The sequence below is a fragment of the Plantactinospora alkalitolerans genome (assembly GCF_015690345.1).
Taxonomy (GTDB): domain Bacteria; phylum Actinomycetota; class Actinomycetes; order Mycobacteriales; family Micromonosporaceae; genus Plantactinospora; species Plantactinospora alkalitolerans.
In genome coordinates, this window is the sequence record NZ_JADPUN010000342.1 from 1 (window position 1) to 51652 (window position 51652).

Annotated in this window: 55 protein-coding genes and 2 pseudogenes; 31 read left to right on the plus strand and 26 right to left on the minus strand. The window is 69.8% G+C overall.

All coding sequences use genetic code 11. The features are described 5' to 3' along the window. Both I0C86_RS36405 and menC read left to right on the plus strand, forming a co-directional pair. The coding region (locus I0C86_RS36405) for a hypothetical protein (protein WP_323374068.1) at nt 1-941 on the plus strand (941 nt) is incomplete at its 5' end. Next, nucleotides 938-2044, plus strand: coding sequence for an o-succinylbenzoate synthase (gene menC / locus I0C86_RS36410; RefSeq protein WP_196205853.1), 1107 nt, complete (start codon nt 938-940; stop codon nt 2042-2044). The genes I0C86_RS36405 and menC, both read left to right, overlap by 4 nt. On the opposite strand, the gene I0C86_RS36415 is transcribed toward menC, so the two are convergent. Next, on the minus strand, nt 2013-4178 hold the full coding sequence (locus I0C86_RS36415; RefSeq protein WP_196205854.1) for an IPT/TIG domain-containing protein: 2166 nt from the start codon (nt 4176-4178) through the stop codon (nt 2013-2015). The genes menC and I0C86_RS36415 overlap by 32 nt on opposite strands. A gap of 386 nt (nt 4179-4564) precedes the next feature. Between I0C86_RS36415 and I0C86_RS36420 the strand changes: the two genes are divergently transcribed. Together I0C86_RS36420 and I0C86_RS36425 are read left to right on the plus strand one after the other, a co-directional pair. Further along, complete coding sequence (locus tag I0C86_RS36420; RefSeq protein ID WP_196205855.1) at nt 4565-4783, plus strand: hypothetical protein; 219 nt, start codon at nt 4565-4567, stop codon at nt 4781-4783. After that, the gene (locus tag I0C86_RS36425) at nt 4780-5451 is read left to right on the plus strand and encodes an NADPH-dependent F420 reductase (RefSeq protein ID WP_196205856.1); all 672 of its coding nucleotides are present in this window, start codon (nt 4780-4782) and stop codon (nt 5449-5451) included. The genes I0C86_RS36420 and I0C86_RS36425 overlap by 4 nt, the downstream gene beginning before the upstream one ends. Nucleotides 5452-5566: 115 nt before the next feature. Here the strand turns inward: I0C86_RS36425 and I0C86_RS36430 are convergent, their stop codons facing one another. Further along, nucleotides 5567-5920 carry a hypothetical protein gene (locus I0C86_RS36430; RefSeq protein WP_196205857.1) on the minus strand — a complete coding sequence of 118 codons (354 nt, stop codon included), beginning with the start codon at nt 5918-5920 and terminating at the stop codon, nt 5567-5569. A gap of 184 nt (nt 5921-6104) precedes the next feature. Here I0C86_RS36430 and I0C86_RS36435 point away from each other — a divergent pair, with 184 nt between their 5' ends. The 6 genes from I0C86_RS36435 (at nt 6105) to I0C86_RS36460 (ending at nt 11794) form a co-directional block, all read left to right on the plus strand. Continuing rightward, nucleotides 6105-7133 carry a serine hydrolase gene (locus tag I0C86_RS36435; protein WP_196205858.1) on the plus strand — a complete coding sequence of 343 codons (1029 nt, stop codon included), beginning with the start codon at nt 6105-6107 and terminating at the stop codon, nt 7131-7133. Nucleotides 7134-7181: 48 nt separating this feature from the next. Then, nucleotides 7182-7685 (plus strand): hypothetical protein, encoded by a 504-nt coding sequence (locus I0C86_RS36440; RefSeq protein WP_196205859.1) that lies wholly within the window; start codon nt 7182-7184, stop codon nt 7683-7685. 254 nt (nt 7686-7939) lie between these two features. Continuing rightward, nucleotides 7940-8986 carry a FecCD family ABC transporter permease gene (locus I0C86_RS36445; RefSeq protein WP_196205860.1) on the plus strand — a complete coding sequence of 349 codons (1047 nt, stop codon included), beginning with the start codon at nt 7940-7942 and terminating at the stop codon, nt 8984-8986. A 22-nt stretch (nt 8987-9008) separates the two neighbouring features. Then, nucleotides 9009-10046: a FecCD family ABC transporter permease gene (locus tag I0C86_RS36450; protein WP_230395390.1), complete on the plus strand. Its 1038-nt coding sequence runs from the start codon at nt 9009-9011 to the stop codon at nt 10044-10046. Next, the gene (locus I0C86_RS36455) at nt 10047-10898 is read left to right on the plus strand and encodes an ABC transporter ATP-binding protein (protein ID WP_196205861.1); all 852 of its coding nucleotides are present in this window, start codon (nt 10047-10049) and stop codon (nt 10896-10898) included. Then, complete coding sequence (locus tag I0C86_RS36460; RefSeq protein ID WP_196205862.1) at nt 10844-11794, plus strand: ABC transporter substrate-binding protein; 951 nt, start codon at nt 10844-10846, stop codon at nt 11792-11794. Before I0C86_RS36455 ends, I0C86_RS36460 begins: the two co-directional genes overlap by 55 nt. A gap of 81 nt (nt 11795-11875) precedes the next feature. On the opposite strand, the gene I0C86_RS36465 is transcribed toward I0C86_RS36460, so the two are convergent. Beyond that, on the minus strand, nt 11876-13351 hold the full coding sequence (locus tag I0C86_RS36465; protein ID WP_196205903.1) for an RICIN domain-containing protein: 1476 nt from the start codon (nt 13349-13351) through the stop codon (nt 11876-11878). A 260-nt stretch (nt 13352-13611) separates the two neighbouring features. Here I0C86_RS36465 and I0C86_RS36470 point away from each other — a divergent pair, with 260 nt between their 5' ends. Next, nucleotides 13612-15762, plus strand: a complete 2151-nt coding sequence (locus I0C86_RS36470; protein ID WP_196205863.1) for an alpha-glucuronidase — start codon at nt 13612-13614, stop codon at nt 15760-15762. A gap of 46 nt (nt 15763-15808) precedes the next feature. On the opposite strand, the gene I0C86_RS36475 is transcribed toward I0C86_RS36470, so the two are convergent. Next, nucleotides 15809-16333, minus strand: a complete 525-nt coding sequence (locus I0C86_RS36475) for a GNAT family N-acetyltransferase (RefSeq protein WP_196205864.1) — start codon at nt 16331-16333, stop codon at nt 15809-15811. A 49-nt stretch (nt 16334-16382) separates the two neighbouring features. On the opposite strand from I0C86_RS36475, the gene I0C86_RS36480 reads away from it, so the two are divergent. The 6 genes from I0C86_RS36480 (at nt 16383) to I0C86_RS36505 (ending at nt 22680) form a co-directional block, all read left to right on the plus strand. Next, nucleotides 16383-16967, plus strand: coding sequence for a helix-turn-helix domain-containing protein (locus tag I0C86_RS36480; RefSeq protein ID WP_196205865.1), 585 nt, complete (start codon nt 16383-16385; stop codon nt 16965-16967). Between the two features lie 56 nt (nt 16968-17023). After that, nucleotides 17024-19798 (plus strand): DEAD/DEAH box helicase, encoded by a 2775-nt coding sequence (locus I0C86_RS36485; protein ID WP_196205866.1) that lies wholly within the window; start codon nt 17024-17026, stop codon nt 19796-19798. Nucleotides 19799-19889: 91 nt separating this feature from the next. Beyond that, nucleotides 19890-20033 carry a hypothetical protein gene (locus I0C86_RS36490; RefSeq protein WP_230395391.1) on the plus strand — a complete coding sequence of 48 codons (144 nt, stop codon included), beginning with the start codon at nt 19890-19892 and terminating at the stop codon, nt 20031-20033. A gap of 121 nt (nt 20034-20154) precedes the next feature. Next, nucleotides 20155-20673: an HAD domain-containing protein gene (locus tag I0C86_RS36495; RefSeq protein WP_407676389.1), complete on the plus strand. Its 519-nt coding sequence runs from the start codon at nt 20155-20157 to the stop codon at nt 20671-20673. A 313-nt stretch (nt 20674-20986) separates the two neighbouring features. Next, on the plus strand, nt 20987-21814 hold the full coding sequence (locus I0C86_RS36500) for an alpha/beta hydrolase fold domain-containing protein (protein ID WP_196205867.1): 828 nt from the start codon (nt 20987-20989) through the stop codon (nt 21812-21814). After that, a complete protein-coding gene (locus I0C86_RS36505; RefSeq protein ID WP_196205868.1) occupies nt 21787-22680 on the plus strand; it encodes an RNA polymerase subunit sigma-70 in 894 nt (297 codons plus the stop codon). Before I0C86_RS36500 ends, I0C86_RS36505 begins: the two co-directional genes overlap by 28 nt. On the opposite strand, the gene I0C86_RS36510 is transcribed toward I0C86_RS36505, so the two are convergent. Further along, a complete protein-coding gene (locus tag I0C86_RS36510; protein WP_196205906.1) occupies nt 22658-22924 on the minus strand; it encodes a hypothetical protein in 267 nt (88 codons plus the stop codon). The genes I0C86_RS36505 and I0C86_RS36510 overlap by 23 nt on opposite strands. Between I0C86_RS36510 and I0C86_RS45645 the strand changes: the two are divergent. Further along, nucleotides 22850-23023, plus strand: a pseudogene (locus tag I0C86_RS45645) (pentapeptide repeat-containing protein); the annotation flags it as partial. The gene I0C86_RS36510 and the pseudogene I0C86_RS45645 sit on opposite strands and share 75 nt — an antisense overlap. Nucleotides 23024-23049: 26 nt before the next feature. On the opposite strand, the pseudogene I0C86_RS44090 reads toward I0C86_RS45645, so the two are convergent. Then, nucleotides 23050-23214, minus strand: a pseudogene (locus I0C86_RS44090) (VOC family protein); the annotation flags it as partial. A gap of 395 nt (nt 23215-23609) precedes the next feature. Further along, a complete protein-coding gene (locus I0C86_RS36520) occupies nt 23610-24473 on the minus strand; it encodes an NmrA/HSCARG family protein (protein WP_196205870.1) in 864 nt (287 codons plus the stop codon). Between the two features lie 103 nt (nt 24474-24576). Between I0C86_RS36520 and I0C86_RS44095 the strand changes: the two genes are divergently transcribed. Then, a complete protein-coding gene (locus I0C86_RS44095; RefSeq protein ID WP_196205871.1) occupies nt 24577-25041 on the plus strand; it encodes a MarR family winged helix-turn-helix transcriptional regulator in 465 nt (154 codons plus the stop codon). A 259-nt stretch (nt 25042-25300) separates the two neighbouring features. Here I0C86_RS44095 and I0C86_RS36530 read toward each other — a convergent pair whose 3' ends face one another. Both I0C86_RS36530 and I0C86_RS36535 read right to left on the minus strand, forming a co-directional pair. Further along, nucleotides 25301-26035, minus strand: coding sequence for an SDR family NAD(P)-dependent oxidoreductase (locus I0C86_RS36530; RefSeq protein ID WP_196205872.1), 735 nt, complete (start codon nt 26033-26035; stop codon nt 25301-25303). A gap of 375 nt (nt 26036-26410) precedes the next feature. Beyond that, nucleotides 26411-27619, minus strand: coding sequence for an epoxide hydrolase family protein (locus I0C86_RS36535; RefSeq protein ID WP_196205873.1), 1209 nt, complete (start codon nt 27617-27619; stop codon nt 26411-26413). A gap of 257 nt (nt 27620-27876) precedes the next feature. Here I0C86_RS36535 and I0C86_RS36540 point away from each other — a divergent pair, with 257 nt between their 5' ends. Beyond that, complete coding sequence (locus I0C86_RS36540; protein WP_196205874.1) at nt 27877-28251, plus strand: VOC family protein; 375 nt, start codon at nt 27877-27879, stop codon at nt 28249-28251. Nucleotides 28252-28464: 213 nt separating this feature from the next. Here I0C86_RS36540 and I0C86_RS36545 read toward each other — a convergent pair whose 3' ends face one another. Then, nucleotides 28465-29460, minus strand: coding sequence for a hypothetical protein (locus I0C86_RS36545; protein ID WP_323374072.1), 996 nt, complete (start codon nt 29458-29460; stop codon nt 28465-28467). Here I0C86_RS36545 and I0C86_RS36550 point away from each other — a divergent pair. Next, nucleotides 29429-29959: a TetR/AcrR family transcriptional regulator gene (locus tag I0C86_RS36550; protein WP_323374071.1), complete on the plus strand. Its 531-nt coding sequence runs from the start codon at nt 29429-29431 to the stop codon at nt 29957-29959. The two genes, I0C86_RS36545 and I0C86_RS36550, sit on opposite strands and share 32 nt — an antisense overlap. A gap of 242 nt (nt 29960-30201) precedes the next feature. Here the strand turns inward: I0C86_RS36550 and I0C86_RS36555 are convergent, their stop codons facing one another. After that, the gene (locus I0C86_RS36555) at nt 30202-30657 is read right to left on the minus strand and encodes a DUF1772 domain-containing protein (protein WP_196205877.1); all 456 of its coding nucleotides are present in this window, start codon (nt 30655-30657) and stop codon (nt 30202-30204) included. A gap of 194 nt (nt 30658-30851) precedes the next feature. Between I0C86_RS36555 and I0C86_RS36560 the strand changes: the two genes are divergently transcribed. Beyond that, complete coding sequence (locus tag I0C86_RS36560) at nt 30852-31472, plus strand: TetR/AcrR family transcriptional regulator (protein WP_196205878.1); 621 nt, start codon at nt 30852-30854, stop codon at nt 31470-31472. Between the two features lie 470 nt (nt 31473-31942). Here the strand turns inward: I0C86_RS36560 and I0C86_RS36565 are convergent, their stop codons facing one another. From I0C86_RS36565 to I0C86_RS36580, 4 genes are all read right to left on the minus strand, one after another. Next, nucleotides 31943-32299 (minus strand): VOC family protein, encoded by a 357-nt coding sequence (locus tag I0C86_RS36565; protein ID WP_196205879.1) that lies wholly within the window; start codon nt 32297-32299, stop codon nt 31943-31945. 181 nt (nt 32300-32480) lie between these two features. Beyond that, nucleotides 32481-32996 carry an NADAR family protein gene (locus I0C86_RS36570; RefSeq protein ID WP_323374069.1) on the minus strand — a complete coding sequence of 172 codons (516 nt, stop codon included), beginning with the start codon at nt 32994-32996 and terminating at the stop codon, nt 32481-32483. A 475-nt stretch (nt 32997-33471) separates the two neighbouring features. After that, on the minus strand, nt 33472-34164 hold the full coding sequence (locus I0C86_RS36575) for a GNAT family N-acetyltransferase (protein WP_230395392.1): 693 nt from the start codon (nt 34162-34164) through the stop codon (nt 33472-33474). A gap of 113 nt (nt 34165-34277) precedes the next feature. Continuing rightward, entirely contained in the window at nt 34278-34604 is a 327-nt protein-coding gene (locus I0C86_RS36580; protein ID WP_196205881.1) for a hypothetical protein, read from the minus strand. A 264-nt stretch (nt 34605-34868) separates the two neighbouring features. Here I0C86_RS36580 and I0C86_RS36585 point away from each other — a divergent pair, with 264 nt between their 5' ends. The 5 genes from I0C86_RS36585 to I0C86_RS36605 all read left to right on the plus strand — a co-directional run bounded on the left by I0C86_RS36585 (nt 34869) and on the right by I0C86_RS36605 (nt 38417). Further along, nucleotides 34869-35069, plus strand: coding sequence for a hypothetical protein (locus tag I0C86_RS36585; protein WP_196205882.1), 201 nt, complete (start codon nt 34869-34871; stop codon nt 35067-35069). Between the two features lie 144 nt (nt 35070-35213). Next, the gene (locus I0C86_RS36590) at nt 35214-35450 is read left to right on the plus strand and encodes a hypothetical protein (RefSeq protein ID WP_196205907.1); all 237 of its coding nucleotides are present in this window, start codon (nt 35214-35216) and stop codon (nt 35448-35450) included. A gap of 124 nt (nt 35451-35574) precedes the next feature. Further along, nucleotides 35575-36618: a DUF2332 domain-containing protein gene (locus I0C86_RS36595; protein ID WP_196205883.1), complete on the plus strand. Its 1044-nt coding sequence runs from the start codon at nt 35575-35577 to the stop codon at nt 36616-36618. 546 nt (nt 36619-37164) lie between these two features. After that, the gene (locus tag I0C86_RS36600) at nt 37165-37437 is read left to right on the plus strand and encodes a hypothetical protein (protein WP_196205884.1); all 273 of its coding nucleotides are present in this window, start codon (nt 37165-37167) and stop codon (nt 37435-37437) included. Between the two features lie 368 nt (nt 37438-37805). Next, nucleotides 37806-38417, plus strand: a complete 612-nt coding sequence (locus I0C86_RS36605; RefSeq protein ID WP_196205885.1) for a TetR/AcrR family transcriptional regulator — start codon at nt 37806-37808, stop codon at nt 38415-38417. On the opposite strand, the gene I0C86_RS36610 is transcribed toward I0C86_RS36605, so the two are convergent. The 10 genes from I0C86_RS36610 to I0C86_RS36655 form a co-directional block, all read right to left on the minus strand. Then, on the minus strand, nt 38410-39111 hold the full coding sequence (locus I0C86_RS36610; protein ID WP_196205886.1) for a TfuA-like protein: 702 nt from the start codon (nt 39109-39111) through the stop codon (nt 38410-38412). The genes I0C86_RS36605 and I0C86_RS36610 overlap by 8 nt on opposite strands. After that, nucleotides 39108-40433, minus strand: a complete 1326-nt coding sequence (locus I0C86_RS36615) for a YcaO-like family protein (protein WP_196205887.1) — start codon at nt 40431-40433, stop codon at nt 39108-39110. Before I0C86_RS36615 ends, I0C86_RS36610 begins: the two co-directional genes overlap by 4 nt. Nucleotides 40434-40531: 98 nt before the next feature. Then, nucleotides 40532-40711, minus strand: a complete 180-nt coding sequence (locus I0C86_RS36620) for a hypothetical protein (protein WP_196205888.1) — start codon at nt 40709-40711, stop codon at nt 40532-40534. Between the two features lie 201 nt (nt 40712-40912). Continuing rightward, complete coding sequence (locus I0C86_RS36625; protein ID WP_196205889.1) at nt 40913-41650, minus strand: class I SAM-dependent DNA methyltransferase; 738 nt, start codon at nt 41648-41650, stop codon at nt 40913-40915. A 174-nt stretch (nt 41651-41824) separates the two neighbouring features. Next, nucleotides 41825-43234: an ABC transporter substrate-binding protein gene (locus tag I0C86_RS36630; RefSeq protein WP_196205890.1), complete on the minus strand. Its 1410-nt coding sequence runs from the start codon at nt 43232-43234 to the stop codon at nt 41825-41827. Between the two features lie 40 nt (nt 43235-43274). After that, entirely contained in the window at nt 43275-44105 is an 831-nt protein-coding gene (locus tag I0C86_RS36635) for a carbohydrate ABC transporter permease (RefSeq protein ID WP_196205891.1), read from the minus strand. Continuing rightward, nucleotides 44102-44947, minus strand: a complete 846-nt coding sequence (locus I0C86_RS36640) for a carbohydrate ABC transporter permease (protein WP_230395393.1) — start codon at nt 44945-44947, stop codon at nt 44102-44104. The genes I0C86_RS36635 and I0C86_RS36640 overlap by 4 nt, the downstream gene beginning before the upstream one ends. Before the next feature lie 294 nt (nt 44948-45241). Beyond that, a complete protein-coding gene (locus I0C86_RS36645; protein ID WP_196205893.1) occupies nt 45242-45760 on the minus strand; it encodes a hypothetical protein in 519 nt (172 codons plus the stop codon). A 225-nt stretch (nt 45761-45985) separates the two neighbouring features. Beyond that, the gene (locus tag I0C86_RS36650) at nt 45986-46504 is read right to left on the minus strand and encodes a hypothetical protein (protein ID WP_196205894.1); all 519 of its coding nucleotides are present in this window, start codon (nt 46502-46504) and stop codon (nt 45986-45988) included. Between the two features lie 192 nt (nt 46505-46696). Then, nucleotides 46697-47215 carry a hypothetical protein gene (locus I0C86_RS36655; RefSeq protein ID WP_196205895.1) on the minus strand — a complete coding sequence of 173 codons (519 nt, stop codon included), beginning with the start codon at nt 47213-47215 and terminating at the stop codon, nt 46697-46699. 217 nt (nt 47216-47432) lie between these two features. On the opposite strand from I0C86_RS36655, the gene I0C86_RS36660 reads away from it, so the two are divergent. Beyond that, nucleotides 47433-48158, plus strand: coding sequence for a hypothetical protein (locus I0C86_RS36660; protein ID WP_196205896.1), 726 nt, complete (start codon nt 47433-47435; stop codon nt 48156-48158). A 12-nt stretch (nt 48159-48170) separates the two neighbouring features. Here the strand turns inward: I0C86_RS36660 and I0C86_RS36665 are convergent, their stop codons facing one another. Further along, the gene (locus I0C86_RS36665) at nt 48171-49403 is read right to left on the minus strand and encodes a PucR family transcriptional regulator (protein WP_196205897.1); all 1233 of its coding nucleotides are present in this window, start codon (nt 49401-49403) and stop codon (nt 48171-48173) included. 305 nt (nt 49404-49708) lie between these two features. Here I0C86_RS36665 and I0C86_RS36670 point away from each other — a divergent pair, with 305 nt between their 5' ends. The 3 genes from I0C86_RS36670 to I0C86_RS36680 all read left to right on the plus strand — a co-directional run. After that, entirely contained in the window at nt 49709-50890 is a 1182-nt protein-coding gene (locus tag I0C86_RS36670; RefSeq protein WP_196205898.1) for an NAD(P)/FAD-dependent oxidoreductase, read from the plus strand. Further along, a complete protein-coding gene (locus I0C86_RS36675) occupies nt 50877-51173 on the plus strand; it encodes a (2Fe-2S)-binding protein (protein ID WP_196205899.1) in 297 nt (98 codons plus the stop codon). The genes I0C86_RS36670 and I0C86_RS36675 overlap by 14 nt, the downstream gene beginning before the upstream one ends. Next, the coding region (locus I0C86_RS36680; RefSeq protein WP_196205900.1) for an FAD-dependent oxidoreductase at nt 51170-51652 on the plus strand (483 nt) is incomplete at its 3' end. The genes I0C86_RS36675 and I0C86_RS36680, both read left to right, overlap by 4 nt.

A 51652-nucleotide genomic window follows, 5' to 3' on the forward strand; every position in this document is an offset into this window, starting at 1 on the left:
ATCCCGACCACGTCGGCCACCGGCTCCGGCCCCCGCTGACCATGACGCGGCACGATCCGGGCGGAAGCATGGCGGAGGCCGTCGGCGCGATGGCCGACAGCGCGGCCGGTGCGGCCGCGCGGGCGGCCGGCGTCACCGTCCGCCACCTCGCCGACCTCGCCGAACTCCGCGCGGTGCACCGGCTGTACGAGGGGATCTGGCGACCCGATCCGACGAACCCGCCGGTGACCATGGAACTGTTGCGTGCGCTGGCGAAGGCGGGCAACTACGTCGCCGGGGCGTACGACGGTGGGCTGCTGGTGGGCGCCTGCGTGGGGTTCTTCGGCCCGCCCCGGGAGCGGTCGATGCACAGTCACATCGCCGGAGTGTCCGGGGCGGCCCTGGGGCGCAACGTCGGCTTCGCCCTGAAGCTGCACCAGCGTGCCTGGGCACTGCGCCGTGGGGTGGCCACGATCGCCTGGACGTTCGACCCGTTGGTCTGCCGCAACGCGTACTTCAACCTGTCCAAGCTGGCGGCGGTGCCGGCGCAGTACCTGCCGAATTTCTACGGCGCGATGAACGACGGCATCAACGGCAACGACGACACCGACCGGTTGCTGGTGAGCTGGGAACTCGCCGCCGCCACCGTCGTGGCGGCGTGTGCCCGCTCGCTGGCGCCCCGCGATGTCGAGGTGGAGCGGGCGGCTGGCGCCGTGGTCGCGCTGGGACGGTCCGCCCGGAACCGCCCGGCGACCGGCCGGACCGACGGGAACGTCCTGCTGGTGGCGGTGCCCGCGGACATCGCGACGGTGCGCCGGACGGATCCGGGTGCCGCGAGGGAGTGGCGCGTCGCGGTGCGCGGCGTGCTGGCGCCGCTGATGGCCGAGGGCGCCCGGGTGGTCGGCTTCGACCGCTCCGGATGGTATGTGGTGACGCGGGAAACGAGGGAGGACAGCCGATGAAGCTCACCGGAGTGGAACTGCGCCGGATCCGCATGCCGCTGGTGGCACCGTTCCGGACCTCCTTCGGCACGGAGACGTCCCGGGACGTCCTGTTGCTCCGGGTGGTCACGGCGGAGGCCGAGGGCTGGGGCGAGTGCGTGGCGATGTCGGAACCGTCCTACTCCTCGGAGTACGTGGCGGCGGCCGCGGAGGTGCTGCGCCGATTCCTGATCCCGGCGCTCGCGGCGCAGCCGGGCCTGGACGCCAACCGGGTGGCTCCGGCACTGGCCCCGGTCAAGGGGCACCGGATGGCGAAGGCGGCGCTGGAGACCGCCGTGCTCGACGCCGAACTGCGCGCCGCGAACCGGTCGCTCGCCCGGGAACTGGGGGCGGTACGCGAGCGCGTCCCGTGTGGAGTCTCGGTGGGCATCATGGACTCGGTCGGCGAACTGCTGGACGCGGTGGGCGGCTACCTGGCGGCCGGCTACGTCCGGATCAAACTGAAGATCGAGCCGGGGTGGGACGTCGAGCCGGTGCGTGCCGTACGGGAGCGCTTCGGTGACGACGTCCTGTTGCAGGTGGACGCGAACACCGCGTACACCCGGGCGGACGCCCGGCATCTGGCCCGGCTGGACCCGTTCGACCTGCTGCTGATCGAACAGCCGCTGGACGAGGAGGACCTGCTCGGGCACGCGGACCTGGCCCGGGTCATCCGCACGCCGGTCTGCCTGGACGAGTCGATCACCTCGGCGCGGGCCGCCGCCGACGCCATCCGGTTGGGGGCGTGCGCGATCGTGAACGTCAAGCCGGGCCGGGTCGGCGGCTACCTGGAGGCACGCCGGGTCCACGACGTGTGCGTGGCGCACGGCGTGCCGGTCTGGTGCGGCGGCATGCTGGAGAGCGGGATCGGCCGGGCCGCGAACGTGGCGCTGGCGGCACTGCCCGGGTTCACGCTGCCCGGCGACACCTCCGCCTCGGACCGCTACTACCGGACGGACGTCACGGCTCCGTTCGTGCTCGCGGACGGCCATCTCGCCGTGCCGACCGGTCCGGGAATCGGCGTCGAGCCGGTGCCCGACGCCCTGGCGGCGGTCACCACCGGCACCGAGTGGCTTCCGCTGTGACCTGACCATCGGACGGTCGGACGAACCGGCGGAGGTGGTCTCCGCGACGGCGGCCGAGAAGCAGCAGTACAACTCCGATGACGACCGCGCCGGAGCTGTACCCGACCAGTGCGATGGTGGAGCTACCGGTGACCGGGAGGTTCTGGCCGACGTACCGGAAGAAGACCGCGTTGGAGACGCCGTTCAGCGTGCTGACGCTGACCGTGGTGTCGCCGGCCGGGCATGGCGGGGTGCGGAAGGACAGCGACGTACCCTCCTGGTTCACCGAGGTCCGGCTGGCCGGGATGGTCTGTCCGCAGATCGTGACCGTCGTCTGGCCGGGTACGAACCCGCCGCCGCCGATCGTCACGGTCGTGCCGCCCGTGCTGGCCCCCCGGGGCGGGTCGACCGACTCGACGATTGGTGCCACAGGCAGGTACGTGAAGCCGTCCGGTGCGACCGCGTCAGCGCCGGGGACCCGCACCCGCACTTCCGCCGGTCCGGCCAGTCCGGGTGGGGTGACCACGGTGAGCGAGGTGCCGCTCGGGTCGACCACCAGGTTGCTGCCGGGGTTGCCGTCGAAGGTCACTCCGGTCGCCCCGGTGAGGCCGGTGCCGGTGATGGTGACGGTGGTGCCGCCGACGGTGGGTCCGGAGGTCGGAGTCAGCCCGGTGACGACCGCGCCGCTGCCGTCGGCCAGGTAGGTGAAGCCGCCCGGGGCGACCGCGTCGGCTCCGGGGATCAGCACGGTCACGTCGACCGGTCCGGGTGTGCCGGCCGGGGTGAGCACGGTGAGTGAGGTGCCGCTCGGGTCGACCACCAGGTTGGTGCCGGCGGCGTCACCGAAAGTGACTCCGGTCGCACCGGTGAATCCGGTACCGGTGATCGTCACGCTGGTGCCACCGGTGCTCGGACCCTGGTTCGGGACGATCGAGGTGATCGTCGGCGCGATGTAGGTGAACGGCGGTGCCGTCACCCGGCCGGCGGGGAGGACGACTTCCACCAGCGCCGGGCCGCTGGGGTTCGGCGGGGTCACCACGGTGATGGTGGTACCCGCCGGGTTGATGGTGAAGTCGGTGGAGGGCAGCCCGTTGAAGTCGACGGCGACCGCTCCGGTCAGGCCGGTGCCGGTGATGGTGACGGTGGTGCCGCCGCCGGTGGGGCCGGAGGGCGGGGTCAGGCCGGTGATGGTGGCGCCGCTGCCATCGGCCAGGTAGGTGTAGTCCAGTGGTGCCGCGGAGCCGCCGGGCGTGGTGACGACGACGGCCGCTGGTCCGATGGGATTCGCGGGGGTGACGGCGGTCAGCGAGGATCCGCCGGTCGCGATGGTGACGCCGGTCGCGGGTACGCCGTCGAACGTCACCGTGGTTTCGCCGGGGACGAAGCCCGTGCCGGTGATGGTGACGGTCTGGCCGCCGGACTCTGGACCGGAGTCCGGCGTGATCGTCGCCGTCGTCGGCGGGACCGGGGCCGGCGGACGTTCACAGCTCGCCCGCGCCACGATCACGGTACCGACCGGGATCGTTACCGAATCCCCGGCGATGGTGCCGGTGAGGGTGAGCGTGGCCAGTACGGCGGTGGCGGTTGCTCCCGTGGCGGTGGTGGTCTCGGTGCGGGTCAGTGCGGCGTTGAGGGTGGCGCCGAGCAGTCCTGGCACGGTGACGCCCGCGCTGCCGGTGACGCTCGGGCCGTTCGCGACCGGCGTGACGGTCGTGCCGAACAGCGACAGATCGGTGATCGTGGTGTCGGCGGTCTGCGCTCCGACGAGTGGGCAGGTGGCGGTGGCGGTGACCTCGGCCGCGTCGATCACGTCGATGCCGAGCACCGTCAGGTTGAGCCCGTTGACGTTGGAGAACGCGGACGAGGCGGTCGCGCCCCGGGTGGCGGTGACCTCTTCGACAGTGCCGCTCGCGGTTACCCCGACGGCACCGGGGAGGGAGATGGGCGCCACGGTGGAGGTGTCCGTGCCGCCGCCGGCCGGTGCTGTCGCACTGCCGACGGTGGCGTCCGCGCTGATCACGGCGACGTCGAGGACCTCGGCGGACAGGTCGACCACCAGGCCGCGGGCGTCGGCACTGCCCGGTTGTGCCATGGCCGGCGTTGGCGAACCGACCACGATGCCGCCCGCGACCAGCACCGTCGCAAGTGTGGACAAGCTCGTCCGGATGGAACCCACGTCTCCCCCGTCTCCGCACAGATGATCGGACGGATCGGAAGTTGGCCTCCAGCCCTGTCCTCCGACTGAACGATGGAATATCCGGACAAGTTACGCGAACTGCAACAAAAAGTACTTATCTGGTTACTCGGGGTGATGGCGGGCGCGGTGGTGGTGCCGACGACGCAAGGCCCGATGGTCCGGCGGAGCCGAACCGGTGGGCCAGCCGGCCGTCCGCCATCGCCATCCCGGTGAATCGCCGCCACCATCCCCTTCCGGCTATGGTTGACGCGTCAATGAGGGGGAGCGGGCCGTGGACGACGACGGAGCCGCCTCTCCCACCACCTCGCCCGGATGGAGCGTCGCGGCCCGGTCCGCCGGGACGAGTGCGCCACCGACAGCCGGGGGCCGAGGTCTCGCTCACCGACGACGGAGCGCGACTGTTCCGGCGGGCGACCGCACCCCACCCGAGGGCGGTCAGGGCACACCTTGTCGACGTCCTGACGCCCGAGCAGCTCGAGGCCCTCGCCGACATCCTGTACGCGCCGCGGAGCCACCGCCAACCGGCGCCGAGCGCCACCGACCCGGAAGGTGAACGGTCATGACCGGAACGTCCTCGTTGCCACGGATCGCCGTACTCGGTGCCGGACACGTCGGCCCGGTGGTCGCCCGGGTCGCGATCGCCGCCGGCTACCGGGTGACGGTCGCGGCCTCCGGGGACCCCGAGCGGATCGCGCTCATCACCCAGGTGCTGGCACCGGGCGCCGAGCCGCGCTGGGCGGCCGACGCCGTCGCCGACGCCGACATCGTGATGCTCGCGGTCCCACTGCACCGGTTCACCTCCGTCGACCCGGGTCTGGTCGCCGACCGGCTCGTCGTGGACATGATGAACTACTGGCCGCCGACCGACGGCGTCCAGGAGATGTTCGAGGACCGCCGGTACGGCAGCAGCGAGATCGTCGCGCGTCGGCTGCCCCGGTCGACGGTCGTCAAGACGCTCAACCACACGGGCTACCACGAACTCGAAGAGGAACGCCGGCCGGCGGGCTCCGCCCAGCGGCGGGCGCTCGGTGTCGCCAGCGACGACGAGGGCGCGCGGGACCTCGTGGCCGACGTCGTCGAGCGGATCGGTTACGACGCCGTACGTCTGGACAGCCTGGCCGCCGGCCGCCTCCTGGAACCCGGCGGCCCCGTCTTCGGAGCGTCGCTGCGTCGAGCCGAGTTCGAGCAGGCCGTACGTGCCGATTCCGCATCCGGGCCGACACGGCGGTAGCTGCCGCCCGGGTCCCCCCGGGGGGGTACGGCATGGGAGGACTGCCCCACGACGCACTCCTGACCGCTGGCCTGACCACCCCGGCGGCCGGCCCGGTCGGCCGCCAGGGTGATCGTCAGGAGTTGCTGATGATGAGTGCGTTCGGGGAGGGCGAACCCCAGCCGATGGTGCACTGACCGACCGGAACCGGGCCGTAGACCACGCGCCAGCCGGCGGGGATCGACGACCACGCACAGACGGTGAGGCTGTTGCCGGCCGGCATGCCTTCGGCCTGTTGGATGAACTGGTAGCTCGCCCGGGGCGTCGCGGACGTGGCGCAGGTGCCCCCGTAGGCGAGGACCACCCAACCCGACGGGACGGCGCCGCACGACCACATCTGGTCGCCGGGTGCGGCGTGGGCGGGCGATGCGGCCGCGACGATGCCGGCCGCCATGGTGAGCGCGGCCAGGGTGGCGGAGATCCGACGCATGTGTGCTCCGATCGGTGACGGTGCCGGTGACGACATCTCGACGGAAGCCTGACCCACCCCGCTGGATGTGGACTGAACGACGACTGGAACGGACCCCACGCCCCGACCGCTGTCCGGCTTGTTGCTGGAAGTCCCGATCGCTACTCTTCCTCGAGAGCTGTCGATGGTCACCGGGGGAGGAACCATGGCGGAGCCCGTCACTCGTCGGGTCGCGATCGGGATGGGGGCGGCGGCGGCGACGCTGGTGGCCACCGGTCGGGCCGCGGTCGCCGCGCCGAGCGGACCGGTCGAGCCGGCCGTGCAGGCAAGCGTCGCCGCGAACCGGAACAAGATCCGGCGTAGGTACGACGAGCAGAAGACCCGGGCGGGCGGGGTGTGGCACTCGCACATCGCGATGGTCAATCCGGCCGGTGCGCTGGAGTCCATCGTGGAGGATGACGCCGACCACGTGACCCACGGCTACAGCGTGCAGAAGCTCGCGGTCGCGGTGGCGGTGATGGACAAGATCGATCGTGGCGAGTTGCAGCTGGACCAGCGGCTCGACCTCAGCGCGGACATCATCCTCGGCGGCACCGGCATCTACTTCCTGCAGACCGTCTGGGGCGACCAGGTCACGGTGGCCAACTTCCTCACCGCGATGCTGCTCGTCTCGGACAACACGGCGGTCCGGATGTGCGGCCGGGTGGTCCCGGCACTGGAGATCAACGAAATCCTCGCCGCCAAGGGCTTCACGCACACCCGGGTGGAACCGGTCGCCAACCCGAACCGGTTCTTCCTCGGCGTCACCACGCCGCGCGAGACCCACGACCTGCTGTGGCGGCTGGCCACCAAGACGCTGCTCTCCACGAGGTCGGCGGACTTCCTGCTCGGCATCCTGCGCTGGATCAACGGTTACCACGACGGGATCCGGCGCAACATGTCCTCGGCCGAGCGCAGCCGGATCGCCACCAAGTACGGCGCGGACTTCGACGACCTGGGCGCGGCGCGGCACGAGGCCGGCATCATGTTCGACGCGAACGGTGCCCCGACGCTGACGTACGCGCTGTTCGCCGACTCCCTCGGCGACCTCGACAACTACGGGGCGACGCATCCGGCGGTGCAGGCGCACGCCGTGCTCGGCCGGGTCATGTTCAACGCGATCGCGACGACCACCAACCGGACGGCGAAGGCACGGCACCGGGTGGATCCCTTCCGGCCGGTCGACGGCGGCTGACCCGCGCCTCCCACCCCCCGGAACCGCTGCCCAGACCGAATGGAACCGATGTACCAGCCCATGCCCACCGGCGGGCCGGACCGCGTCCGCGTGCCCGACGCCAGGAGAATGCGGCAGGGTGCCTGGCGGGTGGCCCGCGCGGCCGTCATCGTCATCGTCCTCCTGATGTTCTTCAGCGCTGGCGGCATCGCCATGCTGGTCGCCGGCGAGGCGCCGGCGCTACCGTTCGCGGTCGGCGGTGTCGTGGCGCAACTGTCGGTCGTCGCGCTCGTGGTGGGGGTACTGCGGGTCCGGGTGACGCTCGTCGGCGACACCGTGGCCCGGACGGCCCTGGTCGCCGCCCGCCGGCTGTTCGCCACCGTCCGCGTCGTCCTGCTCGTGACCGTCGCCCTGCTCGTCGGGTACGCCGTCGTGCGGCTGGTCACGGGCGATCCCTGGACGCTGCTCACCACCGGAATCGTCGGCTCCGTCCTGTGGCTGCTGGCCTTGGGACTGGGACGGCTCCGCGACGGCCTGGTCGACAGCGGCACGGTTCCGCCCGCCTCGCACTGATCGGGCCTTCGTCAAGGTTCCTCCGGCGCGAACGCGCAGAACTCGCTGCCCTCGGGATCCAGGCACAGGTCTTTGAAGTGGGCGATGGTCACCGGCCGATGGTGCCGGATCCGTCCGGCCGACGGTTGCCACGGGCGCGTCGCCGCTGGTGAACGCCCGGGTCGACTCGGTGAGATCCGTCATCCCGGGTAGGCCCGTCGACCTGCGGATCGTAAGGTTAGCCGAACCTAATACGAGGGGTGCGAGGAAATATCGTGACGACCGTTGCGACCCGATCGACCAGGCCGGGGGAGGGCCGGCGGCGCCGTGCCACCCGGCGCGTCGCGGTCACCACCGGGGCGGCGGTACTGCTGGTGCTGGTGGTGCTGGCGAGTCTTGCGCTGGGTAGCAAGCCCCTCGCCCCCGGTCAGGTCTGGCACGCTCTGGTCGCGCCGGACGGCGGCGAGGCCAGCACCATCGTCCGAGAGCTGCGGGTCCCGCGTACCCTGCTCGGCCTCACCGTCGGACCGGCCCTGGCCCTCGCCGGGGTGCTGCTACAGGCGCTGACCCGCAACCCTCTGGCCGAGCCACGGATTCTCGGCGTCAGCGCCGGTGCGTCCCTGGGGGTGGTCGTCGCGATCGCGGTCTTCGGCATCGGCAGCCTCGCCGGGTACGTCTGGTTCGGCGTCGTCGGCGCACTTCTCGCCGGGCTGCTGGTCTTCGGCATCGCCAACCGGGCCCGGGAGGGCGCCAGCCCGGTGACCCTGGCCCTGGTCGGCGTTGCCCTCGACGCGAGCCTCGGCGCGATGGTCATCGCCCTGCTGACCGTCGACGCACGCACCTTCGAGGAGTACCGGTTCTGGGTGGTCGGCGGGCTCACCGGCCGGGACGTCGGAGTCACCGCCCAGGTCGCGCCCTTCGTCCTGGCCGGCGTCCTGCTCGCCGGCTTCGCCGCCCGGGGCCTGGACGCGCTGGCCCTCGGCGACGACGTGGCCCGGGGGCTCGGCCACCACGTCGGGCTGGTCCGGCTGGCCGGCGGTGCCGCAGCCGTACTGCTCATCGGGGCGGCCGTGGCCGGGGCCGGGCCGATCGCGTTCATCGGACTGGCCGTGCCGCACCTGGCCCGCGCCCTGGTCGGCACCGACCACCGCTGGACCCTGGTGCTGGCCGCGCTGCTCGGCCCGGCGCTACTGCTCACCGCCGACGTCGTCGGCCGGCTGGTCGCGCCCCCGGGAGAGGTGCCGGCCGGCATCGTCACCGCGCTGCTCGGCGCGCCGCTGCTGGTCGTGCTGATCCGCCGGGCCCGGGTGGTGACCGCATGACGAGGCGGAGCGAGGAGCGGCCATGACCGCACTGCCCGTGGGCCGGACACTGGTCCGGCTCGGCCCCGCCCGTCTGGTCGTACGGCACCGACCGCTGCTGGTCGGCGGCGTCCTGGTCGTCCTGCTCGCCGCCGCCGTCGTACTGAGTCTGTCGCTCGGCACCCCGTACGTCGCCCCGGTCGACGTGCTCCGATCGGTCTCCGGCGCCGGTACCCGGTACGACCTGGTCGTGCTCGACCTGCGGCTGCCCCGGGTCGTACTGGCCGCGCTGGTCGGTGCCGTGTTCGGCATCGCCGGCACCCTGATCCAGAGCGTCGCCCGGAACCCGTTGGCGAGCCCCGACGTCGTCGGCGTCACCCAGGGCGCCGGGCTCGCCGCCACGGTGGCGTTGACCAGTGGTGCCGCCGCGCCGCTCATCGCGCCGGCAGCGCTCGCCGGCGGGCTCGCCGCCACGGTCGTGGTGCTGCTGCTCGGACTCCGGCACGGGTTGGCCGCGCAACGGTTCGTGCTGGCCGGGGTCGCCGTCGCGGTGGCACTGCGGGCGCTGACCGAGGTCGTGATGCTCTCCGCGGACCCGATCGACGGGCTGCGTGCACAACTCTGGCTGGTCGGCACGCTGGCCGGCAAGGGTTGGCGCGAGGCCGCGTACCTCGGGATGACCCTGCTGGTGCTGCTGCCGGTGCTGCTCTGGGCCGGCTGGGCGTTGAACGGCAGTGCGCTCGACGACGACACCGCACGCGGGGTCGGACTCCGCCCGGTGGCCCGCCGGGTGGGCCTGGCCACCACCGGCGTCCTCGCCGCCGCGATGGTCACCGCGCAGGTCGGCGCGGTGGACTTCGTGGCCCTGGTCGCCCCGCAGGTGGCCCGGCGGCTGGTCCGCGCCGAGCGACCGCCGCTGGTCTGCGCCGCGCTGGTGGGCGCGCTCCTGGTCGTCCTCGCCGACCTGGCCGGACGCCGGCTGTTCGCCCCCACCCAACTGCCCGCCGGCGTGCTGACCGCCGCCCTCGGCGGGCCGTACCTGATCTACCTGCTGCTCCGCGGTCGACGGAAGGTCTCCTAGATGCTCTCCACTCGCGATCTCTCGGTCGGGTACGACGACCGGACCGTTCTCGACGGGCTCGACCTCGACCTGCCCGCCGACGCGTTCACCGTCATCGTCGGGCCGAACGCCTGCGGCAAGTCGACGCTGCTGCGCACCATGGCCCGGTTGCTCACGCCGCGCCGGGGCACCGTGTTGCTGGACGGGACGGCGATCCGGGACCTGCCGACCCGCGCGGTGGCCCGCCGGCTGGGAGTGCTCCCGCAGAGTCCGCTGGTGCCCGAGGGGGTCACCGTCGCAGACCTGGTCGGCCGGGGGCGGCAGCCGTACCAGCGGTGGTGGCGGCAGTGGTCGCCGTCCGACGAGGTCGCGGTCGCCGAGGCGATGGAGTTGGCCGACGTCCAGGAGTTGGCCGAGCGGCCCGTCGACACCCTCTCCGGCGGGCAGCGGCAGCGGGTCTGGATCGCCATGACACTGGCCCAGGACACCGAGGCGCTGCTGCTCGACGAGCCGACCACCTTCCTCGACCTCGCCCACCAGGTGGAGGTCCTCGACCTGCTGCACCGGCTGCGTACCGAGCGCGGCCGGACCGTCGTCGCCGTCCTGCACGACCTCAACCAGGCCGCCCGGTACGCCGATCACCTGGTCGCGATGCGGGCGGGTGCGGTCGTCGCGGCCGGGCCACCCCGGCAGATCCTCACCGTGGACCTGGTCCGCGAGGTCTTCGGGCTCGACTGCGTTGTCGTGCCCTGTCCGGTGACCGGGGCGCCACTGGTCGTCCCGACGCTTCGCACATCGTCCGTTACGAAAGGTTCGTCATGCGCCGCAGAGTTCTCGCCCTCCTCGCCGTCGCCGCCATCGGTGCCGGCCTGACCGGATGCGCCAGCAGCGATCCGGTGGTCGGAGAGGAGGCCGCCGGCCAGACCCGGACCATCACCCACGCGATGGGCAGCACGAAGGTGCCGGCGCATCCGCAGCGGGTGGTGGTGCTGGACTCCGACAAGATCGACACGGCGCTGTCCCTCGGCGTGACCCCGATCGGCGCGGCACAGGCAGGTGAGGTCGCCGGCTGGCCGACGTACTTCGGTGCCGAGGCCGTCGCCGGGATCAAGCAGGTCGGCCTGCTCACCGAGCCCGACCTGGAGGCGATCAGCGCCCTGCAACCGGACCTGATCCTGGGCAGCAAGTTCCGCCAGGAGAAGTTCTACGACGAGCTGTCCGCGATCGCGCCCACCGTCTTCACCGAGCGGGTCGGCATCACCTGGAAGGAGAACTTCCTCCTCGACGGGCAGGCGCTCGGCAAGGAGCAGGAGGCCAAGGACCTGCTCGCCGCGTACGAGAAGCGGGCCAAGGATGTCGGCGCCAGGATCGGTAACCCGGGGGAGCGGAAGATCTCGATCGTCCGGTTCCGTCCCACCGAGATCCGGGTGTACGGGCCGGCGTCGTTCTCCGGCCTGGTGCTCGGCGACGTCGGACTGGGGCGTCCCGAGCGGCAGCTTCTGACCGACAAGGAGGACAAGCGGTTCGACAAGGTGAGCCTCGAACGGATCGCCGAACTCGACGGGGACATCATCTTCGTGACCGCCTTCGGCGAGAAGGCCGCGGCCGAGCAGGCCAAGGTGACCGGCGGCAGCCTGTGGCGGAACCTCGGGGCGGTCAAGGCGGGCCGGACCCACGTGGTCGCCGACGAGACGTGGATGACCGGAATCGGGGTCACCGCCGCCGGAAAGATCCTCGACGACCTGGAGAAGTACGTGCCGGCGGCCTGACCGCCGCCACCGCCCGGGACCGCCCGCCTCGGCGGTGGTCCCGGGCCGGGTCACCGGCGGGTCGGCCCGCCGACGTGCGGCTCACGACTGGGTACGGGACCACTGCTGGTTGTTCTGACTGCCGCAGGTGTACTGCTGGATGTCTCCGCCGTCGGCGGTGGAGGAGTTGACCACGTCGAGGCACTTGCCGCTGTGCCTGGCCCGGAGCTGGAAGTAGCTGCCGGTGGCGGCCCACTGCCATTGCTGGTTGGTGCCGGTGCCGCAGGCGTACTGGATGACGTTGGCGCCGTCGGCGGTCGAGCCGCTGGCGACGTCGAGGCAGCGCCCGCTGTTCTGGTTGACGATCTGGTAGTAGCCGCCGCCGGTGTCCTGGAAGGCCCATTTCTGGTTCGTGCCGCCGTTCCAGCCCCACTGCTTCACCTCGGCGTTGTTGGCCGTCGAGGAGTCCATCACGTCCATCACCCGGCCGCTGTGCCGGGCGGTGAGCCGGTAGTAGGTGCCCGGCGGGGGACCGCCGCTGCCGGAGACGGTGCCGGCGGCGGTGTCGACGGTGACCTGTGGATACCAGCTCAGGCTCAGGCTGGTGTCGGAGGGGAAGGCGATCGGCAACCAGACGTACTGGGAGTCGTTCGCCGGCCCGCCCCAGGCGCCGGCCCAACGGTCGCCCATGTACAGGTAGCTGGTCGTCGTCGAGCCCTGGATCGGCAGCACGTACGTCGGCTGGGAGTCGAAGGTCGTCGAGTTGCCGGCGTTCGTCCAGCCGGTCCACGGGCCGGAGATGCTCGACGCGGTCGCGTACTTCGCCTGGTTCGGGCTCCAGCCCGTCGCCCCCGAGGTCAGCAGGAAGTAGACGCTGCCCCGTTTGAACATCGCGGGTGCCTCGCGGTGGGCGCCGTCCCAGAAGTTGCCGACCAGTGTGCCGATGCTCAGGTAGTCCGAGGTGAGCCGGTAGATGTGCAGGTCGTAGTTCTCGTCGGCCGCCGAGATCATGTACGCCGTGCCGTTGTCGTTGTAGAGCGTGATGTCCCGGGACATGTGCCCCAGTGGCCGGAAGCTGCCGTGGTACGTGTAGGCGCCGTCGACCGTGGTCGAGGAGGCGACGGCGGCCCGCGCCTCGCCGTAGTCGGATCCGTTCTCCTTGTGCATCCACATCACGTACCGGCCGGTGGCGCTGTTGTAGATGACCTTGGGGCGCTCGATGTTGGCGACGTTCAGTTCGGAGTGCGACGACTGGGTCAGGACGTTGTTGCGGAATTCCCAGGTCTTGAGGTCGGTGGACCGGTAGACGGAGACGGCCCGGAAGGTGTTGTTCGAGTTCCGGTTCTCGCCGAACCAGTAGTAGTAGTCCCCGACCTTCAGTACGCCGCCGCCGTGCGCGTGCAGGACGTTGCCGGCGGTGTCGCGGAACTGGGTGCCGTTGGTGATCGTGGCCGGTGCGGCCTGGGCGGCCGGCGCACCGTAGCCCACCACGACGCTGGTGAGCAGGAGCGTCAACACGAGCGCCGCCCGGCGCGCCGTCCGGAGCGCGGAACCTGCGGAGGCGGCGGTCCGGTCCATTGCGGTTGCCTGCGGGGCGGACGGGCGTCGACGAGCGATCATGATCATCCCCGGGACGGAAGACATGGAAGTTCATCACTGTACCGGACCGCCGACCGTGGCGCGACCAGCGGGATCCATCGGGGCGGCTCCCGTCCGGCGTGTACTAAAGTCGATCATCGCTGTGCGGGTACCGCCCATCGGACCGCCCTTGCGGGCGAGCCGGGCGGCCGCCCACCCCCCATCGCCGCGACGACCGGCACGCATCTCCGGGAGCCTCCGTGACCAGTCCTCATCCGCCCGGCGTTCATCCGGCCTGGTTGCCACCGGAGGCGTTTCGCGCCCTCGGCTCGGGCCGGACCCTGGTGCACGGCGCCGGACGGCTCGTCGACACCGTGCTGCGCGAGGTGGCGCAGGCCGCCACCTGGCACGGCGGCCAACTGCGGCACCAGGAGTTCCGGCCCGCCGACGAGCGCCAGGTGGCGGGGGAGGCCGACACCGGAGCCGGGGCGTACGACCTGGTGCTCGCGCTCCGTGGCACGGCACCGCTGCCGGACCAGGCGTTGGCGGTCGAGACCGAGTTCCGGCGGAGGTACGGCGACCACGCGGACCCGCTCGGCGACGAGGGTTTCGTGCTGGCCCGGCACGGCCACGGCACGGTGGTGCTGGCAGACGCCCCGGCCGGACTGCTCTACGGGCTGTTCCACGTGGTCCGGCTCGGCGAGTCCGCGTTCGGCGCCGACCGTCCGGTGGAGCGCCACCGCCCGGCGATGCGACTGCGGATGCTCGACCACTGGGACAACGTCGACGTGCATCACCAGACGGGCCAGGTCGAGCGCGGCTACGCGGGTGGGTCGATCTTCTGGCGGAACGGCCGGCCGCACCACGACCCGGCACGGTTGCGGGCGTACGGACGGCTGTTGGCGGCCTCTGGCGTGAACGCGGTGGCGGTGAACAACGTCAACGTGCACGCCACCGAGGCGCGGCTGCTGACGGACCGGCTCGGTGACGTCGCCGCGATCGCGGAACTGCTGCGTCCGTACGGGATCCGGGTGTACCTGTCGGTCAGCTTCGCCGCGCCGATCCTTCTCGGCGGACTGTCGTCGGCCGATCCGCTGGACGAGAAGGTCCGGGCGTGGTGGGCCGGCACCACGGCCCAGGTGTACGACACGATCCCCGACTTCGGGGGCTACGTGGTCAAGGCCGACTCCGAGGGGCAGCCGGGCCCGTTCGCGTACGGACGCAGCCACGCCGACGGCGCCAACGTACTCGCCGAGGCGCTGGCCCCGTTCGGCGGAGACGTGCACTGGCGTGCCTTCGTCTACAACCACCGCCAGGACTGGCGCGACCGGTCGACCGACCGGGCCCGCGCGGCCTTCGACCACTTCGCCGCGCTCGACGGTCAGTTCCGGGAGAACGTGGTCCTCCAGGTGAAGCACGGTCCGATGGACTTCCAGGTGCGGGAGCCGGTCTCGCCGGTCATCGCGGCGATGCCCGGCACCCGCCTGGCGGTGGAATTCCAGGTGACGCAGGAGTACACGGGCCAGCAGCGGCACGTCTGCTATCTGGCCCCGTGGTGGCGCGAGGTGCTGGAGTTCGGACCGTGGGGTGCCGGCGGGCCGACCGTCGCCACCGTGGCCGCCGGCCCGGCGACGGACGACGACGGCTCGGCGCCGACGGCCGGCGGCGGGCTGGTCGCGGTCTCCAACGTCGGCGACGATCCCTTCTGGACCGGGCATCCGCTCGCCCAGGCCAACCTGTACGCCTTCGGCCGGCTCGCGTGGGCGCCGCGACTGGATCCGTCGGCCATCCTCGACGAGTGGATCGATCTCACCTTCGTGCCGTCGGCGACCGCCGACCCCGAGCTGCTCCGGCGGACGCTGCACGAGATCATGGACGACTCCTGGCGCACCTACGAGCGGTACACGACGCCGCTGGGGGTGGGCTTCATGGTCCGTCCCGGCCACCACTACGGCCCCGACGTGGACGGCTACGAGTACACGGCGTGGGGCACCTACCACTTCGCGGATCGGGACGGCATCGGCGTGGACCGGACGCGGAGGTCGGGGACGGGGTTCACCGGCCAGTACCCGCAGCCATGGTCGGACGTGTACGAGTCGCTGGAGCAGTGTCCCGACGAGTTGCTGCTCTTCTTCCACCACGTCCCGTACGGGCACCGCCTGCACAGCGGTTCGACGGTAATCCAGCACATCTACGACACCCACTTCGCCGGGGTCGAGCAGGTGGCCGAGACGCGGCGGCGCTGGGAACGGCTCTCGGCCGCCGGTCTGGTCGACCAGGGGTTGGACGCCCGGGTGCGGGAACGCCTCGACGAGCAGTTGCGCTCCGCGCAGGAGTGGCGGGACCAGGTCAACGCCTATTTTCTCCGCAAGTCCGGGGTGCCGGACGCGCAGGGACGCCGTATCCACTGACACCGGAACCCGCCGCCGGGCGGGTCACGTTCTCCGGGGCCACCGGTCAGGCCGTCGGATCCGGTGGCAGGGAGCGTTGCAGCAGCACGGTGTCCAGCCAGCGGCCGTGTTTGTGGCCGACCCGGCGCAACCGGCCGGCCTCGGCGAATCCGAGCCGGCGGTGCAGCCTCATCGAGGCCGGTTCGCCGGTGTCGACGATCACCGCGATCAGCTCCCGGACACCGGCGACCGTGCTGACCCGCAGCAACTCGGCGAGCAGTGCCGTGCCCAGTCCCCGGCCGACGGCCCGGGGTGCCAGGTAGATCGAGTTCTCGGCGGTGTGCCGGTACGCCTGCCGCGACCTCCAGCGGGCGCAGTACGCGTATCCCGCGATCCGTCCGTCCATCTCGGTCACCAGGAACGGCAGTCCGGTCTCGGCGATCGTCCAGTACCGGGCGGACCAGTCGCGCCGTTCCGGCACGCGTAGTTCGAAGGTTGTCGCCGTGTTCGCGACGTAGTGCGCGTAGATCTCGCCGATCGCGTCGAGGTCGGCCGGCGAGGCGGGTCGGATCGTCGCGAGGTCCTCGTCCATCGGGCATCCCGTTTTCGCTATAGAGAAATTAGCTGCTACTATAGCGTACATGGATCTGGAACTTCTCGGCCAGCGGGTCCGCCAGCTACGCCTCGACGGCGACCTGACCCTGCAGGGGCTGGCCGACCGGTGCGGGGTCAGCGTGAGCATGCTGTCCTCGATCGAGCACGGCGACAAGGCGGCCACCGTCGTGCTGCTGGACAGGATCGCCACCGGGCTGGGTGTCCGGCTGGTCGACCTGCTGACGGACGAGACGGACCGCCGGTTCACCGTGCGCCGGGCGGCCGAGCAGGACGTCGCCGACGAGCCCGGCGGCTGGCGGCGCACGATCCTCACCCCGGTCGTGCCCGGGGTGAACTTCGAACTGGTCCGCACCTCGCTGCCGCCGGGGTGCGACGCCGGTGAGTTTCCGGCCTACGCGCCCGGCTCGCACGAATTCGTCGTCGTCGACTCCGGAACGTTGCGGCTGACCGTCGGCGACCGGACCGCCGACCTGACCTCCGGGGACTCGGTCTACTTCGCGGCCGACCAACCGCACCGCTACCTGAACCCGGGGCGTACCGTCTGCGGCTACTACGTGGCCGCCATCATCATGCGTCCCCGAGGCCCGGCGGCCCGGCTCCTCCGGCCGTAGGTCGGTAAGGTCACCCGTGGGCGGAGCGATCATCGAGAGTGGAGCGGCACGGGTTCATGGATCCAGGAGACGGGCGTCCACGACCCATCCTGTGGCTGAAGATCGCCGATCCCGCCGTGCCGCTGCCGGAGATCCCACCCGGCGCCGACATCCGGGTGCTGCTCCCCGCCGACGACCGCTGTACGGCACTCGCCGAGGCGCTGGAGGCCGGTGGCGCGCAGGTCCGCCGGGTTCCCTTCCTGCTGGAAACGGAATTCGTCCACGATCCGGGTCCGGGTACGCCGACACCACTGGTCGCGCAGAGCGAACCATGCGCACTCGTCCGCGGCGGCCGGCGCGGCATGGTGCGCAGCTCCGGAGCAGCCGCCCGAGCCGCCCGGGACGCCTTCGCGCTGCTGTGGCACACCCACGCCCCCGGCATCGAGCCCCGGCCGCCGACTCCCGTCGCGGACATCCTTCCGACGGACTGGGCGCGGTTCGTCGCGCATCCGACCCTGAACCCCGCCCAGGCCGAGGTGATTCCCGCGGTCCTGGGCAGCGACCGGAACCTCGTCGTCGTCGCGCCGACCGGCGCCGGCAAGACCATCATCGGCATGGCCGCCACCCTGAAGGCGATGCTCCACCAGGGACGCCGTGCGGTGTGGCTCGTGCCGCAGCGCTCACTCACCGACGAACTCGACCGGGAACTCGACGCCTGGCGCCGCCAGGGCGTTCCCGTGGAGCGGCTGTCGGGCGAACACGCCATCGACGTGGAACGACTGCGGCACGCACGGCTCTGGGTGGCCACGACCGAGAAGTTCGAAGCGGTGTCCAGGACCTCGAGCCTGCGCGACGCGATCGACGCGGTCGGCTGCGTCGTCGTCGACGAGATCCACCTCCTCGGCGACGACGCCCGCGGCTCGACCCTCGAAGCCCTGCTCGCCCGCATCCGGGACATCGGATCGAGCGTCCGCGTAGTCGGACTCTCCGCGACGGTGAGCAACGCGGACGAGATCGCGGACTGGCTGCGTGCCGCGCTGATCCAGGTGTCGTGGCGGGCCAGCCAACTCAGCTGGCAACTCCCCATGATCACGGGGCACGCCGACTGGAACGTCACCGACGCCACCCGGACCAGACTCGCCGCGGCCATCACCCACCAGGTCGCCGGGACCGGCGGCAGTGTCCTGGTCTTCTGCGGCAGCAAACGCAACGTCCGGCGGACCGCGTTGGTGATCGCCGCCGGGCGGGGAGCCAGCGTCACCGGTGTGCACCCCGACGACGTCCAGCGGGTCCACGACACCTGCGCCGCCGCCGGGATCGGACTGCACTACAAGGGCTGGGACCACCGGCACGACGCCGAACGCGCCTTCCGGGAACGGCGCTTCGACGTACTCGTCGCCACCCCGACCGTGGCCGCCGGGGTCAACCTTCCGGCGCGTGCGGTCGTGGTCCGCGACACCCAGGTGGGGCTGGGTACGTTCGACGTCGCGATCGTTCAGCAGATGTTCGGCCGCGCGGGCCGGGTCGGCACCGGCGAACGCGAGGGCGCCGCGTTTCTGATCACGGACCAGGACGAGCGTGCGCAGTGGCAGGCCCGCCTCGTCGCCGGAAACCGGGTACGGTCGCAGATCCACGCGAGCCTGCCGGACCATCTGCTCGGCGAGATGGTCCGGGGCACCGTCCGCACGATCGGCGAGGCCGAACAGTGGTGGGTCCAGACCCTCGCGTTCCACCAGGGCAACCGGAGTCTCGACGCACTCCACGCGGCCGTCCGGTTCCTCGACGACGCCGGTCTGGTCGAGCGGGAACCGCAGAACGACGACGACAAGGGCGCCCTCACCGCGACGGATCTCGGCTCGCTCACGGCCCGGCTCATGGTCCCCAGCACCATCGGCCACGCGCTGAGGGTCGCCGTCGGGGCGCTGGCCACACCCACCGACGCCGACCACGCCGAGGAGATCCTGATCGACATCCTCGCCATCCACGTTCCCAAGCTCGCGCAGGCGTCGGTCGGGGACGACGGGAAGGCCGCCGTGACGAACCTCGTCGCGGCGCGCGGAAGGGTGCTGCACGGCGATGGCGGCCGCCACGACGACGGCTCGGCCGCGCCGGAGCAGGCGGCCGATCCACAGCGGGGCGACCTGGCGCGGGCGGCACTCCTCACGGCCGCCAACAGCCCCGAGATGTTCGGGCGCAGCACCCGGGACATCGCCGGGGTACCCGCCGCCGCGATCTACCCGGTGCTCGAGGAGGCCCCGCGTTACCTGCACTGGCTCGCCAGCCAGGGGCTACTGGGCACCGTGCATCCGTGGATCGCGATCGTCGCCGCCGATCTCGGCCGCCGCATCCGCTGGCGCCGCTGCCAGCCACGGCGCGGTGCCGGCCGGCTCCTGTGGATGTGTGAGCAGATGGCGACGGCCTCCCACCTGCCGGAGTTGGTGCCCCGGATGTGGGAGGCCGCGACCGCGCGCGGCTACCCGGCACCCGACTGGCGCCCAGGGCCGCGACCGGCCCTGTGCGAACTCGACGACGCCGGATATCAGGAGCTCCTCCGGGAACGGGCCTGCAACGTCTCCATCACCACCGACGACGCACGCGTGGTGGCCGAGGGCCCGGCGTCGTCCGTACTCGTCGTCTGGAACGGGAACGAGACCGGGTACCACCTGAGGCCGCTGCGCCGGGGCACCGCGCAGGTACCGGCCGCGTTGACGGCGGGTGGTGGTACGGCGGTGTTCACCTGGCGCGGCGACCACAAGGCGACGGGCTGGCTGGCCCGGTACGCGGGCGTCTCCGGCCGGAGACCCGGCGCCGGCCTTGTCGACCGTGTCTCGGGGCCGGACCGTGGCCAGTAGTGCTCTGGTCCGGGCGGCGGACAGGATGAATGTCCCGGCGGCCCGGTTCAGGTGCCGCTGCCGCCGCGATGCGCTGAGGTTTCGCGTAGAAGTGCGTCGCCAGTCCGATAGCATCCATGTCGTCGGCAACGAGGCGTCCGCGCGGGTGACGGTCAAGTTGGGCATGTCGCTGGAGCGCGAGACGGTGCAGCCGGACACCGGCCGCCAGGTCCGGGTCTACGCGATGGACCTGTAGGACAGCATCGAGCCCTCGCCCGCCGACGCCGCCGAACTCCAGCGTCCGCGCTGGCCGAACTGACCCGCCACACAACAACGGCGGGAACATCGTCGTCGACCGCGCGGGTACGGTTCCGGGGGTGCAAGCCGACGCCACGCAACCGCTGATCTTTGTCGACATCGACGGCGTGCTGATCCCGTTCCGGGCACGGAAGGCCCGGACACGCGGCTCGAACGGCGGAGTGCCGGATGCCGCCGACGGGCTCGGCAATCCGCTGCTGGATCGGCTCGATCCGGCCGATGGCGAGCGCCTGCTCGCCCTGCGCGGGGAACTGGTCTGGGCGAGCACGTGGGCGGCGGAGGCGAACGAAGTCGTCGCGCCCCGGCTCGGCCTTCCCGCACTGCGCGTCGTCGACTGGCCGGAGGAGGAGGAACCGCGGCACGGCGTGCATTGGAAGACCGCGCCAGTTACGCGCTGGGCGGTCGGACGTCCGTTCGTCTGGCTGGACGATGAGACCACGGACGCCGATCGGCGTTGGGTCGCCGCGAACCACCCGCAGCCGGCGCTGCTGCGCCGTGTCGACCCGTACCAAGGGTTGACCGACGCCGACCTTGCCGCAGTCCGCCATTGGCTCGAACAGCGCGAGCGGGCCGGTTGATCAGCTACTCGGATCTGCTTGATATCCAGGTATGCGTACGACCTGAAGGTCTTCTTCGCGCTGGTCGGTAAGCCGCCTGCCGGGGTCGTCGCGTCGGACGTGCCGGCCTTCCTGACCGCACACAGCACACGGGCCGACCAGCGGTCGATTGCAGGGGGTCGGCGACGGGCTGGTGGGGGTTTCGGTACGGACGGTGCGTCGCCGGCATCACGAGGCGCCACCGAACTGGATCAGGCGGGCCGAGGCTGATGCAGGGTGAGCGTCACGACCGGCCTCGCGATTCCTTTCGAGCACGTCCGGGGTCAGTATTGGCATGGACGCGATCAGGAAGATGTACGCCCGTTGGGCGGTTGGGGACATGGGCGAGGACGACCAGTGGGGCGACGTGACGGCCGAGCCGCGCGGCGTGGACTACGCGGAGGTGTCGGCGGATGGTGTGCCGGCGATGTGGCTCGTCCCACACGGCGCCGACCTCGACCGGGCGATCGTCGCGCTGCACGGTGGGGGTTTCGTGGGCGGGTCGCTGTATACCCACCGCAAGATGTACGGGCACCTCGCGAAGGCGGCCGGCGTACGGGTGCTGCTCGCCACCTACCGGCGGGCTCCCGAGTTCCGCTACCCGGCGCAGATCGAGGACGCGGTCACGGCGTTCCGGTGGGCAGGGGCGCGCACCGCGGCACTGGCGCTGGCCGGTGACTCCTCCGGCGGCGGCCTGGCCGTGCAGGTCGCCCTCCGCGACCCTGGCGCGGCCGCGTTGTTGTTGCTGTCTCCGTGGATCGACATGGACCCGGCGCAGACCGCGACCTCGTACGAGGAGAACGCCGGCACCGACCTGTTCTTCACCCGGCCGATGGTGCAGGGTCTCGTTCAGCAGTATCTGCCCGAGGGGACAAGCGGCCTGGCGCCGGATGTCAACGCTTTTCACGCCGACCTGTCAGCTCTGCCGCCGGTGTACGTGCAGTGCGGCAGCGACGAGAGCGGTCGCGGTGACAGCGAGCGCCTGGCGAAGCTGACCGACGCCCGACTCGAAGTCTTCGATGGCCAACTGCACACGTTCCAGATGGCCGCCGGGCGCTCACCGGTTGCCGACGAGGCGATCGGGAGGTTGGCCGCATGGGTGCGCCCGAAGCTGGGATTCTGACCGAGGCGTTCGAGGCGGAACGTCGAGGGTTGCTCGCCCACGCGTACCGGATGCTCGGCGCCTATCACGAAGCCGAGGACGTCGTGCAGGACACATACGTGCGGGCTCTGCGCGGGTGGGAGACCTTCGAGTGGCGTTCGTCGCTGCGCACCTGGCTCTACCGGATCGCCACGAATGTCTGCCTCACCCTGATCGCGGGCCACGGGCGGCGCGCGCTCTCGTCCGGTCTCGGACCGGACGACCTCGGTGTGGAGCTCGAGCCGTTCCCGACGGACCCAGCCGACCTGGTGATCGCGCGGGAGAGCGTGCGGCTCGCCTTCGTGGCCGGGTTGCAACATCTCACTGCGCAGCAGCGTGCCGTGCTGCTGTTGCGAGAGGTGCTGACGTTCTCCGCCGCCGAGACCGGTGAGGCGCTGGGCATGTCGGTACCGGCCGTGAAGAGCACCCTCCAGCGGGCCAGGGCCCGGCTCGCCGAGGCGGCTCCGGCCCGCGACGACGTGCTGGACGCCGCCTCGCCCCGGGCCAGGGCGTTGCTCGCCGGATACATGGCCGCCTGGGAGGCGTCCGACGCCGAAGCCTTCCGCGAAGTGCTGCGCGCGGACGCGGCCATCGTGCCGGTCGGTTCCCCGAGCTCGTACGTCGGTCGTGAGGCGTGCCTGGCCTTCGCGACACCGGCGATGGGCGCTCCGGGGGAATGGCGGATGGTCGCGACCGAAGCGAACGGTCAGCCGGCCGCGGTGGCGTGGTTCCGCGACGAGCCCTTCGGTGTGGCAGTGCTGACTGTCGCCGAGGAAGGGATCGTCGTGATCACGCTTTTCGGGGACCCGAAGCTGGCGGAAACCTTCACATCCAAAGCCTTGAGTTAGGAGCCAACTGCGCGAATGAACGGACTCCGGCAAGGCACAGCGCAATCGGCTGCTGACGCGTGGCGGATAGGCCGACAGCCGACATCCGATCATGTCGAGAAGAGCGCTTGTCGTGGAAGGCCAGAAAACGCAGATGCATGACATTCAGTAGTCGCGTTAAGATCACCGAATGAGTGATCTCCCCGGCGCTACGAAACAGTCGTTCGCGGGCCTCGACTTGCGGCACCGGAGCTTTGACCAGCACTTCTTCAAGCTCTGCGACTTCCGAGGAGCCAACCTCCGAGGCGCTTCCATGAGGGGAGCACGGTTTGCCGGATGCGATCTGCGGAACGCTGATCTGCGCGACACGGACCTGTGCGTTCTTCCGCGCCTAGGCCGGGTCATCCGCGGCGTTCCGGACACCAGTCCCTTGCCGTACGTGGCGCGCATGCCGGCTGCGAATGCCCGGTGTAGTCCCTCGATGTCCGCGGTGAGTACGAGACAGGAGCCATAGGACTCGCACGGCAGCAGGGGAACGGTCACCTCGTTGGTCATGCCTCCTTCCTAAGTGTCGCAGGGTGTCCGTCGCACATGGAAATAGACGACCATCGCCTTCAGTCATCCGATCGGCTGATGACCCAGAACGCAACGCCGCCGAGCCGAGCCATCGGCGGCGCCTTCCTGCCTGCCATACGGCTCGCCAAGATCAGGCGCCCGGATCTGCCGCCACCCGTGCGCGCCATCCAGCCTGCGCGGTCATGCTCCGTGGCCCGGCCTCCGGGTCGGTCGACGTCCGGAACTGCCGAAGAGCGCGCACTCGATCATGCGGGTTGGTCGGGTGTTGGGGTACCGACGGGGACGTTGCTGTCGGCAAGCCTTTACGTCAGGCTCTTCTATATTGGTGGTCGGACTGTGGACCGGCGCGGGTGGTCGGATCGGGCGGATGCCGGTCAGTCCTGCGGTTGGGTGAGCCATTGGTCGAGTGTCAGGAGTCCGGGATGGATCCGGCGGAGTGCGGGGATGTCGGCTGCATAGCCGGTTTCACCGAACCAGAACAGCATTTTAGCCTCGGGGCCTGCCAGCTTCAGTAAGGGCTTCGGCAGGCGGGTGTAGCGGATGCGGCGACCCGCGCCGCGCAGGGTCTGGGCGATCTGCGCGATGGTGAGTTCGTCGCCGGCGAGTTCGAGGGCTTGTCCGGCGAACTGCTCGGGTCGTTCGAAGGCGAGTCGGGCGAAGACACCGATGTCGGGTACCGCGATCGTCTGGAGGGTTTTGGTCGGGCCGAGGGCAGCGGCCATCATGCTCAGGCCGACGCTGGCGCCGCGCAGGGTGAAGACGCTGGTGAACGTGGTGGGCCGCAGAATCGTCCAGGTGAGGCCGGTCGTGCGGAGGTGTTGTTCGATTTCCCATTTGGTGTCGAAGTGGGGGATGCCGCGCACGCGTTCGGCGCCGCCCACCGAGGTGTAGACGAGATGCCGGCTGCCGGCTGCCTCTGCGGCGTCGATGACGTTCCTGCCCTGGCGGACTTCACCGGAACGGCCGGCGGTGCGGCTGTTCTGCACGCTGAACACGCCGTACGCGCCGGAGATCGCCCCCTTCAGTGATCCCGCGTCGTCCATGTCGCCGGCTGCGATCGTGACCCCCCGTTTGGCCAGGGCGCGGGCCGCGCGGCCGGCGGGGTCGCGGGTGAGGGCGCGAACGGTCCAGGCGCCGGTGCGCAGCAGTGCGTCGACGACCGCGCCGCCTTGGTTACCCGTCGCGCCGATGACCAGAATCACAGGCGCGGGCCGGTTCGGCGTTGGCTCGGTTGACATGGCACTCCTTCGTGTCGACGGTGAGCCGGTATGCTGTTGATGAACTAGGTAAAACTTACCTAGTTCACTATTCTCATGCAGAGTATTCCGATGGAGGTGTCGAGTGTCAAGCCGCCCGCAGACTGGAGACAGCGACGCGGTTCGTCTCGGCGAACTGCTTGGCCGGTCCTGGCGAACCTTCTCCAGACTGGGGCAGGCCCGCTTTGCTGAGTCCGGGCTGTCCGCAGCGAGTGTGCGCCTGCTGCTGGCGCTGGCCGCTGAGCCGGACAGTCGGATGGGGGACCTGGCCAAGCGGCTTGGTGTGACAGCCCGCGCTCTCACGCCGATCACCGACAGCCTGGCCAACGACGGTCTAGTCTCGCGGGTGGTCGACCCGACCGACCGGCGCGCCTTCAAGCTGGTCCTCACCGGACTCGGCGCCAGCCGAGCCGAGAACCTCAGCATCCTGCAGGCAGAGATCAGCGACGAGATCTTCGGCGCCCTGACCTCCGAGCAGCGGCGCGAACTGGAGCGACTGCTCCGCACATTCGTCGAGGCGACGGGTGACGAGACAACCGACGAGTGCTGACCGCGAATACCGGCCCGTCACCCGCCGCCATAAACAAGCCACCATCAACCGACACCTGGGCACAGGAATCGATCGCGCTATGGAGAAGTGACGTCGAAGTACCGACGAGGTGCAAGCCGGTTCGGCACGGGTGGGACCTCCGGCGCACTCATCTGCCGCTACCGGTGCGCCATCCGGCCGGAGCGGTCACGCTCCGTGGCCCGGCCTCCGGGTCGGTCGACGTCCGGAAGTGTCGAATAGCGGATGCCCCACATGCGGTCTACGGAGTGTGTACGACCTGCCGACTGCCTCCCCACATTTCCACCACGGTTCCACCGATCCCCTCTCGGATGAGATCCATGACGACGGAGACAACCTCGGCCGGAGGAATCAGGGGGCCAGATGCCGCGCGTTCGTCGGTACTCATGCGCTCCCACTGGTCCTGGGCTCGGCGTAGCCCGATCCAGCCTGGCGCTACGCACATCATCCGGACGCGGTGGCTGTCCTCCAGGTTTGCGAGACTGGCGGTGAAGCGAATCAGACCAGCCTTGGCGGCCCCGTACTCCGGCGAGCCGTAGGGCCTGAAGCCGATGCCACCGCTGGATGCGATGTTGATGATCGCGCCACCACCGTGTTCCCGCATCGGGCTCAGAACGAGTTGGCTGAGCAGCATCGGGGCGGTGAGGTTCAGACTGATCGTCGCGGCCCACTCCGCAGCGGTCGCCTGTGGATACTGTTGCCGCGGGGTCCAGCCGCCGGCGTTGTTGACGAGCACGTGAGGACCGCCGAGATGCTGCGCCGCCGCCACGATACGGACCAGGCCTTCGTGCTCTCGTACGTCGGCGCCTACCGCTTGTGCCGGCATTCCGCGTGCCTCGATCAGGCCGCCACAGACCTGCGCGGCTCGCTCGTCGAGATCGACTACGACGATGCCGTAACCCGCGTGGGCAAGGCCAAGCGCGATCTCGCGTCCCAATCCATCGCCGGCGCCGGTGACGATCGCGGTACGAACCATGATGACGCCCTCCCCTGAAGTCGCCCCTTGTGCTCCTCCTACCCCCGGTCCCTCCATCTGATACGCGTCAGCAGCCCGGCACGCTCGCTCATAGCCGCCGGGCGGCGCGCTGGACCCGGCGCCCCATTACTCTCCGTAGGTCATCGTCCAGCTGTCGAACGTACGCTCGTGCCGATGACCGTGCATCAGCGCCAGAGCCCGTTCGCCGATCCAGTCAGCAACTCACGTGCTGATCGGGTGGCCTGCAGGTACAGCCGCCGGTTACTTCGTTCCTGCGGTTCCGGCTGACGGCGGTCGGCCAGCGCCGCCGCCGGCGCGTTGGAGCCTCATGAAATCAAGGGTCGAGGCATATCGCTGGTAGCGATTCTGGGGCCGTCAGACGGGTGCGATCTCGGTCTCGCGAAGCGTCCGGAAGAACCGTTGTATGTCGTTGACGAGGAGTCCCGGTTGCTCCATCGCTGCGAAGTGTCCGCCGCGATCGTGCTCCGTCCATTGCACGATGTTGTTCGTACGGTCCGCGATGTGCCGCAGCGGAATGAAGTTGTCCTGCGGGAAGACGGCCAGCGCGGTCGGTGCCGTCGACGGTTCGGGGGGCTTGCCCCAGTAGTCGGCGTGCGCGCGTTCGTAGTAGATGCGGGCGGACGAGCCGGCCGTTCCGGTCAGCCAGTAGAGCATCACGTTGGTGAGCATCTGGTCGCGGTCGACGGCGTCCTCTGGGCAGTCCTTCGAGTCGGTCCACTCCTTGAACTTTTCGACGATCCAGGCCAGTTGGCCCACTGGCGAGTCGGTCAAGCTGTATGCCAGCGTCTGGGGCCGTGTGGCCTGGATGTCGGCGTATCCCTGACGCTCGCGGCTCCAGGCCTTGATGCGTTCCCAGGAGGCCAGCGTGCGCTCGCGCTCGTTCGGGCTCAGCGCCGCCAGCTCGTGCGGGTCGGGTTCCTGGGGCTGGAACGAGTTGGGCAGCAGGTTGAGATGCACGCCGATGACCCGGTCGGGTCGGGTGCGGCCGAGCTCTCGGGAGATGATTGATCCCCAGTCACCGCCCTGCACCCCGTATCGCTCGTATCCGATACGTTCCATGAGCAGGGCGAACGCGGCGGCCACCCGCTTGAACTCCCAGCCGGTCTGCGTCGTCGGCCCCGACAGGCCAAATCCCGGGATGCTCGGGAGCACCAGATCGAACGCGTCGGCGGGGTCGCCGCCGTGCGCACCGGGGTCAGTGAGCGGGCCGACGACCCCGGCGAATTCGACGATCGATCCTGGCCAGCCGTGCGTCATGAGCAGTGGAGTCGCGTCCGGTTCGGGCGACCGGAGGTGAGCGAAATGAATATTCGCACCGTCAATTGTGGTGATGAACTGCGGCCATTGGTTCAGTTCGGCCTCCGCAGACCGCCAGTCGTAGTCGTGCCGCCAGTAGCGCGCGAGTTCCCTGAGGTAGTCGCGCGGGACCCCGTATACCCAGCCCACACCGGGCAGTTCGTCCGGCCAGCGGGTGCGGTCGAGACGCTCATGGAGATCGTTCAGATCGCGTTGTGAAATGGCGATGCGAAACGGATGGATCGAATCGTCGGCTGCGGTTGTCATGCCGTGCATGGTAGGTCGGCCATGGCCCCAGCCGGCCATGTCCCCGCCGGCGCAGGACATCCTCGCCCCAGACCGGCCGTTGACCGGCACTCGCGGCACGCCGGCCGTTCAACCAAGATCAGACGCACGGATCTGCCGCTACCGGTGCGCCATCCGGCCGGAGCGGTCACGCTCCGTGGCCCGGCCTCCGGGTCGGTCGACGTCCGGAACTGCCGAGATGAGTGCGCCACAGTGGGAGCGGGCTGCACATCGTCGCTATGGTCGGTGTCGTGGAGACACTGGGCCGACTTGCCGGAGTCACGGTCGACTGCCGGGATCCGCAGCGACTGGCTGACTTCTGGTCCGTGGTACTTGGAGGACGCGTGACGGAGTCTCTTCCCGGCTGGCGGCGCGTCACTGTCGCCGCGGGCGGCCCGGTGCTGACATTCCAGCCGGTCCCGGAGCCCAAGGCTGGCAAGACGCGACTACACCTCGACATCGCCGTTACCGACGTTGACGAAGCGGTCGATCGGATCGGGATGTTGGGCGGGCGGTGGACAGGTGAACGGCATGACTACCAGGAGGGCGCAGTCCTCGTCATGACCGACCCGGAGGACAACGAGTTCTGCGTCGTGCAGTACTACCGGGTGTGATCTGGTTAGGCTTTCGACCGAGCATCCGAGACCTGCTGATGGCGTCGTACGCACCGTCGTCGTTGCACGCTGATCACAAGCGGCCGCGAGAGTGTGGAGCCGTCGACACACTGTTCTGCCGCCGAGCGGGCGCGCTGGACACCGGCGCCCCGTCACTCTCCGTACGCCATCTTTGAGTTTGTCAGACGCACGCTCGTGCCGATGAGCGGATGTCTATGCCTGCGCGCTCTCCGGCGGTTCGACGCGCTGCTGTGCTGGATGGCGACGCTGGCCGTCGGGTAGATCGGCCTGCCGATGGTCTGATCGAAATGACTCAACGGGACCGGTGCGTCGGTTATTCGGTATCGCCTGGATGGGAACGGATGTCGGGCGGATCAGGGTGATGCCGTAGGCGACGATCCACACGACCCAGATTAGCCAGCCGACAAGGCCGAGGAGACCGACCGTACCGGGGTCGTCGATGGCCAGAGGGCTCAGCACGGCCGAGCCGAACTGGAGTGCGGCGGCAAGCAAACCGATCCCGCTGTGCCAGCGGCGGATCAGGCCGGCGCGTCGGCCGCTGATGGACAGGCCGGTCATGGCCAGTGCCAGGAAGGTGCCGTTGAAGATGAACAGCGCGTTGTGTAGTGCCCAGAGTCCGGCGATTGTGCTGCTGTCCTGCGGGGTCGTTGACGCGAGCGCGAGCCGGGTGGCCATCACGCCGGTGAAGGTGATGTTCTGCATGATCACCCCGGCGAACCCGACCAGGGACCAGGCTGTGCCTTGCTCGAGGTCGGAACGCCACAGCACGGAGACCGCGCCGGCGCCGAACAGGGTGGCCAGCACCCAGGCGATCGGGGCGAGTGCTGACGCGAGGCCGACGGTGTTCTGTTGGGTGGTGAAAAACTGGACAACGTCGTTGGTCTCAGCGCCGGTGTGGGGCAGGCCGGCTGGCACCAGGAAGGCGTTGGTGGAGGCGATCAGGATGGCGAAGCCGAGTCCGGCGAGTCCGGCGATCCGCGAGAACGTCCAGGTGCTTCCGACGTCGAGTTTACGCAACATATATTCAATATAACGCCCGAAAACTGAAGGAGGCAAGCCATTGACCGCCGAGACAGGTAGGCGCAGGTACGAGTCGCTGCGCCGGGCGGCGCAAGCGGCAGAGACCAGGGGTGAGATCGCCAGCGCCGCTCGTCGGCTGTTCCTCTCCCGGGGCTGGGCGGCGACCACGGTACGTGACGTGGCGCGGGAGGCCGGGGTCTCGGTGCCGACCGTCTACGCGGTGTACGGGAACAAGACCGGGCTGATCCAGGCCCTGGCCGACGCGGCAGACATCGCCGCGAATCCATCGCAGTCGCTCGCCGAACTGGAAGAGGCCGGGAACGATCCGGTGCGGCAGCTCGCGGCGATGGCCGGCTACGACCGGCGTCTCTTCGAGCGCGCCGGTGACGTCATCACGCTCGTGCGCGAGGCGGGCCGCACCGAGCCCGAGCTGGCGAGCGTCTACCACGCCGGCCGTCAGCGGGGGGACGAGACCAGGATCCAGGTGTTCTCGTCGTGGCCGGGCGGCGTTCTCCGGCAAGGATTGGACATACGGTCGGCCGTCGATATCTATGCGGCGATCTGCAACATCGACGTCTACACCACACTGACCGGCGAACGCGGCTGGCAACCCGATCAAGTCGAGCGCTGGTGGACCGAGGCCCTGGCCCGCGAACTCCTGACCTGAAGTGTCATGAGGCGCCTCATGACGGGCCGTCCTGGTACGGAAGATTACGAGGTAGACGACGACCACGAAGACCACGCCACCTCGTCCCACGGGCACCGCATCCCAAGCCAGGCGGGTACTGACCGCGACTGACCGTCGGCAAGCCGGTCGCATTTTGATCCGGTATCCGCTTCTGTAATCCCCTACACCACAACGGATCCGTCAACTCACTTCACGTGGTCAACGGGTAACCCAACACTCTCTCAGCCGACCGTGGCGACCGAGAGAGCGACGAGCAGGAAGGCCGCGAGATAGGCCCACGAACGGTATCCCTGAAACCACTCCCAGCGGTTACGGCGCTCTTGCCAGCGCTCCGGAGGGAAATCCTTGTCCCAGCGCAGTGTGGACAGGTTGATCGGCACGTTCACGAGCACGGTCGTGACGATGCCCGTGGCCCAGGTCGCGGCCGCAACCCAACGCAACACCTCGGGCAACCCCGCCCCATCAGGGCGGGCCGCGTAGCTGATAGCCAGCACGAGCGAAGCCGTCATCAGTACCGGCATCACAATCCCGAAGGTACGCAGCAGACCCTGTTCGACCTGGATGTGGTCACGCGGCGCCAGACGCTTGACCACCGGATGCACAAAAGCATAGGAGCCGAACTCGGCGCACGCCGTGAACCCCAGCACCGCGACGGTGGCGAACATCAGCACGTCCATACCCGGTCCTCTCATCGTGCCGGACTGCACAGTGTCACGCCCCATCGGCGAGCTGTGCCGCAGCATCCGCGACGTGACACCGCACATGAAAAGCACGGCTGGAGCCGATCGCCGCGATCGGCGGTGCTCCCGCCGAGGTGGCCGGATCGGCAGCGCAGCGCAAAGGTTATTGATTGATTGATAACATGTCAACCATGGGTCAGAAACGAAACTCCTCGTCCCAGCGACGCGCCTCCGTGCTCGCTGCGGCGATCCGGATCTTCGGCAGCAAGGGCTTCGCCGCAACCACCACGGCAGACATCGCCCGCGAGGCCGCCGTGAGCCAGCCCTACGTGGTGTCCCTGTTCGGCAGCAAAGACGCGCTCATCCGAGCCGCGATCGAGCACGCGCTCGACAGAGTGGTCGAGGTGTTCGAGCAGACGATCGACGACGACGCAGCTGGCGACCTCGCACCGCGTATCGGCGTCGCCTACCTTCAACTGTTCAAGGAGCAGGGATTGCAACTCTGCCTCGCGCACGCCTTCACCGCCGGCACCGATCCGGAGATCGGGCCACTCGCCAGAGACGGCTTCCTCCGCGTCTACCGAGTGCTCGTCAACCGCGGCGATCTCACACCCGAACAAGCCAGTCAGACCCTCGCCGCCGGCATGATGGCCAACGTCATCCTCGGCTTACGTCTGGCCGACGACTACGACCGTGAACCCGTAATACGCGAACTCCTCTCGGCGACCTACCCGAGCAATGTCGAGCTCCTCAGGACCGTCACCAGTGCCTACGATGGCGTCGCCCCTCCACAAGGTGGGGCCGGCGTTTGATCCGCCGGTGGGTCAGGTCAACGACGGGACGGTCGGATCGTTGGGCTGCAACTGCAGCGCCCGATGGGGCGCCGACCGTTGTAGTGACGCGAATGTTCATTGAGCGTCCTCACCCGGCCTGCCAAACCACGCATCCTCTTCACCGAACGGGTGCTTCCCGACAACAGACGATCCGAGTCTCGACAACCCCAATCATCCCTGCCGGCAAGCCAACCGTTCCTCTCGTCAGGCGATGTAGCTTTCTCTACCTGCGGATCCGGGCCTGACCCGCCGTGCGGGGGAGCAGCGCATCCGGCCATCCCGGCGTCCGGCGCTCACGCTGATCGAGTATCCGGATCTGCCGCCGACCGGTGCGTTGGCCGGCTGCACGGCGGTCACCGTCCGTAATCCGAGCCTCGTTCTCGGCCGCGCCCCACGTGCACGCTCGTGTCGAATTGAGTGCATTCGGTCTTGATGTACCGCTCGTGAAATCATTCCCGTTCGATGCAGAACTCATTGCCCTCGGGGTCATGCAGGGTCACCCAGCCACGATCCTCTGGACCCCGATGGTCCTCGTAGATCGTCGCGCCGAGGCTGACGGCTCGCTCGACCTCCTCGTCGCGGGACCGCCCGTCGGGCTTCCAGTCGAGGTGGACCCGGTTCTTGGCTGAGCGCGGCTCGGGGACCCGAACGAACAGCAGACCCGGCACCGGGTCCGGCGCTTCGACGAGCACCTCCTCGTCGCCAGGCTGATCGATCTTGGAAATCGGCCAGCCGGTCAACCGGCTCCAGAACGTGGCTATCTCGTAGGGGTCCGTGCAATCGATGGTTACGTGGCGCAGTCTCATCCGCAGCACCGTAGGTCGTGACGAGGCTCGCATCAAACGCAATTAGCGCTACCAGCCACGCCGCCTCGGTGAACCCCACTCACGCTCGCCGGAACCGCCCGGCGAGCCGGTTCGGCACGGGTGGGACCTCCGGCGCACTCATCTGCCGCAGACGGCGCGTTCGCGATGGATGCGCTCAGTGCTATCGCCGCTGTCGGCGGCCCTGGGTGTTGGCGTTCTGGGTGAGGTCGGCGCGTAGCTGGGTGCGGGTGCGCATCAAGATCCGTCCGAGCATGTTCTTGCCGGTGCCACTTCGGCCGCGTCCCCAGTAGTGGTCAGTGCTGGTGTCCTCGACGATCTCCTCGTCGCCGGTGTCCAACAGGATGGCACGGATGTCGGCGTGGGCGGTGAACTTGGCCGTCACGGCCCGGCGCATCACGTCGTCTTTGACCCGTTCCCAGTCGCGGCGCAGCGGCCAGGACCGGTCGCGGCCCAGCTCGGCGGCCCGCAACGGGGTCGCCGTCCGCCGGATGAGTTCGGCGTGACGGGTACCGGGGAACTTCTGGGCCTGGAAATAGTGCTCGGAGGTCGTCCACCAGTGGCCGTCGAGGTCGAAGCCGTGGCCGGAGAAGTTGGAGAAGCAGCCGAACGGAACCTCGTCGGCACCGTAGAAGTAGATCGTCATCTGGGCCTCGGAGCGGAGGTCGGGGATCTGCACCGTGTCACAGGCATCGACAGATCGGCAACCGAGTTCGCTGGCCACCATCCGGATCTGCCGCGGGGCGTGCGCACGACCCTGACGGGAGCGATCTGCCGCGGGGCGTGCGCACGACCCTGACGGGAGCTGTCACGTCTGGTAGCCGGCCTCTCGTACCGGTCGAGGCCCGGAGCCGCCGATGAGCGGATGCATAGTCGTTGCTGTGCTGGGGCCGTCGTTCTGTTCATCTTCGGGTTGGTGCGGTTGGCGGGATGGGTGTGATCGAGGTCGACATCGGCGTGGACCGGGTGGACAGCGGTGGCGTCCACGACGACCTGCTGTTGCGGTTGGGTTGCTGCTGGCACATCGTCGACTCGTGCTACCTGGCAATCGATGGCTCATCCGGTGTGGGCAGCCGCTCGGGCTGTTCTTTTGAGTGTGGACTCGCCGCACGCATCGACGGCGGTAGCGAGTTCGGTAGCGAAGTTCCGGGAGGTCAGGCCTGGTCTGGTATCCGAACCAGGCGGAAGGTCGTGGTGCGTCGCGGCGTGAAGCCGATGGCCTCGTAGAGGCGGATCGCGGCGGTGTTGCTTGCCGCCGCGTGCAGATAGACGGTCTCGCCGCGCGCGTGGATACCGGCGGCGACCGCGCGGATCAGCCGGGTGGCCAGTCCCTGGCCGCGGTGGTCGGCGTCCGTGCAGACGGCACTGATCTCGGTCCAGCCGGGTGGCCGCACGCGCTCGCCGGCCATGGCGACGAGCCGGCCGTCGTGGCGGATGCCGAGGTGCGTGCCGAGTTCGATGGCCCGGGCGCCGAATAGGCCGATCCCGGTGCGGGCGGCCAGGTGGAGCATCTCGGGGACGTCGGCGGGGCTGAGTCGCACCGCCTCGGGGTCGGACGAAGCGCGCAGGGAGGTGCCGGTGAGTTGCACGCCCGGGACCGTGTCGACGATCTCCCAGTGCGGCGGCGGAGTGGCGGTGACGCCCGCCAGCCCGACCACGTCACCCGACGCGGCGATGGCGGTCAGATCAGCCCACGCGCGCTCGTCCGGGTCGCAGCGGAGAGCCGCGAGTGGCGTGACGTCCGGGTGGTAGCGGGCCGCCTGGCCGGTTACCTCGACGAGGTGGCTGTGGGCGCCGGTCGCCGCCGCCCACACTGGGTTGTCCAGGACGTGCGCCTGTTCGGTCATCCACGTCGTCATACTGCGCGACGCCGGGATGGTCCAGCGTTTTCCCACGGGCGGGGCACAAAGCCAGGTGCACGCTTCTGCCGCGATTCGCGCAGCGCCCGGCGGTACGGCTGTCAGCGCCCGTGCGACAGGTCGGGCAGCAGCAACTCGAAGGCCGGCCCCCGGCGGGACGGCTGCCAACCGGCGGCCAGGGCCTGGCGAACGCCTACCGCCACCGTCCCCGGCAACACCGGCTGGCTCGGTATTCCGAGCCAGTTGCTGGGATGAGCGCAAGGCAGCGATGCCACCATCAGCGCGCCTGGCTGCTCCGCACGCTCGACAACGAAGGTCAGCGGTGACCAGCCGAGCGCTTGACAGTAGGTCGGTCTACGCCGAACCGACCAGCGGTAGATCACGCCGTCCACCGTGATCTTCCGAGAACCCTTGAGCGCCAGCGTCATTCGCACCTCTGCTCGCCTCGGCCGTTCCGTGGCGAGCACAGTAGCGAGATCCAGATAGCGCCGCTATCGATATGGCGTCGCTCGGTGCTCAAACATCCGGATCTGCCGCAGACACGCGCGGCGGCTCGTGACCGTCCGTAACCATCTGTAGGCCCGACCCAGTCGTCTGCCGGGCCGCTCGGAGCGCCATCATGCTTGATATGCAGGTAATCGTCGTTGACTCATTGCCGGTGTTGGTGGTGGGTTCGATGGAGAGGTTCCTGCATGTCCGTCTGGGTCGATCTTGTGCTGCGGCGGTCGGGGACTGCTGCTGGTGATCTTGTTGTCCGGTTCGGTGTGCCGTTGCTGGACGCCTGTCTGGAGTTCCTGTCGGTGCGGTCGCGGCCGAACACTGTGGTCGCGGTCGCGTATGACCTGAAGGTGTTCTTCGCCGTGGTCGGTGAGGCGCCGGGCCCTGATCGGTGACTACCGCAACGCCCACGTCCACGCCGACAACCCGCTACTGCTGCCCCGCGAGAACGGCCGCCCGCTCGACCGGCACACCGTCACCCGGCTGATCAACAAAGCCGGCAAGGAGGACCTCTACCCGCCGACACCATCGGACCCCGCATGGCCCGACTCCGCCGCGAACACCACCGCCTACTCGGCAACGGCTACTGCACCCGCCCACTCGAACTCGACTGCGCCTTCGAGGCCATCTGCGAGACCTGCACCTTCTTCCAGACCAGCATCGAGTTCCGGCCCACCCCGCAACGCCAGCACGACCACGCCGCCGCCAACAACCAGACCCACCGTGTCGACCTGCTCACCCGGCTCCTCGACGACCTCGACCAACAAGCATCATGATCAACTTGACAAGGATTACCTGCATAATGCCGAGAAGAGTGCGTGCAGATCTCGGTGCTCACCGTCACATCGCGGCCGGGTACTCGGCTCCCATACGGTCGGGGTTGTGTGTGACATCAGAGCCGTGGCAGATGCGTTCCGCACGGCACGCGGTTTCGGTAGCTCACCTCTGTATGGCCAGCTACTTGCGGTCGTCGCGAACAACGAGGCGTTGCTTGAACTGGCGACACAGACTCGGCACGGTCAGCAGCCAACGTTCGCGCTCTTCGGCGCTGTTCACTACCTGCTGTTGCGCGGTACGTCCGATCCACTGGGCGAGTACTACGCATCGGTCGTCGGCGACTCCGCACGCCCGTTCGATGCGGATGCCGGGGTCGCCTTCACTCGGTTCTGCGAGGCGCACTCCGCGCAGATTGCCTCGATACTCGGCACCCGCCTGGTGCAGACCAACCACGTGCAGCGCGCTCTGGTGCTACGACTCGGTCTTGCGCTGACGCGTCGCGCGACGGCTGCACCCGTACGCATCGTCGAGGTGGGATGCAGCGCGGGCCTGAACCTGCGTGCGGATCGATACGCGTTCACTCTGGGCACGGCGACCTTCGGTGACCGCACCTCGCCGGTCCACATCCGCGCCGAGGTTTCGTCCGCCGAGCTTCTGCCCGACATGGACCAGCTGCCGCGCATCGCGGATGTAGTCGGCATCGACCTCGACCCTCCCGATCTCACCAGCGACGATGACCGGGCATGGCTACGCGCGCTCGTATGGCCGGAGAACTCGTACCAGGCCACGCAGTTGCAGGCGGCGATGGATGTTGTCGCGGCTGACCCGCCACGCGTGTTGCGCGGCAATTCCATCGAGGTCGGCCCGAAACTCGCGGCAACGCTCCCGCCAGGACTACCGCGACTCGTGGTACACACCGCGACACGGATCCACGTGCCGGCCGAGGAACGCCCGGCCTTCGACGCTGCCGTCGCCGCCTTCGGAGTGGACGGTCCGATGCTGCACCTCGCGCTGGAAGACGACCAGCGCATCGCCCCCTCGGGCCGGCCCGGCATCGGGCTGACCGCGACCGACGCAGATGGAAGCCGGACCATCGCGGTTGCCGACGGCCACCTAGCCTGGCTGGAACCACTTCCCGCGATGCGCGACGTACAGATCAGCTGGTAGCAGCCGTCGACGCAGCATCGCCTAGCCCACCGACGTCAGGCCGCCCGTCGGCCCATGCCGCCGGTGGGGCGTACTGGGCAGGCGAACCTCGTCGCCCTCCCTGGGATGCCCTCCCGGCGCCGACTCGCCGCAAAGGGGACGGTCATACCGAGGACGCGGGCGCGAGGTCATTCGGCGTCAGCGGCCCAGTACGTTTGCTTGTGACCACGCGGGTACACCACCTCAGCGAGCGCTTCAGACTCCGCACGTGACTTTCGCCGCGCGACCTCAAACCGGTTCCCTCATCGTCCCGGCGCTAGACGACCCACGGGACCCGTGGGAGTACCTGGCTATCGTCCCGGCTCTGGTCACGGTGTTCGATTGACCACATCCTGATGGCCGGTATCCTCATCTGCCGTTACTTAGGGCGTGGCGGCGGCTGTGTTGCCGGCACTCTCGGTAGCCGTCGACCGTGACGAGCGCTTGTGCCAAGCCCTACGGTGGAGTGCATGCCCGACGCGACGGCACCGCCAACTGCCAACCAGAGGCAGGGCCAAGGGAGGTCGGATGCTCTACCAGAGCCCTGCTGATTTTTGCGCCAGCTATGTCAGAGCGCACAGCAACGCCAAAGCCGGTAAACTCGGCGAAGAGTCCACGTTGGACACGGTGACCGTCGTCAGCGAGACCCCGGACACGGCGCGGGTCGAGGCGCTCTGGTACACGTATGGCCACGACTCGGATTCCGGGTACTACGATGTTTTTGAGCGCACCGCCTTCGTCCTGGTCAAGCGGCACGACGGGTGGTGCCTGCACTCCGAAGAAAATCTCGGCTACGAGTGACAACCCTCGAAGTAGTGCCACGGTACCGGTAGGCCGCTGGCGAGGTGCCTGCTCAGGTCCTTTCCAGCGGCCAGCGCCGTGATCATGGAGGGAAAGGACCGGGAAGGGGCGGCGAGCCCACCATGCCGGGCAACGGTTCGTCGGCCGGCTACGGGGGTGGGGGCGGCCGGTCCGGGATACCCACCGACGGCATCGGCGCGAAGTCCGATGGGTCATAAGGAGTCATCGGCGAGGACAACCGCCCGGGGACCGTGGCGAGACCGCGTAGCGCCGCCACCCGGTAACCAGTTTCGTTCCGCATTGATCAAACCCGTCACCCTGGCTATCTTGCGGATATCGGCCACGGACGGCCGGGTCGGAGGCGGGGGATGCACACCGATCGACGGATCACACGTACCCGGCGGGCGCTGTACCGCGCGCTGGTGGACCTGACCACGGCGGGCGGTTTCGAGGCCGTGACGGTCGCGGACCTCACCGGGCGGGCCGGTGTCAACCGGACCACGTTCTATCGGCACTACCAGGACAAGTACGTCTTCGTCACCACCATCGTCGAGCAGGGCCTCGACCGACCGGTACGCGCGTTGCGCACCGCCTACCGGGCCCGGTCGCGGGTGGCCCAGGTGTACGCGCTGGAGGCGGTCTTCGGCCACGTCGAGCAGCACCGGCAGTTGTATCTCGCCCTGCTCGGCCGGCGCCAGAGCCCGTGGTTCGCCGACTGGCTGCACGGCTACTGGCGGGAGACGACGACCAGTCTGCTCTGCGAGGATCCGGCGCACGACGTACGGGATCCGCGCACCGGAGTGGCCGCGGTGCTGGCCGCACACGCACTCATCGGCGCGGTGAGCTGGTGGCTCGAACCGGACCTGCCGGCACCGGCGAGCGACATGGCCGAGTGGTACGCCGACTTCCTGCGCGGCGGGCTCTCCGGACTGCTGGCCGCCGACGAGGCGCCGCCGGAGGTGACCGTCGGGATCAACTAGGGCGGCCGGAATCGCGGGTCCGGCCGGCGCCGGAGGCACTGGGTTCGGGTCCGCCGCTCCGGCGGATGCGCCGCAGCAGCGCCAGCGCGTCCGTGCGTTTGGCGTCGGCGGCGGGATCGGCCAGGTATGCCGCCAGCCCGGCGCACTCCGGCTTACCGAACTCCGCCGCCAACAGGCGGAGCACCCCGGCACGGGTGCGCTGCGGGAAGTAGGTCGCCTTGCCCAGCGCCAGGAACCGCTGCACCAGTGGTTCCGGCACGGCGCCGGCGGCGACCCCGGCGGCGAGCGCGATCCGCCAGTTGACCAGCGGCTCGGACATCGCCCGACCGGTCTCCTCGTCATAGGCGATCGCCACCTCGTCGTCCGCGTCGACCCGGCCGGAGGCGTACTCCTCGTACACCCTGCCGACCCCGACCATGCCGTACGGCGCGCACTCGACCGCCCGCAGCGCGCCCATGCTCGACGAGCCGTAGACGCTGATGCCGGCGTCGATCGCCCGCAGCACCTCCTTCGGAGAGATCGCCATGCTGTGCAGGAAACGTCCGTCGACGATTCCGATCGTGTCCGGGCGCCGTGACCGGGTCAGCAGGGCGTCGATATCTCCCCGGCGCACCGGAGGGAGATACTCGGCGTCGAGCTCCCGCTCCGCGTCCGCCCGATCGAGGCTCGGGCCCAGGAAAACCACCACGCTCATCCGGCCACCACCGGCTCTCGTCGCACCTCCCGCAGCGCCGCGTTCCAGGCTGCGGTCGCTCGGGCGCCGATCTTCGACCGGTCGATCGCCCAGGACTCCAGGCCAGGCACGATCATCCGGACCACCTTGACGGGTATTCCCGGCGGCGAGAGATCCACGGCGATCGCCCGGCTGATACCGGCGGCGCTCAGCCGGTCCAGGATGAACCGGAGGTCGGCCAGCACGTCGTCGCTGCGCAACGACTCGTCGGTACCGCCGTCGGTCTGATCGCCGTGGTCCTGCCAGATCCAGGCGTGCCGGTTGAGCATGACCGAACGCTCGTGCGGCCTACCGAATCTTCCGGGATCGGTCGGCATGATCAGGTCCTCGCGCATGGCCTGGATGTCCACCGCCCGGCCCTGCGCGCACTCGGTGATCGCCCGCATCATCGCGACCTCGGCGTTCGGATGCGTGCCGATGCCGCTGAAGGTCGTGGACATGGTCGGTCCGAAGTCCTCGGTGTTGGTCGCGAAGTACGTGGGCACGCCGAGGTCGGATGTCAGCCGGATCAGCCGGACCTCGAGCCCGGCCTGGTGGAACCGGTCGGCGACGGACTGTACCCCGGGCGGGGTTCCGGAGAGGTCCACCCGGGGATGCCGCATCGCCAACGGCATGACGTCCACCGTCGTGCCCCTGGCCTCGGCCGTCCGCAGCAGCGACTGGCTGAGCCGGTGGCTGATCAGTTCGGCCAGCGTCATCGCGTCGCGCTCGACCAGCTCACACAGCGCGTGGCAGATCGCTTCCTCGAGGCTGTTGCCGGCGGCCAGGCCGTTGGTGGTGGTCAACGGATACGGCGTCCGCTCGTGCGGTCGTCGCTGGTAGACCGCCGCGTCGTGCGGCACCAGGACACCGCACTCGTTGAGCAGGTCCCAGCCTTCGACCCAGGAGATCGGCCCGTCGTCGCGGTAACCGGGCACGACCGCGAAGCTGTGCTCGCGCGGATCCAGCACCGGCCGGCCGTCCGCGCTCAGTTCCGAGTACGACGCCACCGCGTCCGGACGTACCGGCAGCCAGGCGGAGAACCGCTCCAGCGCCTCCATCGCGGCCGACGTCCGGGCCGCGAGCGGAGTGACGCCCTTGCCGTTGTAGACCGAGATGATGTCGTTGGAGCGTGGGGAGATCGCGCTGTACACCGGGATGCCGAGCCGGTCGAGGCCGGTGAGGTCGGCCATCCGGGTCACACCGATCCGGCGGAGATGACCGCTGATCCGCTCCCAGGTCACCTCGGCCGGGAACTCGTGGGTGGCACCGCCGCCCTTGACGACCCGATCGCGCAGTCTCAACCCGCACCCCTGTCATGGCCGCGACCGCCGGGTGGCCCGCCGACGCGTCCGGCCGCAGCGGTGACGCCGGGCCGGGCGGGCCGCCGGGCCACCGGCGATCAGTTCCGGATCTCGGCGGGCAGCAGCGCGAAGGGCTGGCTCAAGCCCTGCAGGCCGTCGGCGACCGAGGAGCCGAAGCCCGCCTCGAGGAACTCCTGGAGCCCTTCCGGCGTGAACTCCTCGGTGGTCCATTCCGCTGTGTCGAGGCCGCGTACCTCTTCCAGAGTCGTCTGCGCCATCGTCAGTCTCCTTCGCTGGACTTGCCCGAGCCTCCGGGCCGGCCCGGCGGGCACCGAACCGTGCGATCAGCGTGCGTCAACGCTTGCCGTGGAACAAGCAACACCTGGCGTCAGGTGTTGCTTAGCCAACATCAATGACCATCTGTGCCGGATCGATTAACATGCCGCGAACACGACGCGGCGGTCGCCGCGCGGGCCGGGTCAGGCCCGTTCGTAGACCGAGACGTGGCTGCCGCTGCTGGAGTCGAAGGGGCGCCGGTCCCAGTCGCTGTAGCGTGCGCGCAGCCGGAGGCCGGCCAGCCGCGCCATCAGGTCCAGTTCGCTGGGCCAGCAGTACCTCAGCGTGACCGGATGCAGCTGCATCCCCTCCGCGCTCAGCCGGACGTGCTGGTACGTCACCCGTTGCCGGCTCGAGTCGTGCCGGGCGAACGACACGTCCACCAGGTGCTCCGAAACGGCTCTCGTATGCACGAGTTGGCCCCGGTCGAACGGCAGGTGGTCCGGCATGAAGCACTCGATCACGAAGAACCCGCCGGGATCGAGTACCCGTGCGACGTTGCGGAAGCAGTCGACCTGCCGCTCCTGGCTGGTGAGGTTGAACAGCGTGTTGTAGATCAGGTACACCAGTCCGTACGGCCCGGTCACCGGAACGTCGGCCATGTCACCGATCGCGACCGGTATCGAATTCCCGCCCGGTTTCTCGCGCAGCCGGTCGACCATCGCCTGGGACGCCTCGACGCCCTCGACCTCGATTCCCCTGGCGGTGAGCGGCAGCGCGACCCGGCCGGTCCCGATCGCCAGTTCCAGGGCGCGGCCGTGGCCGCTGCCGGTCTGCCAGACGAGGAACTCCACGGCCGCGGCCGGGTCGATCTCGGTCCGCTCGTCGTAGACGGCCGCCCACCGGTCGCCGAAGAACGCGGGATCTTCAAAGCCAGACATGCGGACACCCAACCAGACCGACCGGGGCGGCGCCACCGTCCTCATCGGTCGAGACAACGCACCCCGCACCGGTCCGCGACAACGCCTCTCTCATCCGTCGACGTCAACGCATCGCGGACGTGGTGCGGCTCGGCGGGCCAGGGCCGACCGTGCGCGGCCCTGGCCCGGCCGAACTCAGCCGACCGACTTGTTGTAGCTGTCGATCTCCGGCTGGATGCTCGCGGCGGCGTCCTTCATCGCCTGCTCGGCCGGCTTGGCGCCGACGATGGCCGCCTCCAGGCCGTCCTCGGACGCCTTACGGGCCTGCGGCATCGTTCCCAGCAGGCACCCGGCGGACGCGACCGACGGCGGCAGCGCGTGCAGCTGGTCGACGGCGGTACGGAACTGCGGGTACTGGGCGACCCAGTCCTTGTCGATCTGCTCCTCCAGCGCCTTCGGGTTGATCGGCACGTAGCCGGTGCCGGTGTGCCACTGCGCCTGCTGGGCCGCACCGGAGGCGAACTTCACGAACTCCCAGGCGGCCCGCTTCTCGGCGGCGCTGTGCCCCACCCCGTTGATCCAGAGCGACGCACCGCCGATGATCGGTCCACCGGCGGAGGCGTCATTGATCTTCGGGTACGGCGCGGTCAGCACCGTGAACTTGCCCTTGGCGGCGTCGACGTACCCGCGTAGCACACTTGTCGACTCGAGGTGCATCGCGACCGTACCGGCCTTGAACGCCGCCTGGGCGTCGTCGGTCTTCCGGCCGGTGTTCGTCGCGTAGCCGCCCCGGACCAGGTCGGCCCACCACTGCGCCACCTGCACCCCGGCCGCCTGGTCGAACTGGACCTTCGTCGCCAGCTTGTCACGCCCGTTGCCGTTGTCGCAGTACTCCTTGCCGTCGGTCGCGAGCAACTGCTCCAGCAGCCATCCGTAGATGGCCGCGCCGAAGCCGTACTGGGTGGTCTTGCCGCCGCCGTCCTTCACGGTCAGCCGCTTGGCCAGGTCGCCGATCTCGGCGAGGGTCTTCGGCGGTTTGGTCGGGTCGGCGCCGACCCGCTCGAACGCCTCCTTGTTGAGATAGAGCAGCGGGGTCGACGAGTTGAACGGCATCGACCAGAGCTTGCCCTCGACCGAGTAGTAGCTGGCGATGTTCGGCTCGATGTCGGCGGTGTTGAAGCCGTCCTTCTCGATGAACTTGTGCATCGGGACGACCTGCTTGGAGTCCACCATGAACCGGCTGCCGATGTCATAGACCTGGACCAGCGCCGGGGTGCTCTTCTGCTGCACCGACGCCTTGTACTTGGCGATCGTCTCGTCGTAGCTGCCCTGGAAGACCGGCTTGACCTCGACCTTGCCGCCGCTGCTGGCGTTGAAGTCGGCGACCAGCTTGTCGACGGCGGCGGCGTTCGCACCCTTCATGGCGTGCCAGAACTCGACGGTCGTCTTGCCGCCGGCGGAGTCGAGTGCCTCGGCGCCGGGCGCGTCGAGAGCGTCGGCGGAGTCGCCGTCGTCGCCACCCGAGCCGCAGCCGGCGACGAGCGTGCTGGCGACGAGCACGGCGAGGGCCAGCCGGCCCGTCCGGCGTAACCGCGAAGATGCCATTGCTACTCCTTTTGAGAGATTCGACGGTCCCTGGCAGGGCTCACCGGAGTGCGCCCGCCGTGAGCCCGCGGACGATGTACCGCTGGCCGAAGATCACGACGGCGAGCGTGGGAAGCAGCGAGAGCGCGACGCCAGCCAGGATGAGCCCCGGTTGGGCCGCCTCGGCGTCGTTGAGCTGCGAGATACCGATCTGCAGGGTCTGGTAGTCGGCGTCCCGGATCAGGATCAGCGGCCAGAAGTACTGGTTCCAGGCGGAGAGGAAGACGTAGACCCCGACGGCGGCGATCGACGGCTTGGACAGCGGCACGATCACCCGCCACAGCAGTCGCCAGTGGCCGCAGCCGTCGATCACCGCCGCGTCCCGCAACTCGCCCGGAAACTGGAGGAACGCCTGGCGCAACAGGAAGGTACCGAACGCCGAGGCGAGGAACGGCAGGACCAGGCCGAGATAGGTCAGCCCGCCCCGGGCCAGCCCCCAGTCGGAGATGGCCAGGTAGTTGGGGATGATGATCGCTTCCCACGGCACCATCAGGGTGGCCAGGAAGAGACCGAAGGTCGCCGCCTTCGCCGGCATCCGGAGGAATGCGAAGGCGTACGCGGCGAGGATGCTGGTCACCACCTGGGCGAGGGTGATCACGCCGGCCTGGACGGCGGAGTTCAGGTAGAACCGGCCCAGCGGCACGGACGCGAACACGTCGCCGAAGTTCTCCCAGCGCAGCGCGCTCGGCACCAGTGACGGCGGATAGGTGGCCAGGTCACCGGGGCCCATCACCGCACCGGCGAAGGCGTAGTAGACCGGGAACAGCACCGGGATCAGGGCCAGCCCGAGTACGACGTAGACGACGATCCGTCCCGCCTGTGGTCGTCTCATCGGTAGTGCACCCGCCGTTCCAGGACGCCGAACTGCACCGCCGTGCAGATCAGCATGATCACCAGTAGCACCACCGCCTGAGCGCTCGCGCCGCCGAAGTCCGACGAGCCGAACGCGAACGCCTTCTCGTAGATCGAGTAGACCAGGGTGGTGGTCGCGTCGTCCGGGCCTCCCTTGGTCAGGATGTGGATCTGACCGAAGCTCTGCAAGGCGTGGATCGTGGAGACCACGACAAGAAAGAACAACTGCGGCGAGAGCAGCGGGATCGTGATGCCGGTGGCCAGTCGCCACCCCGTGGCACCGTCGAGCCGGGCCGCCTCCACCACCTCGGGTGGGATGGCCGCCACCCCGGCGGAGAGCACCAGGACGTTGTAGCCGAGGTTCATCCAGACCGTGGCCAGACCGACGGCGGGCAGCGCGATCGAGGGGTCGGTGAGCCAGTTGACCCGGTCGACACCGATCGCGCCGAGCAGCCCGTTCGCGATCCCGATTGCCGGGTTGTAGATGACGGCGAAGACCACCGACGCGGTGGCCACCGAGAACGCGAACGGCAGGGCGAAGGCGGTCCGCAGCAGCCGTACGCCCCGCAGCCGCGCCTCCAGCAGCAACACCACGACGAGCGCGCCGAGCACGGCGGGCAGCACGCTGATCAGCGTGAACAGCGCGGTGGTGCCGAGCACCTTGCCGAACTCGCCGGTCAACATCTCGGTGTAGTGGTCGACGCCGACGTAGGTGCTCGGCGCCCCGAAGATGTCGTTGCCGTGGGTGGACAGATAGAAGGTCCGGGCCAGCGGCCAGAAGATGAACAGGGCGAAGACCACGACCGAGGGCAGCAGCAGCAACCAGGAGAGCCCGCCTTCACGCCGTGGCCTGCCACGCGTCGGTGGTGGGCGACCGGCGGCCGCTCCGGTCCGAGAGCGCTCTACAGCCAGAGGGGGAGACACCGCCGCACACTACCAACGGACTCGGTCGGTCGACATCGTGCCGACTCGATCTTGTTATCCGGTGGTAACAGTCCTGCTGCCCCCGGCCGAGAGTCGAAGGTGGTCATGATCAGCGAGATCTGCGGACCGTTCTCAGCATTGGAGGTCGCCGATCGGGTCCACCAGATCTCGGCCGGAGGTGCGGTACGAAGGTCAGGAGTGCGTCCAGCCGGCCGCGTGCAGGGAATTGTGGAACCAGCTGCCGGGGGTCGCGTATGCGACGGTGCGCGGTTGCCACCAGGCGGCCCGGATGTGCGGGCGCTCCTGGTGCGGGAAGGCGGCGAGCGTCTGCGCCAGGTTCTGTGTTTCGGGTCGGGGCAGCGTCGCGATGGCCTCGTCCGGGGTCAGGCCGAACGGCTCGGTCAACTCGGGGTGCGCCCGGAGGTGGTTCTCGGCGTGGTGGACCACTGCGGTCAGTCTCCGCTGGAGCAGCCTGGGGTCGGGCTCCCCGGCCGCTTCCCGCAGCTCGGTCAGCTTCCCGGTCGGGCCGAACACCGGCAGCAGCCGCCGGCCATTGACGTCGAAGAATTCAAGGTCGTTCCGGTGGTCGCTGTCGGGAGCCATGATCGAGTCTTCGCGCAGGGCCCGCAGATCCGGGTAGGCGTGCGCGAACGTGTCGTCACTGGCTACGGCGACGATGCCGTCCCGGGCTACTTCTCGTTGTTCTTCCACAGCCGTGTCCTCCGTCATCGTTGCTACGCGGCCTGACGATGATTTTCGATTTTATTCACGGAACAGGAATTCGACCGTCCTCTATCTGCGACTACGTCTGCCAGCACGCGTGGGAAGCGACACCCGCTGGTACTGGTGCACGGGCGTACCCGAAGGGTTGGCGACGACAGGGCGGAACCGTCCCGTCGAGCCGTGCTCGTCGGCGTCGCGCTCCTGGTCTGAAGGTCAGGGGTGCGCCCAGCCGGCCGCGTGCATGGCGTTGTGGAACCAGTTGCCGTTGGTCGCGTATACGACGGTACGCGGTTGCCACCAGGCGGCCCGGATGTGCGGGCGCTCCTGGTGCGGGAAGGCGGCGAGCGTCTCGGCCAGGCTCTGCGTCTCGGGTCGGGGCAGCATCGCGATGGCCGCCTCCGGGGTCAGGCCGAACGGCTCGGTCAACTCGGGGTGCGCCCGGAGGTGGTCTTCGGCGTGCCGGACCACCGCGGCCAGTCTCCGCTGGAGCAGCCCCGGGTCGGGCTCCCCGGCCGCTTCCCGCAGCTCGGTCAGCTTCCCGGTCGGGCCGAACACCGGCAGCCGCCGCCGGCCATTGACGTCGAAGAATTCCAGATCGTTCCGGTGATCGCTGTCGGGAGCCATGATCGAGTCTTCGCGCAGGGCCCGCAGATCCGGGTAGGCGTGCGCGAACGTGTCGTCAGTGGCTACTGCGACGACGCCGCCCCGGGCTACTTCTCGTTGTCTTTCCACAGCCGTGTCCTCCGTGATCGATGCGCTACGCGGCCTGACCTGATCGTTGATTGTATTTCCGGCAGCGGGCATCCGAAGGTCCCCACTCGACACTCGATTTGCCGGAACCCGTGGGAAGGGACAAGCCGGGATCTTGCCGTAGGGCGTACCGATCGGCTCCTGTTGACCTCGGCCGGAGGCGCGGTCCGAAGGTCAGGGGTGTGCCCAGCCGGCCGCGTGCATGGCGTTGTGGAACCAGCCGTCCGAGTGTGCGTGGACGAGGGTGCGTGGCTGCCACCAGGCGGCCCGGATGTGCGGCTGGTCCCGGTGGGGGAAGGCGGCGAGCGTCTCGGCCAGGCTCTGCGTCTCGGGTCGGGGCAGCATCGCGATGGCCGCCTCCGGGGTCAGGCCGAACGGCTCGGTCAGCTCGGGACGCGCCCGGAGGTGGCTTTCTGTGTGGCTGATTACGGCGGCCAGTCTCCGCTGGAGCAGTCCCGGCTCGGGCTCCGCGGCCGCTTCCCGCAGGCCCGTCAGTTTTCGGGTCGGGCCGAACACCGGCAGCAACCGCCGGCCATCGGTGTCGAAGAATTCCAGGTCGTTCCGGTGGTCGCTGTCGGGAGCCATGATCGAGTCTTCGCGCAGGGCCCGCAGATCCGGATAGGTGTGCGCGAACGTGTCGTCACTGGCTACGGCGACGACGCCGCCCCGGGCTACTTCTCGTTGTCCTTCCACAGCCGTGTCCCTCCGTGATCGTTGCGCTACGCGGCCTGATCTGATCATCGATTGTATTTCGGCACCGTGCATCCGACGGTCCCCACTCGACACTCGATTTGCCGAAACCCGTGGGAAGGGACATGCCGGGATCTTGCCGTAGGGCGTACCGATCGGTTCGCGTCGGATGGAACCCGGCACCGAGCGGGCGGCTCGTCCCGGGTGGAGGTGGTCAACGATGCGTACCCCGCGCATGCTCGCCGCCGTGGCCGCGACGATGGTCGGGCTGATCGGCGTACCGGTCCTGGCCCCGGCACCCGCCTACGCGGGCAACTGGGCGGTCACCGTGCTGGACCCACTGCCGGATCGCCTGGAATCGGGTAAGGGCTACACGATCGGGCTGTGGGTGCTCCAGCACGGCTTCCACCCGTACGAGGGCGACCTCGGCACCGTCGCGCTGCGGCTGGTCGACGAGCAGGGCGCCTCGGTGTCGTTCCCGGCGGTGGTACTGCCCGAGCCGGCCCACTACGCGGCCGCCGTCGCGGTGCCGCGTCCGGGTGCCTGGACGGTGATCGGCGTCCAGGGCCGGTTCGCCGACTACCGGATCGGCACCCTCACCGTGCCCGGCACCCTGTCGGTGTTCGGCGTGCCGGCACCGCTGCAGTCGGCGCAGACCGAGAAGTACTGGCCCGGCGCGATCCGTCCACCAGCCGTTCCAGTCGACACCGACCGGGACCCGTTCGCCACGGTCGTCGATCCGGTACCGCTCGACAACGGGCCGGCTCCGGCCGTCGAGCCCGCCGCCCGGTCCTCGGCCGCGCCGCCCGCGCCGACGTCCCGCCGGGCCGTGCTCGTCGGCGTCGTTCTCCTGGCCGTGGCCGTCGTGGCCCTCGGGTCCGTCACCGGTTATCGCCGGCTGCGGACGCGAGGTGCCGGTGGCGCCGGGGGTGCCGCTACCGGATAGGCCCGGACCGCCTCAGTGCCCGGGACGGTAGTGCCCGGTCAGCCGACCCAGCTTCAGCGCCAGGTGCAGGCAGAGCCGTTCGTTCCCGTCCTTGAGGTCGGTCTCCGCGAGCTGCTCCACCCGGTGCAGCCGGTAGTAGAGCGTGGTGCGGTGCAGCCGGAGCTGTTCGGCGGTGGCGTGGGCGTTCCCCGCCAGGTCCAGGTACGTCTCCAGCGTCTCCAGCAGCACCTGGTTGGCGTCCTCGCGGAGCAGTCGGTCCAGCCCTGGATGGACGCCGGCCAGGTCGAGGTGCCGCTCGTCCATCCGGGACAGCATCCGGTAGATCCCGAGGTTCGCCCACGAGATGATCGGGCCCAGTGCGGGAAGCTGCACGCCCACCCGGGCGGACTGGAGCGCCTCGTCGTAGGAGTGCACGGCGTCCGCGAGCCGGGGACGGGGCTCGCCGACGCCGACCACCACCCGGGCCACCGAGGTCAGGTTCCGGGTCGCGTGGTGCAGTGCCTCACCCAGACGCCTGGCGGCGGCCTCGGTGGACGGTCGACCGGCGACCTGACCGCCGCAGATCAGCAGCACACCCTGGTCGTGGCGGATCAGATGCAGGGCCTCGCGTACGCCGATCCAGCGGCGCGTCGCGACCAGCACCTGCTCCATCGCGATCCGGGCGACCTCGTCCAGCACCTGACCCCGGGTCGGGACGAGCTGGGCGACGAGCGCGGTGGCCGGCCGGTCGTTCGCCACCACACCGTCGGCGAGCAGCGACCGGACCACCTCGTTGCGGGTCTGGACGCTGTCGACCAGCAGGGTCCGGGCCGCCTCGGCCTCGCGTTGGGAGGCCAGCTCCCCGAGCAGGTTCTCCCGGTAGAGCGCGAGCGACAGCTCTCCGGTCGCCCGGGTGACGACCTCGATGTCGGCGTCCGTCATGCCGCCGTCGGCGTCGATGAACCAGACGAAGCCGAGCAGCAGGTCGTGGTGGCAGATCGGCACACAGAGCCGGGGCAGCAGATCCAGCTCCGCGCAGGCCGGCGTGCGGATCGGGTCGCGGGCCTTCATGATGCCCGCGTCACGGAACCACGAGATGACCTCCGGCGTCGTGTGCCGGCGCAGGATCGAGGTTCGGCGTACCTCGTCCATCAGCCCGGTGTGCTCGCTGTACACGACCACCCGCTGCCGGCGGTCCTCGATCAGCGCCGGCCGGCCGACCCGGCTGGCGACCGCGTCGACGATGCGTTGCAGCTCCGCGTGCATGCCGTCCCCTGACCGTCATGGCCCGTCGGCGGCATCGAGCCCCGCCGGGATGTCGAATCACGCCGACCGCCGGTCCTTACCCTCTGACGGGCCGGGCCACCCGCGCAAGGGCCCCGCGCAACGTGCGGGGCAGGTCCCGACAGGAGTGCTGATCCGGCGGCCCGGCTTTCTGCACTTGTTCGAAGACTCCGGCCCGCCGCCGTCCGTACCGTGCTGCGGTATCCCCGGCTCCGACCGGCGGAGACGCGCCGGGCCGCCTCCGCGATCCGAGCGGACCGGGTGGTCCACAGCCGGGGGAGGACATCATGACAGCCAACTTCGACGTGGCGGTCGTCGGCGCCGGCATCATCGGGGCGGCCTGCGCGTACGCCTGCGCCCGGCTCGGGTTGACCGTGGTCGTGCTGGAGCGGGCCGGGCTGGTCGCCGGTGCCACCGGCTCCGGCGAGGGCAACCTGCTGGTGTCGGACAAGCCGCCCGGCCCGGAACTGGAGCTGGCGTTGCTGAGCAACGGGCTCTGGCGGCGCTGGGAAGCCGAACTCGCCGGCCGGTACGGCGACATCGAACTGGAACGCAAGGGCGGACTTATCGTCACCGAGAACCCGGCCGGGCTGGCCGGCCTGCGCGCGACCGCCACCGCGCAGGCCGAGGCGGGAGTGGTGGTGGAGCCGCTGGACCCGGCCGGGGTGCGCGGCCACGAGCCGGCGATCACCCCGAACGTGGCCGGCGGGGTGTTCTATCCACAGGACATGCAGGTCATGCCGGCCCGCGCCGCCGCGGCGCTGCTGGCGGCGGCCCGGGACAACGGTGCCGAGATCCGGCTGCGCACCGAGGTCACCGCCCTGCTCCGGAGCGGCGGCGGCCGGGTGGTCGGAGTGGCGACCGGCGCCGGCCCGGTAGCCGCCGGACACGTGGTGAACGCCGCCGGTGCCTGGGCCGGCCGGCTCGGCAGATCGGCCGGAGCCGGCGTTCCGGTCGCCCCGCGCCGCGGCTTCATCCTGGTCACCGAACCGGTCCCGCCGCTGGTCCGGCACAAGGTCTACTCCGCCGACTACCTGGCGAACGTCGCCAGCGGGGATGCCGCGCTGCAAACCTCCACGGTGGTCGAGGGGACACCGGCCGGGACCATCCTGATCGGCGCCTCCCGGGAACTGGTCGACTTCGACCGGCGGCCCAACCCCGACGCCGTACGCCGACTGGCCCGTGGGGCGGTACGGCTCTTCCCGGCGCTGGCCAGGGTCCGCGTGATCCGGGTCTACCACGGCTTCCGGCCGTTCTCCCCGGACCATCTGCCGGTGATCGGGCCTGATCCCCGCGCTCCCGGCCTGATCCACGCGCACGGCCACGAGGGTGCCGGAATCGGGCTGGCGCCGGCCACCGGTCGGTTGGTCGCCCAGCTCGTCGTGGGTGACGCGGCGGAGGTGGACCTGCGTCCCTTCGATCCACTCCGGTTTCCGGCTCCGACGGAGGACGCCCGTGCTGCCGCCTGAGGCCGGCACCGGCCCGGCCGAGTTCACCATCACGGTCGACGGCGAACCGGTACCGGTGCTCGCCGGTCAGACCGTGGCGGCGGCGTTGCTGGCCGCCGGTCGGCGTACGACCCGGCGTACCCGGTTCGCCGATCGGCCCCGTGGCGTCTTCTGTGGCATCGGGATCTGCTTCGACTGTCTCGTGGTGTGCAACGGCGAACCCGGGGTACGGGCGTGCCTGCGGCCGGTGGCGCCCGGTGACACCGTCGAGACCCAGCGCGGAACCGGGGAGGTTCCGTCGTGAGGAGCGCCGGAAACGCTCCGCTGACCGTGGGCGTGGCCGTGGTCGGTGCCGGTCCGGCCGGCCTCGCGGCGGCCGTCGCGGCGGCGGATGCCGGTGCCACGGTCGTCGTCGTCGATCTGGGCCAGCGTCCCGGGGGGCAGTATCTGCGCCAGCCGACCGTCGCGGGCGTACCGGCGGTCGCGCACTCTTCCCGGGCGGACGGGTTGCTGCGCGCGGCCCTGGCCAACCCCCGGATCACCTTCCGCACTCGTTCCCAGGTCTGGGCGGGCTCGATTGCGGACAGACCGTCCGTCGGCGGGAGGGCGGCCGGCGACGATGGGCCGGACCGGGTGACGCTGCGGCTGATCGGCCCGGACGGCCCGGTCACCCTGACCACCCCGGTGCTGGTGCTGGCGCCCGGCGGGCACGACCGGGTGGTGCCGTTTCCCGGCTGGGACCTGCCGGGCGTAGTCACCGCCGGGGCCGCCCAGGCGCTGGTC

What these genes read in the sequence shown, in the direction of transcription:
- menC (WP_196205853.1), top strand. Translation starts at nt 938, where the DNA reads ATGAAGCTCACCGGAGTGGAACTGCGCCGGATCCGCATGCCGCTGGTG.
- I0C86_RS36425 (WP_196205856.1), top strand. Translation starts at nt 4,780, where the DNA reads ATGACCGGAACGTCCTCGTTGCCACGGATCGCCGTACTCGGTGCCGGA.
- I0C86_RS36430 (WP_196205857.1), bottom strand. Translation starts at nt 5,920, where the DNA reads ATGCGTCGGATCTCCGCCACCCTGGCCGCGCTCACCATGGCGGCCGGC.
- I0C86_RS36435 (WP_196205858.1), top strand. Translation starts at nt 6,105, where the DNA reads ATGGCGGAGCCCGTCACTCGTCGGGTCGCGATCGGGATGGGGGCGGCG.
- I0C86_RS36440 (WP_196205859.1), top strand. Translation starts at nt 7,182, where the DNA reads ATGTACCAGCCCATGCCCACCGGCGGGCCGGACCGCGTCCGCGTGCCC.
- I0C86_RS36450 (WP_230395390.1), top strand. Translation starts at nt 9,009, where the DNA reads ATGACCGCACTGCCCGTGGGCCGGACACTGGTCCGGCTCGGCCCCGCC.
- I0C86_RS36455 (WP_196205861.1), top strand. Translation starts at nt 10,047, where the DNA reads ATGCTCTCCACTCGCGATCTCTCGGTCGGGTACGACGACCGGACCGTT.
- I0C86_RS36460 (WP_196205862.1), top strand. Translation starts at nt 10,844, where the DNA reads ATGCGCCGCAGAGTTCTCGCCCTCCTCGCCGTCGCCGCCATCGGTGCC.
- I0C86_RS36465 (WP_196205903.1), bottom strand. Translation starts at nt 13,351, where the DNA reads ATGGACCGGACCGCCGCCTCCGCAGGTTCCGCGCTCCGGACGGCGCGC.
- I0C86_RS36475 (WP_196205864.1), bottom strand. Translation starts at nt 16,333, where the DNA reads ATGGACGAGGACCTCGCGACGATCCGACCCGCCTCGCCGGCCGACCTC.
- I0C86_RS36480 (WP_196205865.1), top strand. Translation starts at nt 16,383, where the DNA reads ATGGATCTGGAACTTCTCGGCCAGCGGGTCCGCCAGCTACGCCTCGAC.
- I0C86_RS36485 (WP_196205866.1), top strand. Translation starts at nt 17,024, where the DNA reads ATGGATCCAGGAGACGGGCGTCCACGACCCATCCTGTGGCTGAAGATC.
- I0C86_RS36500 (WP_196205867.1), top strand. Translation starts at nt 20,987, where the DNA reads ATGGACGCGATCAGGAAGATGTACGCCCGTTGGGCGGTTGGGGACATG.
- I0C86_RS36505 (WP_196205868.1), top strand. Translation starts at nt 21,787, where the DNA reads ATGGGTGCGCCCGAAGCTGGGATTCTGACCGAGGCGTTCGAGGCGGAA.
- I0C86_RS36520 (WP_196205870.1), bottom strand. Translation starts at nt 24,473, where the DNA reads ATGTCAACCGAGCCAACGCCGAACCGGCCCGCGCCTGTGATTCTGGTC.
- I0C86_RS36530 (WP_196205872.1), bottom strand. Translation starts at nt 26,035, where the DNA reads ATGGTTCGTACCGCGATCGTCACCGGCGCCGGCGATGGATTGGGACGC.
- I0C86_RS36535 (WP_196205873.1), bottom strand. Translation starts at nt 27,619, where the DNA reads ATGACAACCGCAGCCGACGATTCGATCCATCCGTTTCGCATCGCCATT.
- I0C86_RS36540 (WP_196205874.1), top strand. Translation starts at nt 27,877, where the DNA reads ATGGTCGGTGTCGTGGAGACACTGGGCCGACTTGCCGGAGTCACGGTC.
- I0C86_RS36555 (WP_196205877.1), bottom strand. Translation starts at nt 30,657, where the DNA reads ATGGACGTGCTGATGTTCGCCACCGTCGCGGTGCTGGGGTTCACGGCG.
- I0C86_RS36560 (WP_196205878.1), top strand. Translation starts at nt 30,852, where the DNA reads ATGGGTCAGAAACGAAACTCCTCGTCCCAGCGACGCGCCTCCGTGCTC.
- I0C86_RS36565 (WP_196205879.1), bottom strand. Translation starts at nt 32,299, where the DNA reads ATGAGACTGCGCCACGTAACCATCGATTGCACGGACCCCTACGAGATA.
- I0C86_RS36575 (WP_230395392.1), bottom strand. Translation starts at nt 34,164, where the DNA reads ATGACCGAACAGGCGCACGTCCTGGACAACCCAGTGTGGGCGGCGGCG.
- I0C86_RS36580 (WP_196205881.1), bottom strand. Translation starts at nt 34,604, where the DNA reads ATGACGCTGGCGCTCAAGGGTTCTCGGAAGATCACGGTGGACGGCGTG.
- I0C86_RS36585 (WP_196205882.1), top strand. Translation starts at nt 34,869, where the DNA reads ATGTCCGTCTGGGTCGATCTTGTGCTGCGGCGGTCGGGGACTGCTGCT.
- I0C86_RS36590 (WP_196205907.1), top strand. Translation starts at nt 35,214, where the DNA reads ATGGCCCGACTCCGCCGCGAACACCACCGCCTACTCGGCAACGGCTAC.
- I0C86_RS36600 (WP_196205884.1), top strand. Translation starts at nt 37,165, where the DNA reads ATGCTCTACCAGAGCCCTGCTGATTTTTGCGCCAGCTATGTCAGAGCG.
- I0C86_RS36605 (WP_196205885.1), top strand. Translation starts at nt 37,806, where the DNA reads ATGCACACCGATCGACGGATCACACGTACCCGGCGGGCGCTGTACCGC.
- I0C86_RS36610 (WP_196205886.1), bottom strand. Translation starts at nt 39,111, where the DNA reads ATGAGCGTGGTGGTTTTCCTGGGCCCGAGCCTCGATCGGGCGGACGCG.
- I0C86_RS36620 (WP_196205888.1), bottom strand. Translation starts at nt 40,711, where the DNA reads ATGGCGCAGACGACTCTGGAAGAGGTACGCGGCCTCGACACAGCGGAA.
- I0C86_RS36625 (WP_196205889.1), bottom strand. Translation starts at nt 41,650, where the DNA reads ATGTCTGGCTTTGAAGATCCCGCGTTCTTCGGCGACCGGTGGGCGGCC.
- I0C86_RS36630 (WP_196205890.1), bottom strand. Translation starts at nt 43,234, where the DNA reads ATGGCATCTTCGCGGTTACGCCGGACGGGCCGGCTGGCCCTCGCCGTG.
- I0C86_RS36635 (WP_196205891.1), bottom strand. Translation starts at nt 44,105, where the DNA reads ATGAGACGACCACAGGCGGGACGGATCGTCGTCTACGTCGTACTCGGG.
- I0C86_RS36660 (WP_196205896.1), top strand. Translation starts at nt 47,433, where the DNA reads ATGCGTACCCCGCGCATGCTCGCCGCCGTGGCCGCGACGATGGTCGGG.
- I0C86_RS36665 (WP_196205897.1), bottom strand. Translation starts at nt 49,403, where the DNA reads ATGCACGCGGAGCTGCAACGCATCGTCGACGCGGTCGCCAGCCGGGTC.
- I0C86_RS36670 (WP_196205898.1), top strand. Translation starts at nt 49,709, where the DNA reads ATGACAGCCAACTTCGACGTGGCGGTCGTCGGCGCCGGCATCATCGGG.